Annotated in this window: 52 protein-coding genes and 3 tRNA genes (1 of these 55 only partly in view); 18 read left to right on the top strand and 37 right to left on the bottom strand. The window is 69.9% G+C overall.

The features are described from left to right. Positions 1 to 239: 239 nt before the first annotated feature. Together Q0Q23_RS12085 and Q0Q23_RS12090 are read right to left on the bottom strand one after the other, a co-directional pair. Positions 240 to 911, bottom strand: coding sequence for a cation transporter (locus Q0Q23_RS12085; RefSeq protein WP_295123869.1), 672 nt, complete (start codon positions 909 to 911; stop codon positions 240 to 242). Next, a complete protein-coding gene (locus tag Q0Q23_RS12090; protein ID WP_295123873.1) occupies positions 908 to 1,252 on the bottom strand; it encodes a helix-turn-helix transcriptional regulator in 345 nt (114 codons plus the stop codon). Before Q0Q23_RS12090 ends, Q0Q23_RS12085 begins: the two co-directional genes overlap by 4 nt. Positions 1,253 to 1,680: 428 nt before the next feature. Here Q0Q23_RS12090 and Q0Q23_RS12095 point away from each other — a divergent pair, with 428 nt between their 5' ends. Further along, positions 1,681 to 6,420 carry a hypothetical protein gene (locus Q0Q23_RS12095; RefSeq protein WP_295123876.1) on the top strand — a complete coding sequence of 1,580 codons (4,740 nt, stop codon included), beginning with the start codon at positions 1,681 to 1,683 and terminating at the stop codon, positions 6,418 to 6,420. Between the two features lie 141 nt (positions 6,421 to 6,561). On the opposite strand, the gene Q0Q23_RS12100 is transcribed toward Q0Q23_RS12095, so the two are convergent. The 4 genes from Q0Q23_RS12100 to Q0Q23_RS12115 all read right to left on the bottom strand — a co-directional run bounded on the left by Q0Q23_RS12100 (position 6,562) and on the right by Q0Q23_RS12115 (position 8,953). After that, positions 6,562 to 7,182 (bottom strand): dihydrofolate reductase family protein, encoded by a 621-nt coding sequence (locus tag Q0Q23_RS12100; RefSeq protein ID WP_295123879.1) that lies wholly within the window; start codon positions 7,180 to 7,182, stop codon positions 6,562 to 6,564. After that, a complete protein-coding gene (locus Q0Q23_RS12105) occupies positions 7,179 to 7,688 on the bottom strand; it encodes an SRPBCC family protein (RefSeq protein ID WP_295123882.1) in 510 nt (169 codons plus the stop codon). The genes Q0Q23_RS12100 and Q0Q23_RS12105 overlap by 4 nt, the downstream gene beginning before the upstream one ends. A gap of 3 nt (positions 7,689 to 7,691) precedes the next feature. Beyond that, positions 7,692 to 8,036 carry a helix-turn-helix transcriptional regulator gene (locus tag Q0Q23_RS12110; RefSeq protein ID WP_295123885.1) on the bottom strand — a complete coding sequence of 115 codons (345 nt, stop codon included), beginning with the start codon at positions 8,034 to 8,036 and terminating at the stop codon, positions 7,692 to 7,694. A gap of 74 nt (positions 8,037 to 8,110) precedes the next feature. Beyond that, positions 8,111 to 8,953: a class II glutamine amidotransferase gene (locus Q0Q23_RS12115; RefSeq protein WP_295123888.1), complete on the bottom strand. Its 843-nt coding sequence runs from the start codon at positions 8,951 to 8,953 to the stop codon at positions 8,111 to 8,113. Positions 8,954 to 9,135: 182 nt separating this feature from the next. Between Q0Q23_RS12115 and Q0Q23_RS12120 the strand changes: the two genes are divergently transcribed. Then, positions 9,136 to 9,783, top strand: coding sequence for a M23 family metallopeptidase (locus Q0Q23_RS12120; protein WP_295123891.1), 648 nt, complete (start codon positions 9,136 to 9,138; stop codon positions 9,781 to 9,783). 22 nt (positions 9,784 to 9,805) lie between these two features. Here the strand turns inward: Q0Q23_RS12120 and Q0Q23_RS12125 are convergent, their stop codons facing one another. The 7 genes from Q0Q23_RS12125 to Q0Q23_RS12155 all read right to left on the bottom strand — a co-directional run bounded on the left by Q0Q23_RS12125 (position 9,806) and on the right by Q0Q23_RS12155 (position 14,116). Next, positions 9,806 to 10,357 carry a universal stress protein gene (locus Q0Q23_RS12125; protein WP_295123894.1) on the bottom strand — a complete coding sequence of 184 codons (552 nt, stop codon included), beginning with the start codon at positions 10,355 to 10,357 and terminating at the stop codon, positions 9,806 to 9,808. 31 nt (positions 10,358 to 10,388) lie between these two features. Then, positions 10,389 to 10,811, bottom strand: a complete 423-nt coding sequence (locus Q0Q23_RS12130; protein WP_295123897.1) for a VOC family protein — start codon at positions 10,809 to 10,811, stop codon at positions 10,389 to 10,391. Between the two features lie 79 nt (positions 10,812 to 10,890). Then, positions 10,891 to 11,505, bottom strand: coding sequence for a universal stress protein (locus Q0Q23_RS12135; RefSeq protein WP_295123901.1), 615 nt, complete (start codon positions 11,503 to 11,505; stop codon positions 10,891 to 10,893). A gap of 105 nt (positions 11,506 to 11,610) precedes the next feature. Further along, positions 11,611 to 12,678: a hypothetical protein gene (locus Q0Q23_RS12140; RefSeq protein WP_295123904.1), complete on the bottom strand. Its 1,068-nt coding sequence runs from the start codon at positions 12,676 to 12,678 to the stop codon at positions 11,611 to 11,613. 63 nt (positions 12,679 to 12,741) lie between these two features. Next, positions 12,742 to 13,494, bottom strand: coding sequence for a methyltransferase (locus Q0Q23_RS12145; RefSeq protein ID WP_295123907.1), 753 nt, complete (start codon positions 13,492 to 13,494; stop codon positions 12,742 to 12,744). A 48-nt stretch (positions 13,495 to 13,542) separates the two neighbouring features. Beyond that, positions 13,543 to 13,615, bottom strand: a tRNA-Val gene (locus tag Q0Q23_RS12150). Between the two features lie 30 nt (positions 13,616 to 13,645). Continuing rightward, a complete protein-coding gene (locus Q0Q23_RS12155) occupies positions 13,646 to 14,116 on the bottom strand; it encodes a peroxiredoxin (protein ID WP_295123910.1) in 471 nt (156 codons plus the stop codon). A 223-nt stretch (positions 14,117 to 14,339) separates the two neighbouring features. Between Q0Q23_RS12155 and aceE the strand changes: the two genes are divergently transcribed. The 6 genes from aceE to Q0Q23_RS12185 all read left to right on the top strand — a co-directional run bounded on the left by aceE (position 14,340) and on the right by Q0Q23_RS12185 (position 21,966). Next, positions 14,340 to 17,066, top strand: a complete 2,727-nt coding sequence (aceE, locus tag Q0Q23_RS12160; RefSeq protein ID WP_295123913.1) for a pyruvate dehydrogenase (acetyl-transferring), homodimeric type — start codon at positions 14,340 to 14,342, stop codon at positions 17,064 to 17,066. A gap of 10 nt (positions 17,067 to 17,076) precedes the next feature. Then, positions 17,077 to 18,285, top strand: coding sequence for a CdaR family transcriptional regulator (locus Q0Q23_RS12165; protein ID WP_295123916.1), 1,209 nt, complete (start codon positions 17,077 to 17,079; stop codon positions 18,283 to 18,285). 89 nt (positions 18,286 to 18,374) lie between these two features. Continuing rightward, positions 18,375 to 19,295 carry an ACP S-malonyltransferase gene (locus tag Q0Q23_RS12170; RefSeq protein WP_295123919.1) on the top strand — a complete coding sequence of 307 codons (921 nt, stop codon included), beginning with the start codon at positions 18,375 to 18,377 and terminating at the stop codon, positions 19,293 to 19,295. Between the two features lie 11 nt (positions 19,296 to 19,306). Further along, positions 19,307 to 20,311: a beta-ketoacyl-ACP synthase III gene (locus Q0Q23_RS12175; protein ID WP_295123922.1), complete on the top strand. Its 1,005-nt coding sequence runs from the start codon at positions 19,307 to 19,309 to the stop codon at positions 20,309 to 20,311. A gap of 56 nt (positions 20,312 to 20,367) precedes the next feature. Then, a complete protein-coding gene (locus Q0Q23_RS12180) occupies positions 20,368 to 20,619 on the top strand; it encodes an acyl carrier protein (protein WP_021765217.1) in 252 nt (83 codons plus the stop codon). 111 nt (positions 20,620 to 20,730) lie between these two features. After that, the gene (locus Q0Q23_RS12185) at positions 20,731 to 21,966 is read left to right on the top strand and encodes a beta-ketoacyl synthase (RefSeq protein WP_295123927.1); all 1,236 of its coding nucleotides are present in this window, start codon (positions 20,731 to 20,733) and stop codon (positions 21,964 to 21,966) included. Between the two features lie 108 nt (positions 21,967 to 22,074). On the opposite strand, the gene Q0Q23_RS12190 is transcribed toward Q0Q23_RS12185, so the two are convergent. Further along, positions 22,075 to 22,578 carry a DUF3145 domain-containing protein gene (locus Q0Q23_RS12190; protein ID WP_295123930.1) on the bottom strand — a complete coding sequence of 168 codons (504 nt, stop codon included), beginning with the start codon at positions 22,576 to 22,578 and terminating at the stop codon, positions 22,075 to 22,077. A 167-nt stretch (positions 22,579 to 22,745) separates the two neighbouring features. Here Q0Q23_RS12190 and Q0Q23_RS12195 point away from each other — a divergent pair, with 167 nt between their 5' ends. Further along, positions 22,746 to 23,312 carry a PadR family transcriptional regulator gene (locus Q0Q23_RS12195; RefSeq protein ID WP_295123933.1) on the top strand — a complete coding sequence of 189 codons (567 nt, stop codon included), beginning with the start codon at positions 22,746 to 22,748 and terminating at the stop codon, positions 23,310 to 23,312. 64 nt (positions 23,313 to 23,376) lie between these two features. Here the strand turns inward: Q0Q23_RS12195 and Q0Q23_RS12200 are convergent, their stop codons facing one another. Together Q0Q23_RS12200 and Q0Q23_RS12205 are read right to left on the bottom strand one after the other, a co-directional pair. After that, positions 23,377 to 24,219: a DUF1684 domain-containing protein gene (locus Q0Q23_RS12200; RefSeq protein ID WP_295123938.1), complete on the bottom strand. Its 843-nt coding sequence runs from the start codon at positions 24,217 to 24,219 to the stop codon at positions 23,377 to 23,379. Positions 24,220 to 24,319: 100 nt separating this feature from the next. Beyond that, positions 24,320 to 25,984, bottom strand: a complete 1,665-nt coding sequence (locus Q0Q23_RS12205; RefSeq protein ID WP_295123941.1) for a bifunctional 3'-5' exonuclease/DNA polymerase — start codon at positions 25,982 to 25,984, stop codon at positions 24,320 to 24,322. A 102-nt stretch (positions 25,985 to 26,086) separates the two neighbouring features. Between Q0Q23_RS12205 and Q0Q23_RS12210 the strand changes: the two genes are divergently transcribed. Further along, complete coding sequence (locus tag Q0Q23_RS12210) at positions 26,087 to 26,422, top strand: hypothetical protein (protein ID WP_295123943.1); 336 nt, start codon at positions 26,087 to 26,089, stop codon at positions 26,420 to 26,422. 41 nt (positions 26,423 to 26,463) lie between these two features. On the opposite strand, the gene Q0Q23_RS12215 is transcribed toward Q0Q23_RS12210, so the two are convergent. Then, positions 26,464 to 26,922: an NUDIX domain-containing protein gene (locus Q0Q23_RS12215; protein ID WP_295123946.1), complete on the bottom strand. Its 459-nt coding sequence runs from the start codon at positions 26,920 to 26,922 to the stop codon at positions 26,464 to 26,466. A 61-nt stretch (positions 26,923 to 26,983) separates the two neighbouring features. On the opposite strand from Q0Q23_RS12215, the gene Q0Q23_RS12220 reads away from it, so the two are divergent. The 5 genes from Q0Q23_RS12220 (at position 26,984) to Q0Q23_RS12240 (ending at position 33,985) form a co-directional block, all read left to right on the top strand. Further along, positions 26,984 to 27,694: a potassium channel family protein gene (locus Q0Q23_RS12220; RefSeq protein WP_295123949.1), complete on the top strand. Its 711-nt coding sequence runs from the start codon at positions 26,984 to 26,986 to the stop codon at positions 27,692 to 27,694. Then, a complete protein-coding gene (locus Q0Q23_RS12225) occupies positions 27,694 to 28,170 on the top strand; it encodes an NUDIX domain-containing protein (protein ID WP_295123952.1) in 477 nt (158 codons plus the stop codon). Before Q0Q23_RS12220 ends, Q0Q23_RS12225 begins: the two co-directional genes overlap by 1 nt. A 59-nt stretch (positions 28,171 to 28,229) precedes the next feature. Then, complete coding sequence (locus tag Q0Q23_RS12230) at positions 28,230 to 28,619, top strand: hypothetical protein (protein WP_295123955.1); 390 nt, start codon at positions 28,230 to 28,232, stop codon at positions 28,617 to 28,619. A 63-nt stretch (positions 28,620 to 28,682) separates the two neighbouring features. Beyond that, on the top strand, positions 28,683 to 32,660 hold the full coding sequence (locus Q0Q23_RS12235; protein WP_295123958.1) for a Pls/PosA family non-ribosomal peptide synthetase: 3,978 nt from the start codon (positions 28,683 to 28,685) through the stop codon (positions 32,658 to 32,660). Beyond that, a complete protein-coding gene (locus Q0Q23_RS12240) occupies positions 32,657 to 33,985 on the top strand; it encodes a M1 family metallopeptidase (protein WP_295123961.1) in 1,329 nt (442 codons plus the stop codon). Before Q0Q23_RS12235 ends, Q0Q23_RS12240 begins: the two co-directional genes overlap by 4 nt. Positions 33,986 to 34,026: 41 nt before the next feature. On the opposite strand, the gene Q0Q23_RS12245 is transcribed toward Q0Q23_RS12240, so the two are convergent. The 4 genes from Q0Q23_RS12245 to Q0Q23_RS12260 form a co-directional block, all read right to left on the bottom strand. Then, positions 34,027 to 34,536 carry a hypothetical protein gene (locus Q0Q23_RS12245; protein WP_295123964.1) on the bottom strand — a complete coding sequence of 170 codons (510 nt, stop codon included), beginning with the start codon at positions 34,534 to 34,536 and terminating at the stop codon, positions 34,027 to 34,029. Between the two features lie 85 nt (positions 34,537 to 34,621). Then, a tRNA-Ile gene (locus Q0Q23_RS12250) sits at positions 34,622 to 34,695 on the bottom strand. Between the two features lie 16 nt (positions 34,696 to 34,711). Beyond that, a complete protein-coding gene (locus Q0Q23_RS12255; protein WP_295123967.1) occupies positions 34,712 to 35,965 on the bottom strand; it encodes a glycosyltransferase in 1,254 nt (417 codons plus the stop codon). Positions 35,966 to 36,054: 89 nt separating this feature from the next. Further along, the gene (locus Q0Q23_RS12260) at positions 36,055 to 37,020 is read right to left on the bottom strand and encodes a DMT family transporter (RefSeq protein ID WP_295123971.1); all 966 of its coding nucleotides are present in this window, start codon (positions 37,018 to 37,020) and stop codon (positions 36,055 to 36,057) included. 40 nt (positions 37,021 to 37,060) lie between these two features. Between Q0Q23_RS12260 and def the strand changes: the two genes are divergently transcribed. Beyond that, positions 37,061 to 37,627, top strand: coding sequence for a peptide deformylase (gene def / locus Q0Q23_RS12265; RefSeq protein WP_295123975.1), 567 nt, complete (start codon positions 37,061 to 37,063; stop codon positions 37,625 to 37,627). A gap of 6 nt (positions 37,628 to 37,633) precedes the next feature. On the opposite strand, the gene Q0Q23_RS12270 is transcribed toward def, so the two are convergent. From Q0Q23_RS12270 to dusB, 16 genes are all read right to left on the bottom strand, one after another. Next, positions 37,634 to 38,509: a sensor histidine kinase gene (locus Q0Q23_RS12270; protein ID WP_295123978.1), complete on the bottom strand. Its 876-nt coding sequence runs from the start codon at positions 38,507 to 38,509 to the stop codon at positions 37,634 to 37,636. An 85-nt stretch (positions 38,510 to 38,594) separates the two neighbouring features. Then, complete coding sequence (locus tag Q0Q23_RS12275) at positions 38,595 to 38,906, bottom strand: SHOCT domain-containing protein (RefSeq protein ID WP_295123981.1); 312 nt, start codon at positions 38,904 to 38,906, stop codon at positions 38,595 to 38,597. 122 nt (positions 38,907 to 39,028) lie between these two features. After that, entirely contained in the window at positions 39,029 to 39,691 is a 663-nt protein-coding gene (locus Q0Q23_RS12280; RefSeq protein ID WP_295123984.1) for a response regulator transcription factor, read from the bottom strand. Next, on the bottom strand, positions 39,688 to 40,878 hold the full coding sequence (locus Q0Q23_RS12285; RefSeq protein WP_295123987.1) for a sensor histidine kinase: 1,191 nt from the start codon (positions 40,876 to 40,878) through the stop codon (positions 39,688 to 39,690). Before Q0Q23_RS12285 ends, Q0Q23_RS12280 begins: the two co-directional genes overlap by 4 nt. 149 nt (positions 40,879 to 41,027) lie before the next feature. Then, positions 41,028 to 41,231, bottom strand: coding sequence for a hypothetical protein (locus Q0Q23_RS12290; protein WP_295123992.1), 204 nt, complete (start codon positions 41,229 to 41,231; stop codon positions 41,028 to 41,030). A gap of 104 nt (positions 41,232 to 41,335) precedes the next feature. Then, a tRNA-Asn gene (locus Q0Q23_RS12295) sits at positions 41,336 to 41,411 on the bottom strand. Positions 41,412 to 41,489: 78 nt separating this feature from the next. Next, positions 41,490 to 42,491 (bottom strand): D-isomer specific 2-hydroxyacid dehydrogenase family protein, encoded by a 1,002-nt coding sequence (locus tag Q0Q23_RS12300; RefSeq protein WP_295123995.1) that lies wholly within the window; start codon positions 42,489 to 42,491, stop codon positions 41,490 to 41,492. 55 nt (positions 42,492 to 42,546) lie between these two features. Continuing rightward, entirely contained in the window at positions 42,547 to 43,392 is an 846-nt protein-coding gene (locus Q0Q23_RS12305; protein ID WP_295123999.1) for an ATP-binding cassette domain-containing protein, read from the bottom strand. 9 nt (positions 43,393 to 43,401) lie between these two features. Next, complete coding sequence (locus tag Q0Q23_RS12310; RefSeq protein ID WP_295124002.1) at positions 43,402 to 45,090, bottom strand: ABC transporter ATP-binding protein; 1,689 nt, start codon at positions 45,088 to 45,090, stop codon at positions 43,402 to 43,404. Then, positions 45,087 to 46,160 (bottom strand): ABC transporter permease, encoded by a 1,074-nt coding sequence (locus Q0Q23_RS12315; RefSeq protein ID WP_295124006.1) that lies wholly within the window; start codon positions 46,158 to 46,160, stop codon positions 45,087 to 45,089. Before Q0Q23_RS12315 ends, Q0Q23_RS12310 begins: the two co-directional genes overlap by 4 nt. A 1-nt stretch (position 46,161) precedes the next feature. Beyond that, entirely contained in the window at positions 46,162 to 47,259 is a 1,098-nt protein-coding gene (locus Q0Q23_RS12320) for an ABC transporter permease (RefSeq protein WP_295124009.1), read from the bottom strand. Between the two features lie 78 nt (positions 47,260 to 47,337). Then, positions 47,338 to 48,972: an ABC transporter substrate-binding protein gene (locus Q0Q23_RS12325; RefSeq protein ID WP_295124011.1), complete on the bottom strand. Its 1,635-nt coding sequence runs from the start codon at positions 48,970 to 48,972 to the stop codon at positions 47,338 to 47,340. 244 nt (positions 48,973 to 49,216) lie between these two features. Beyond that, positions 49,217 to 51,127, bottom strand: coding sequence for a DNA primase (gene dnaG / locus Q0Q23_RS12330; RefSeq protein ID WP_295124014.1), 1,911 nt, complete (start codon positions 51,125 to 51,127; stop codon positions 49,217 to 49,219). 29 nt (positions 51,128 to 51,156) lie between these two features. Beyond that, positions 51,157 to 52,302: a DUF4282 domain-containing protein gene (locus tag Q0Q23_RS12335; RefSeq protein ID WP_295124017.1), complete on the bottom strand. Its 1,146-nt coding sequence runs from the start codon at positions 52,300 to 52,302 to the stop codon at positions 51,157 to 51,159. Positions 52,303 to 52,377: 75 nt separating this feature from the next. Then, the gene (locus Q0Q23_RS12340) at positions 52,378 to 53,676 is read right to left on the bottom strand and encodes a deoxyguanosinetriphosphate triphosphohydrolase (protein WP_295124020.1); all 1,299 of its coding nucleotides are present in this window, start codon (positions 53,674 to 53,676) and stop codon (positions 52,378 to 52,380) included. Continuing rightward, on the bottom strand, positions 53,666 to 54,889 hold the full coding sequence (gene dusB, locus Q0Q23_RS12345; RefSeq protein ID WP_295124023.1) for a tRNA dihydrouridine synthase DusB: 1,224 nt from the start codon (positions 54,887 to 54,889) through the stop codon (positions 53,666 to 53,668). The genes Q0Q23_RS12340 and dusB overlap by 11 nt, the downstream gene beginning before the upstream one ends. Positions 54,890 to 54,922: 33 nt before the next feature. Between dusB and Q0Q23_RS12350 the strand changes: the two genes are divergently transcribed. Continuing rightward, complete coding sequence (locus tag Q0Q23_RS12350; RefSeq protein ID WP_295124028.1) at positions 54,923 to 55,420, top strand: aminoacyl-tRNA deacylase; 498 nt, start codon at positions 54,923 to 54,925, stop codon at positions 55,418 to 55,420. 131 nt (positions 55,421 to 55,551) lie between these two features. Further along, positions 55,552 to 56,304: the 5' portion of an endonuclease domain-containing protein gene (locus Q0Q23_RS12355; RefSeq protein ID WP_295124031.1), read on the top strand. It continues 168 nt past the right edge of the window; only the first 753 of its 921 coding nucleotides appear in the window; it begins with the start codon at positions 55,552 to 55,554; its stop codon lies beyond the right edge, outside the window.

The following is a 56,304-nucleotide window of genomic DNA, read 5'->3' on the forward strand; positions in this document are numbered from 1 at the left end:
CCACAGCCTGACTCAGCTCGTATACGCCCAACCTTGATACGCAGGGTTACCAGTAAAGCACGGCCCGGCGTTCCCCTACGTTTCGCTCTGTGCTGCGGCGGCTCCGTTCCGGATGCTTCTGCGAGTCATGCACAGCCAGCTCAGATTGCCGCTCTGTCACGAACTTCGCCCTCTTCAGCACCCTGACAATGTGAGCGACGGCACCGTGCTGTCCCGACTCGTTGAGGTGTTGGAGTCAATCAGTCCTGGTGGCTGTCGCCACCGTGGTCGTCGTCGTCCTCGAGCAGCATGCCGACAGAGGTGGCGCAAGCGTCGCCCTTCCATGCCTCGATACCTTCTCGGATCGCGAAGACGGCGATGACAAGGCCAGCGATTGCGTCCGCCCACCACCAGCCGAAGAGCGTGTTGACCAACAGGCCGACCAGCACGGCGGCCGAGAGGTAGGTGCAGATCAGGGTCTGCTTGGAGTCAGCAACCGCGGACGCGGAACCGAGCTCGCGGCCGGCACGGCGTTCAGCGAGCGAGAGGAACGGCATGACGACGACGCTGAGCGCCGTGAGTGCCATCCCGACCGGAGAGTGATGGACGTCCACGCGGGCCAGCAGTGTTAGTAGGGAGCTGGCGGTGACGTACAGCGCCAGGGCGAAGAAGGCGATCGCGATCACTCGCAGCGTCGGCTTCTCCCAGCGGACGGGATCGCGCCGGGTGAACTGCCAAGCCACCGCACCGGCAGAGAGAACTTCGATTGCGGAATCCAGACCGAAGCCGATGAGGGCGCCGGAGGATGCTGCGCTGCCGGCGCTGATGGCGACGACGGCTTCGATGAGGTTGTAGCCGATGGTCGCGGCGACGATCCACCGGATGCGGCGCTGCAGGATGGTCGTGCGGTCGGCGGTGGAACTGACGCTCATGCGCAGCTGCACTCCTCCCCCTCGCAGCAGCCGGGTTCGACGAACAGTGTCACCCGCAGCAGCTCGTCGAGCGCGGGAGCGATGTGGCCGTCGGCGAGCCGATACCAGGTGCGCCGACCCTCCGGGATTGCTTCCACTAGTCCGCAGCCGCGCAGGCACGCGAGCTGGTTCGACATCACCTGGCGCGAGACCCCCAGGGCGTCAGCCAGGTCGGACGGGAACGCGGGGGCCTCACGAAGCGAGAGGAGGATGCCGACGCGGGTGGGGTCGGACAGTGCGTGGCCGAACCGTGCCAGCGCGGCGGTGTGGGTGACCGTCGCGGCGGGAGCGATGTTCGTCATGTCATCGATAGTACAGCGATCGCTGAATCCTCCGTCCGGCAGAAGCAGCTGGAGTCGCCTGCGCCGCTGTGCACGTGGCCCCTCCTCCGTTACTCGGGTGTCTCCGCTCACGACTGACGAGTCGACCGTTCCGCCGGTGATGGTCGGGCATTCCCGAGGCGGTCTGCCGCTCGACGAAGGTGAAGGCCTGGATGAACCCCAGAGCTGTCATGCGACCGCGGCAAACCGCTTGCCGGCCAAACCGAACCGGAAAATAGCCGTTGACCGGCTATTTCTATCGAATGCTCGCAGTGATGCCGCGGACGCCTTCCGAGGTCCGTCCCGACGTGCCGCTACCGTGCCACCACCACGAAGCGGAGGCGACAGTGCGAACTTTCCCTGGGGCGAAGACGAACACACCTACGGCCGGACACGGACGTCGGCGTTACGTGCCGGAGCGCAGCGCCACGGGGTGGCGGCGAGCGCTCGCAGCCCTCGTGGCCGTGCTCCTGGCGTTGGCCGGACTGGTTGCCACAACCCAGACGGCGAACGCCGCGACGACCCAGTCCTGCGGATACGCGACGGCGGGTACCGCGACGTACGCGCGAACGCTCTGCTGGTTCAACATGGCCGGCTACGATGCGGCCACCGCCAAGGATCCTGCCGGTCAGGACATGATCACGACCATACCGGGCACCGGCGGCTACAAGCTGTATTACACCATTCATCAGAACTCCAACCGACCTCCGGCGGCGACGTCGTTCCCCACGTGGTCGGGCGCGTTCCTCGGGCGCGGCACGAACGGCAACTACACAGGAGTGCCCGGGCTGCCCGCCCTCTACCAGGTTGTCGGCGGCGGTGGCAGCGGCGGTGGCGACACCCTGCTCGAACTGGACAACATCAGAGTCACCGACGGTGCGGGCAACCCGGTGACGGCCTTCTCGATGGTGGGAGCCGACGCCGAGGCCACGGACACCGGGGAGGCGATGCGATTCACCTCGGACAAACCACTGCGACAGATCGGTCCGCTCGGGAACGCCTGTCCTGGTGAGTTCTCCGGTGTGGGAACCACGACGGTCTTCTGCTCGAGCGACGACGCTGTCGGCCGGTCCGGCACAGCCATGCTCGCCGCCGACAACCCGACACGGATCGGGATCGACATGCTCACGAAGCAGCGGCAGGGCGTCGCCTTCGGAATTCTGCTGTCGAAACTCCAGCTCAACAAGACCGTCGCCAGCCGGATGAATCCGTCGGATGCGTTCGGCATCACCGTCGCCCGCGGAGACGGCACCGTGCTCCAGTCGCGCAACACCGGTACGGGCGCGACCGCGACCACCGGCGAGGTGACCACGATCGGGTCGGGGGCGGGCGCTCCCTTCACACTGTCGGAGACCGCGACATCAGGTTCGCTCGGCGATTACAACGAATCGTGGGCCTGTACGCGCAACGGGGCGGCTGATCCGGCGCTCCCGTCCGGCGCGGCCGGGTCTTCGGCTACGGTGACCGTCGCCATCGGCGATTTCGTCGACTGCCGCATCACCAACACGGCACTGCAGGGAAGCCTGAGCCTGCAGAAGATCGCCGGTCCGGTGACCGACGTGAACGGCAATGGTGTGCGCGACGCGGGCGACACCATCTCCTACACCTTCGTCGTCGAGAACACCGGAGCGGTGACGATGAACAACGTCGCGGTCAGCGATCCGCTGATCGGCGCTGTCACGTGCCCGACCACGACCCTGGCTCCCGGGGCCTCCACGACCTGCTCCTCCGTCACCCGCTACACCTTCACGGCGGCGAACGTGGCCGCCGGCCAGTTCACCAACACCGCCACGGCCGCGGGGACTCCCCAGGGCGCCACGTCACCGATCAACTCGAACACCTCCGCCACCACGACCACGCTGGAAGCGCCGAAGGCCTCCTTGTCGCTGACCAAGTCGGTCGCCCCGACGGACGTCGGGGCGCCGGGCGATGCGGTGACCTACACGTATCGGGTGACCAACACGGGCAACGTGGACATCAGCGCGCTGTCGATCGCGGAGACCTCGTTCTCGGGTTCGGGTCCCGCCCCCAGCCCGGTGTGCCGCGTGACATCGCTGGCGCCGGGCACGTCGACCGACTGCACCGCGGCCTACACGGTGACGCAGGCGGATTTCGACGCAGGATCGGTGTCCAACACGGCTCACGCGTCGGGCACCGACCCGTCGAGCGGGACGGTGGACTCCCCCGACTCGACCGCCAAACTCACCGCGACGCCGACGCCTCGACTCTCTCTCGAGAAGTCCGTCGCGCCCGATGACGCCGCATCGTTCGTCGTCGGACAGCAGCTCACGTATTCCTTCGTGCTCACCAACACGGGAAGCGTGACCCTGACGAATCTCGACGTGAGCGAACAGAACTTCACCGGCACGGGAGGCGCCGTGAACCCGGTCTGCCCGGCGAGCGCGCCGGTGCCGCCGCAGGGTCAGGTCGTGTGCACCGCGACGTACACGCTGACCCAGGCTGACATCGATCGGGGCGAGGTGCTCAACTCCGCGACGGCGGTCGGCGCGGCTCCCGGCGGCGCTGCTGTCAACTCACCGCTGTCGTCCGTGAGCGCGCCGGGCAACCCGGCACCTGCTCTCACCGTCGTGAAGACCGCGTCGCCCGGCACGGTGTCCGCTGCGGGAGACACGGTCACCTACGACTTCGCCGTCGAGAACACCGGCAACGTGACGATGAAGAACGTCGTCGTCAACGAGACGGCGTTCTCCGGGAGCGGTCCGGCGCCGGTCGTCACCTGCCCCGCTGCGGCCGCGAGCATGCTCCCGGGCGAACGGGTCGTCTGCACGGCCATCTACACCCTCACGCAGACCGATGCCGATCAGTCGCAGCTGACGAACACGGCCACCGCCACGGGAACGCCCCCCTCGTCGGCGGGTGGCCCTGTGACCAGTCCCCCGTCGACCGCGACCGTCACCGTCGCCGAGAACCCGGCCCTCGAACTTGTCAAGACGGCGAGCCCCTTGCAGACGACGGCTGCCGGCGAGACCATCACCTACTCGTTCGCGGTGAGGAACACCGGCGATGCGACGGTCAGCGGAATCGGCATCGCAGAAGGCGCGTTCTCGGGCACGGGACCGGCACCGGTCGTGACGTGTCCCGCCGGCGCGGCCTCCCTCGCGCCGGGAGCCACGGTGACGTGTACGGGAACGTACACGGTGACGCAGGCCGACGCGGACGCCGGCCGGATCGACAACAGCGCAACCGCCGACGGCAGATCGCCCGCGGGCGCGTCGGTGGTGTCGGACGAGTCCTCGAACACCGTCCCGATCATCGCGTCGCCGGCGGTCACCCTCCAGAAGACCGCCTCCGTGGGGAACGTTACGGCAGCGGGCCAGATCATCACCTACAGCTTCCTGGTGACCAACACCGGCAACGTGACTCTGCACAGTTCCGACATCATCGAGACGCGCTTCACGGGTCGAACCGTGCTGAAGCCCGTCTGCCCTCCCGGTATCAGCTCGCTGGCACCCGGCGAGAATATCGTCTGCACCGCCGACTACACGGTGACGCAAGCGGACATGGACGCCGGCCACATCGTGAACAACGCCGCCGTTTCGGGTGAGACGCCGAGCGGTGTCCCGATCACCACGCCGGAGTCACGAATCGATGTCACAGCGCAGGCCGCTCCGGCGCTGACGGTGGAGAAGTCGGCTTCGCCCACATCGATCACGGCCGCCGGCCAGACGGTGACCTACTCTTACCTGATCACGAACACCGGAAACGTGACCTTGACCGATGTGGACGCAGTTGAAGGCGCGTTCACGGGCACGGGACCGACGCCCGTCGTGACGTGCCCCGCGGGAGCCGCCTCACTCGCTCCCGGTGCCACCGTGACCTGCACCTCGACCTACGTCGCGACCCAGGCCGACGTCGACACCAAGTACGTCACCAACACGGCCACCGCCCACGGCTCACCGCCCGGGGGCGGGTCGCCCGTCGACTCGGAGCCCTCGACCACGACGTTCACCGTCATCGCTTCGCCCGACCTGACCATCGTCAAGTCGGCCGACCCGTCGACGATCACGCGGTCAGGTGAGCTCGTGACGTACAGCTTCCTGGTCAGGAACACCGGGAATCTGACGATGTCGAACATCGAGGTGATCGAAGGAAGCTTCACCGGCACGGGCACCGCGCCCGTGGTCGACTGCCCCGCCGGACCCATCCAGCTGGCGCCGAACGACACGGTCACGTGCACGGCGACGTACACCGCCACGCAAGAGGATGTGGACGCCGGGAGGGTCGACAACACCGCCAGCGTGCAGGGCGCCCCTCTGAGCGCACCGGACACCCCCCTCCAGTTCGGACCGGCCGAGAACTCGGTCGATGCGCCGCCCCAGCCGGCGCTCCGCATCGTCAAGTCGGCCTCTCCGTCCGATCGGGCATCGTACGTCGCAGGCGCTGACATCACCTACACGTTCGTGGTGACCAACACCGGCAACGTGACGATCGACGACGTGCAGGTCGCGGATTCGGGCTTCACCGGCTCCGGCCCGGCGCCGACCGCCGACTGCTCCGGAGGCCCGACCACGCTCGCTCCGGGCGATCAGCTCACGTGCACGGCCGCATACACCGTCACACAGGCCGACGCCGACGCGGGCGGGATCAGCAACACCGCCGCCGCCAGCGGCCTACCGCCGGCGGGAGGCGAACGCATCTCCAGCGAGCCTTCGACAGTGGTGCTCCCCCACGACAGCGCGCCGGCGCTCGAGCTGGTCAAGACCGCGGCCGTCTCCGAATCCTCCATCGCCTACCGGTTCGCGGTGACGAACACCGGCAACGTCACGGTCCGCAACGTGACCATCGCGGAGGGGGCCTTCACCGGCACCGGCGCCTTCCCGGGCATCGACTGCCCGTCGGGAGCGAGCGCACTTGCGCCGGGAGAAGCGATCGTGTGCACGGCGACCTACACCCTGACGGCTGCGGACCGCGGTGCGGGAGAGATCAGCAACACAGCGACAGCGGGAGGCGACAGCATCGGTGGAGCGGTGAACTCGTCACCATCGACGGCGCGAGTGACTCTCGCGGGCCTTCCCGCGCTCGCCCACACGGGTCTCGACATCGGCGACATCCTCTGGCTCGCGACCATCCTGGTCGGCATCGGCGGACTGATCGCGGGCGGCGCCTACCTCCGGCGACGCCGGACCTGAGGCACGCGGTACGGCGGCGGTCGCGACGTGACGTCGCGCCGCCGGCGCTCCGCGCTTCGAGAGCTCTTGGCCGCCGTAGCTGAGGAATGGAGCACTCTCGGCGTCGCCCGGCCCGACCCGGTCAGGCACGCCCAGCCCGTCTCACCGCTGCCGCACCCCGTACGTCACGTGCGTCGCCCGCTTCGTCGGCACGACTGTGCGCTGGTCGAGCGCGATGCGGGATGCGTCGATCCCGCCGAAGAGCTGAACGCCGGTGCCGAACAGCACCGGCGCGAGGGCGATGGTGAACTCGTCGACGAGGCCGGCGTTCAGGTATTGCAGAATCGTCTCGCCTCCGCCGGCGATCCGCACGTCCCGCTCCCCCGCCGCCGCTCGCGCTTGATCGAGGGCGGATCGGATGCCGTCGTTCACGAATCGGAAGACCGTGCCGCCCGGGCGCTCCCAGGGGTCACGCTGCTCGTGGGTCAGGACGTATACGGGTGTGTGGAACGGCGCGTTCTCGGGCCACATCTGCTCCCCGGCGTCGAACATCCGTCTGCCCATGACGCTCGATCCGGTCCGTTCGAAGGTCGCTCGGGCGATGTCGTTGTCGGGACCCTCCTCGCCGCCCGCGCCGAGCCCGAGATTCTCGCGGAAGAAGCGCGTGGGGAACACCCAGTGCTGCAGCTCCATCCACTGCCGCCCCATCAGCTCGTCCGGCGAGTCCGGCGCGATGTACCCGTCGAGGGACATCGACACGCTGAAATAGACGCGACCGCTCATCGCTCCGCTGCTTCCCCGCGGAGGTACTGCGCGACGTAGGCGGCCAGGTGGGCGAGCGTCTGCCCGCCGGCCTCGACCGCGTGATACTTCTCGACCGCCTCGTCGCGCAGCTCGCGCGTGGGGAAGACCGTTCGCATCTCCAGCCGGGTGGCGCCGCCCTCCGGCTCGAAGGTCAGCACGGAGGTGAACGTTTCCGGGTCGTCGCGGTACGCGCCGTGGCGGAGGGCGATCCGCGCGGGCGGGTCGATCTCCGTCCACGAGATCCACTCCGTGTAGTCGGTCCCGTCCGGTCCGTGCATCACGAAGACCCACTCCCCGCTCACACGGAACTCGAACGCCTCCGTCGTCGTCGTGAACCCGTCGGGGCCCCACCAGTGCGAGAGGTGGCGCTCCTCGGTGAACGCCTCGAACACCAGCTCCCTCGGCGCATCGATCCGTCTGCTGATGACGATCTCCCGCTCGGCCGCGGCATGCCGCGCCGTCGAGGACTGATCCGTCGTGCTCATGTCCTACTGCTCTCCCTGTCGTTCCCGCTTCAGTTCCTGTACATAGGCATCGAGCCGCTCGAAACTCTCGTTCCAGAACTGCTCGAACCCGCCGGTCCACTCGTGCACGGCACGCAGGCCGCTTGCGTCGAGACCGTAGACCCGCTGTTTTCCCTCGCGGCGATCGCGCACGAGTCCCACCTCGCGCAGCACCCGCAGATGCTTGGATGCTCCCGGCTGCGGAAGTCCGAGTTCGAGCGCGAGCTGAGCGACCGGCCGCTCCCCCGTTCGAAGCAGCGACAGGATCTCCCGCCGCCGGGGCTCCGCGATCGCGTTGAAGACGTCGGAGGTCGTCGCCGCTCGTGCCATGGTGCGATCATATACCCATATGGGTAGATAACAAGTCGCGTCCACTCTCAGGACGATCCGGGCGCTCCCGGACGTCAGTCGCCGTCGCTCAAGAAGTCCTCGTGGTGATATCCCTCGTCGTTCAGGATGGCGACCGTGGATTCCTCGACTTCGACGAACGCGCCGGGGAGGTCGTTGAGCGGTTCGGAGACCACGACTTTCGCCTTGTCGCCGAACATCTCGAGCCGCGCGGCGTCCGGATACATCTCGCGCAGTTCGGGAATGGCGACCGAGTGGTACAGGCTGCGGCTGCGGTGCGCGGTCGAATAGCGGAACGCCCACAGCGTCTCGCCGTCGGAGAGCGCGAGGGTCCCCTGCATCGGGAACCGGATGCCTTTGGCTCTGCCGACGTCTTCGACGCGGCGCACCGCCTTCGCCATCGCGCCGATCGGGTCGTCCTGCAGTCCGAGGGTCAGTGCGAGATAGAACAGCACCTCGGAGTCGGTGGTGCCGTGGATGAGCGGATACAGCGACTCGTCGACCGAGAACGTCAGGTCGCGCTTCATCTGAACGAATCCGTCGAGGAACCCGTTGTGCATGAACATCCAGTTCTCGTACCGGAACGGGTGGCAGTTCGTCTGCTGGATGGGCGGTCCGCCGGCAGCGCGGACGTGCCCGAAGAACAGCGGGCTGGCGATCGAGTCGGTGAGTTCCCGGAGGTTCTCATCGTTCCACGCCGGCTCGATCGAGTGGAAGAGCGCTGGGACGCTCCCCTTCTTCGAGCCCTCGGGATACCAGCCGAAGCCGAATCCGTCGCCGTTCACCGTCTCCGCCCCCAGCGGCGAGTTGAGCGACTGAGCGACGAGCGAGTGCTGAGCGTCCAGGATCAGGACGGCAGGCTTGAGCGCCTCCCCCGAGTATGCGAGCCATCGACACATGACCTCCACCTCTCCGGATCGAGCGGCTCGATCCGCGAGCACCATAACGCGCCGACCCGATCCACGGGAATGCCCGCTGGGTCTCGTGGGCTCAGGGTTTGCTCAAACTGATATGTCACACTTGTAGTGCGGAATACCCGTCCGCTATAACCCGCTCCCCGAGACCGAGACGAGGCTCACCCGTGCTCCGATTCACGCCGTTCTCCCACAACCTGACCGCCACCGGCCTGATCCTCGGGCTTGTGGCCACCTCGACCCTGACCGTCACGGTGACCCCCGCCGCCGCCTCGAGCTCACGCGCCACGCACGAATCGTCCGCTCCCTCGGCGCAGGGCCTCGTCGTCGGTGCGGAGGGCGACACCTCGGTCTTCGGCATCACACGGGACCAGGCCGGAGTCCGTGTCCCTCCGACACTCGTCCGGCCCGTAGAGGGCGCAGCCGTCTCGGACGGCTTCGGGCACCGCGAGGCCCCGACGGCCGGCGCGTCCGCCGATCACCCGGGCGTCGACTTCGCGGCGCGTGAGGGAACGACAGTGCGCGCCGCTGCGACAGGCGTCGTCAGCGCCGTGGTCGCGGAGGACCACGGCGGCTGCGGCGTGAACATCGCGATCGATCACGTGGTAGGCGGCCGGAGCGTCACCACGGTCTACTGCCACCTCGCCGAGGGCTCCGTGCGCGTTGCGCCCGGCCAGAGCGTTGTCGTCGGCGACCCGATCGCCGGCGTCGGCAACACCGGTATCTCCACTGGAGCGCACCTCCACTTCGAGGTGCGTCCTGGAGGCGGGGCGCCGATCGACCCGCTCGCCTGGTTCGCTGCGTTCGCGGCCTGACGCGGCGGATCCGACCGGCGCCTCACCCCGGGCGCGCGAGCGTGTCGGCCCGCCCATTCTGCGCCGACCCCGGCCGTGTCGGCCCATCATGCGTGGGTACCACGACGACAGGACACGCCTGATCGTGCGCGAGATGGGCGGCGACCGAACCGCCGAGCCACTCCTCGAGCGCCCTCTCGACGCCTCGGCCCCGCGTGCCGACGACCAGGAGCCGAGCGCCGAGCTCGGCGGCGACGCGTCCCAGCGCTTTCGACGGATCACCGGCGAGGATGCGCAGGGTCCAGGGCGGCTCGACCCCGTCGGCGTGGGAGGACGTCAGCGCGGCCCCGATCGCCGCGGCCAGCTCCAGGGCGACGCGCTCGTCCTCCGAAGCGACGTCCGCGGGGTGCAGCGAAGCATCCTCGCGCATGTCGGCGCGATCCCACTCCGTGAGATAGCTGTCCTCGGTGACATAGGCGCACACCAGCGGACGGCCGAGGGCCACGGCGAGCCGCGCGGCCTCCTGCACCACGGCCACGGACTGGTCGGGATGGACGCCGACGACGACCGCCCCGTGCGAATCTTCGACACTCATGGTCGGCGGCCTCCGCCGGGGAGGCGCCGGCTCAGGCCGCTGGCCCGGAGCCGGCGATGTTGACGAGCCATTGCACGCCGAACCGGTCGATCAGCATGCCGAAGCTGTCACCCCACGGCGCCTTGGAGAGCGGCTCGAGTACGGTTCCGCCTTCGGACAGCTTGTCGTAGTAGCCGGAGAGCTGGGCCTCGTCGTCGCCGCTCAACGACACCGAGATCTGTGACCCTTCCTTCAGTTCCATGTGCGCCGGCACGTCGGCGGCCATCAGCGTGAAGCCGGCGTCCGTCGTCAGCTGCGAATGCATGATCAGATCGGCGTCCGACGGGTCCTGGCTCATGCCGTACTCCGCGAAGGTGCTCTGCTGGAGCGATCCTCCGAACACCGATCGGTAGAAGTCCATCGCCTCGCGGGCCTGGGTGCGGAAGTTGAGGTACGGGTTGAGGATCGATGCCATCGTGGGACCTCCTTCGTGCGGCCGCTCGGCGCGCCCGCTCACGCACAGCGTACCCAGCGAGGCGGCGTGAGCGGGAGGGTCAGTCGCGGGCCTGAGGCCGGCCGGCAGGCAGCTCGAGGAGGCCGCAATCGGGTCCGTGATGGTGTCCCGGGTCGGGCACGACCAGCAACGGACGCAGCTGGTCGTGCGCGAGCCGCGATGACACGGAACCGCTCGTGAAGTGATCGAAGACGCGATCGATCCCGCGTCGCCTGCCGCCGACGACGATGAGACGGGCCTCGGTCGCGTCGGCGAGCCCGGCCAGCTCTCCGGCGACATCGCCGGAGAGGACGCGGATCCGCCAGTGCGGGCGCGTCTCGAGAGCATCCAGCGCGGACCGGAGCGCTGAGATCAGGTCCGTCGCGAGGTCGTCCTCCGACGAACCGTCTTCGAAGTCGGCCGAGACCTCGAAATGCTCCGGGCGGTCCCACCCGGTCGAGACCACCTCGGCGGCCACGTACGCGCAGACGAGCTCACGGCCGAGCTCGACGGCGAGCCGGGCGCCGTGCAGGAGGACGTCGATCGGCTGGCCGAGGTGGACGCCGACGATGACCGGACCGCCGTCGGGACGGGGTGGATGAGAGGCGTCGGACGGTGCAACGGATGGTTCGGGTTCGCGGTCGCGTTCCGGCTCGCTCGGGCGGGGATGGGACACGGCGTCCTCCTGCAGTTCGTTCGGGCACCCGTGGCGCCCCGGATCGATGCGGAAACAGTAGACCGTGCCGGGCGTGGGCGGCTCCCTGTGGCGTCTCCGGGACGCTCACCGCCGGTACGCGTCCACGATCAGTTCACCCCGGATCTCCCCCAGGGCGGACAGGATGCGGTCGACGACCGCGTCCGTCACGCCCGAGGCCTCCACATCGAACGGGCCGAGCGCCGAGAGCGGCCGGCAGCGCACGCGCACGACCTCCCACCCCACAGCGCGGAGCAGACGGTCCTTGCGGCGGTCGGATGCCTCACGCGGCCCGACGTGCTCCAGCCCGTGCCGGCCAATCGTGTCGTACTCGACTGCCACCCGCAGCTCGGGGATCACGATGTCGGGCCAGACCTCCAGGTGGTCGTAGAACGGTCGCGCCACCCGAACGGCATTGCATTCGAGGTCCACGGCCAGGCGCTCGGCGACGCGCCGTCGCAGCTCCGGTTCGGCTGCCGACGCCGGGCGCGGCGCCCGGTCGCTTCGGAACGCCTGCCCGACCGGCACTCCCGCGGCACCCCCGCGGGCGTTGCGGCACACCGGGCATCGGCGGCCGCCCAGGATCCGCTCCACAGTGGCCGCATAGGCCGGATGACCTTCCGGACACTGCCACGAGTAGCGGGCCGCGGTTCCGTTCTCACGCGACAGCGCGACGCGCGATGCCGGTGCCGCCAGTGCGACGAGCTCCTCGCGGCTCAGCGCGGTGCGGTCCAGACGCCGACACAGGTAGCAGCGGTCGTCGTCCGGATCGCTCTCGATCCTGCGCGGATCGCGCGCGTGCCCGCAGATATGGACACCGGCGTCGGGATCGGGCCGGCGGACCCGGCCGGGCGCGGCGAGCTCCGCGCACCACGGGCACCAGGCGGATCGCCTGCGCGTGCCTCCCGGGCGGGATCGCTGTTCCTGGGGTGTCGCGATGAATCGATGCCCCGCGTCGCACTCCCATTGCACGTAGACGTCGGCCGCCGGCGGGATCTGGCTGAGGACCACCCCGGCGTTCAGCTCGGGATGGAACTGCCGCACGAGTGCGGGATAGCGCTGCCAGTCGGCGCGGTAGGTGCCCACCGCGTACGGGACGGCGGCTCCTTTGGACCACTGGCGGCGCGCCCACCACTGCGGGACGCTCTCGGTCACGTCACCCCGTTCTTCACACGGATACCGTACGAGCGGCCGCCGACACCCGGCCGGCGCGGCGGTTCAGAGCAGGAACGGGACGATCGCTCGACGATCGGCCGGATAGTCGCGGAAGGTCTCGCGGTACCAGCGGTGATTGGCCATGGCGCGCGGGGCCAGGTTCGCGGTGGTGTACAGCGCGAACGCGAGCCCGGCGAGGGACCAGGTCGCGATCGCCCAGCCGAACCACTCCACGATCTCGCCGAGGTAGTTCGGGCTGGAGACGAACCGGAAGCCGCCTCCGCGCGGGATGCTGTAGCCCGTCGATCCGCGCCGCAGCCGGCGCAGGATCCGATCGGAGCCGAGGTTGAGGGCGTAGCCGGCCGCGAACAGTGCGAGGCCGGTCCAGAAGCGCGGATCGACGAGCCAGCTGGTCGCGTAATCTCCGTACTCGGACACCCAGCGGGCGTTGACCCACGCGTTGAGCAGGTTGAACAGGATGGCGAGCAGCATCACCAGCACCGGCATCCGCGAGCCCGACCGCATCACGAACGGGTAGACGAAGGCGCGCTGGACGTAATGAACCTGCCAGAGCAGCAGGAACAGCAGGGGCACGGTATCGGCGCGGTGGGAACCGAGCAGGTAGAAGCCGAGGAAGGCGAGACTGGCCGGGGCCTCCATGACGACCCAGCCGACCCGCGAAGGAACGGTCGGCCCCCAGCCGGAACGACCGTGCCGGCCTCCGTAGGGCGCCACGATGAACAGCAACGCAACGAAGGTGACCGCGGCCAGAACGAGCTCGGCCCCGACGAACCAGGCGTACGCACCCTCGGGCATGGCGACAGTTTAGAGGCGGAGCACGAGGAGCGTGGGCACTGACAGAGGTGGGCCCTGCCGGGATCGAACCGACGACATCCACGGTGTAAACGTGGCGCTCTACCAGCTGAGCTAAAGGCCCGTGCGACTCAACCCTAGCGGGTGCGCCCGTTCAGACGCGTGCCGGCAACAGGTCGAGCGCGGCGCGGTACGCCTCGATCGAGCGGGCCTCCCCCGGTGCCGTGATGAACGACGCGCGGATGATGCCGGACTCGTCGATGAGGAAGGTCGCGCGGTTCGCGAAGCCCTTCTCCGGCAGGAAGACGCCGTACTCTTTGGCGGTCTCGCCGTGGGGCCAGAAGTCCGCGAGCAGGCTGAAGTCGTAGCCCTCCTGCTCGGCCCACGCACGCAGCGTGTACTTGGAGTCGACCGAGATCGCCAGGAGCTCGACGCGGTGGTCCTGGAACATCGACAGGTTGTCACGCAGGGCGCACAGCTCGCCGGTGCAGGTGCCGGAGAAGGCCAGCGGGAAGAAGACGAGCGCCACAGCCTTCGTGCCGCGGAAATCGCTCAGCCTGACCGATCGGCCGTGCTGGTCGAGCAGTTCGAAGTCGGGTGCCTGGGTGTCGTTCTCCAGAGCCATGAGGCGGTGTCCTTTCAGCGCGACGGGCACGGTACTGCCGCCGGCGCACGAGGACACAGCATAGACCCGGTCGGCGACGGGTCCAACCGTGCCCTCGGCTCCCCGCGGTCACCCGCTGCCTCGACTTGCGGCTAGGCTGAACGATGGTGCCCGCAATACGTCGTGACCCGACCAGCGGATGCGCGCCTTCCACGATCCGTCCGACACAAGAAAGAGGTCGAGGGTGACTGTAAACGACCAGGACCCGTACTCGGTGAATAACATCGATTCGGACCCCGAGGAGACCGCCGAGTGGCGTGAATCCCTCGATGCACTGGTTGCGGCACACGGCCATGAGCGCGCTCGCGAGATCATGCTGAGCCTGCTGAAGCGTTCGAAGGAACTGCACCTCGGCGTGCCGATGGTGCCGACCACCGACTACATCAACACCATCTCCCCCGAGAACGAGCCGGAGTTCCCCGGCGACGAGGAGATCGAGCGCCGTTACCGGGCGTGGATCCGCTGGAACGCAGCCATCCTCGTGCACCGGGCACAGCGTCCCGGCATCGCCGTCGGCGGCCACATCTCGACGTACGCGTCGAGCGCCGCCCTCTACGAGGTCGGCTTCAACCACTTCTTCCGCGGCCAGGACCACCCCGGCGGCGGCGACCAGATCTTCGTGCAGGGGCACGCCTCCCCCGGCACTTACGCCCGCGCCTTCCTCGAGGGCCGGCTCAGCGCCGACCAGCTCGACGGCTTCCGTCAGGAGAAGTCGCACGCCGGCGGCGGCCTCTCGTCGTACCCGCACCCTCGGCTCATGCCCGGATTCTGGCAGTTCCCGACGGTTTCGATGGGCCTCGGTCCGATCAATGCGATCTACCAGGCGCAGCTCAACAAGTACCTCACCAACCGCGGCATCAAGGACGCCTCCGACCAGCACGTCTGGGCGTTCCTCGGCGACGGCGAGATGGACGAGGTCGAGTCGCGCGGTCAGCTGCAGGTCGCGGCGAACGAGAAGCTCGACAACCTGACCTTCGTCATCAACGCCAACCTGCAGCGCCTCGACGGCCCCGTCCGCGGCAACGGCAAGATCATCCAGGAGCTGGAGAGCTACTTCCGCGGCGCCGGCTGGAACGTCATCAAGGTGATCTGGGGCCGTGAGTGGGACGACCTGCTCGCCCGCGACACCGACGGCGCCCTGGTCAACCTGATGAACCAGACGCCCGACGGCGACTACCAGACCTACAAGACCGAGAACGGCGCCTACGTGCGCGAGAACTTCTTCGGCCGCGACCCGCGCACGCTCGAACTGGTCAAGGACTACACCGACGACCAGGTCTGGAACCTGAAGCGCGGCGGCCACGACTACCGCAAGGTCTACGCGGCCTTCAAGGCGGCCGTGGAGCACAAGGGCCAGCCCACCGTCATCATCGCGAAGACCATCAAGGGCTACGGCCTCGGTCCGTCGTTCGAGGGCCGCAACGCGACCCACCAGATGAAGAAGATGACGCTGGACAACCTCAAGACGTTCCGCGACGCGATGCGCATCCCGATCACCGACGCGCAGCTGGAGGAGAACCCGTACCTGCCCCCGTACTACAACCCGGGGCCGCAGGACGAGGCCATCCAGTACCTGCACGAGCGCCGCGCAGCGCTCGGCGGCTACGTGCCGGAGCGTCGTGTGAAGTACACGCAGCTCAACCTCCCGGACGACTCGGCCTACGCCATCGCGAAGAAGGGCTCCGGCACGCAGGAGATCGCCACCACGATGGCGTTCGTCCGCCTGCTGAAGGACCTGCTGCGCGCGAAGGACTTCGGCCACCGCATCGTCCCGATCATCCCGGACGAGGCCCGGACCTTCGGCATGGACGCGTTCTTCCCGAACGCGAAGATCTACAACCCGAATGGCCAGCACTACACCTCGGTCGATCGGGAGCTCCTCCTGGCCTACAAGGAGAGCCCGCAGGGCCAGATCATCCACGTCGGCATCAACGAGGCGGGCGCTCTGGCGGCGTTCACCAACGTGGGTACGTCGTATTCGACGCAGGGCGAGCCGCTCATCCCGGTGTACGTCTTCTACTCGATGTTCGGCTTCCAGCGCACGGGCGATGCCATGTGGGCGGCCGGCGACCAGATGGCCCGCGGTTTCATGATCGGCGCGACGGCCGGGCGCACCACGCTCACGGGCGAGGGCCTCCAGCACGCCGACGGCCACTCCCTCGTGCTCTCGAACACCAACCCGGCCGTCGTCTCGTACGACCCCGCCTACGGCTACGAGATCGGCCACATCGTGCGCTCGGGCCTGGAGCGGATGTACGGCGAGTCGCACCCCGACCCCAACGTCATGTACTACCTCACGGTCTACAACGAGCCGATCGTGCAGCCGGCCGAGCCGGAGAACGTGGATGTGGACGGCATCGTCCGCGGCATCTACAAGCTCCGCGACGGCGCCGGCGAGGGCCCCAAGGCCCAGCTGCTCGCGTCGGGCGTCTCGGTGCCGTGGGCGCTCGAGGCCCAGCACCTGCTCGCGCAGGACTGGGGCGTCTCGGCGGACGTCTGGAGCGTCACGTCGTGGGGCGAGCTGCGCCGCGACGGCCTCAAGGCGGAGGAGCACAACTTCCTCTACCCGCAGCAGGAGAAGCAGGTGCCGTACGTCACCCGCAAGCTGCAGGGCGCCGAGGGTCCGTTCGTCGCCGTGACCGACTACATGCACGCTGTTCCCGACCAGATCCGCCAGTTCGTCCCGGGCGAGTACGCGACGCTCGGCGCCGACGACTTCGGCTTCTCGGACACCCGCGCCGCTGCCCGCCGGTACTTCAAGATCGACGGTCCGTCCATGGTCGTCCGCACCCTGGAGCTGCTCGCGGCTCAGGGCAAGGTGGACCCGAACGCCCCGGCGTGGGCCATCGAGAAGTACCTGCTGCACGACGTGAACGCCGGCACCACCGGTACCGCGGGCGGCGAGTCCTAGACCGCGGACCGTGCCGACGACACCGGAGAGGACGAAGTCCGAGACTCTTGCGTGGCTGCGCAAGATCTCGGGCGAACTCGCCACGACCACGCTGAAGCGGCTGGAGGACACGCTCCCCTGGTATCGGGACATGCCCCCCGGCCGTCGCAGCGCAGTCGGCCTGGTCGCCCAGGCGGGCATCTCCTCGTTCATCTCGTGGTTCGACGATCCGCGGTCGACTCCGTGGATCGCGGCCGACGTCTTCGGGGCGGCTCCACGTGAGCTGCTCCGGAGCGTCAGCCTGCAGCAGACCCTGCAGCTCATCAAGATCACCGTGGAGGTGGTCGAGGAGCGCGTGAAGAGCGGTGGCAACGAGGCGCTCAAGGAGGCCATCCTCCTCTACTCGCGCGAGATCGCGTTCGCCGCCGCCGATGTCTACGCGCGTGCCGCCGAGGCGCGCGGCCTGTGGGACGCCCGACTGGAGGCGCTGGTCGTCGACAGCATCCTCACCGGGGAGTACGACGACGAACTGCCGAGCCGGATCGCCGCGCTCGGCTGGCATGGCCACGGCGAGGTGAGCGTTCTCGTGGGGACGGCCCCCAAGATGCTCGACGTCGACCAGCTGCGCCGCACCGCGCGGCACATGTCGGCCGACGTGCTGATCGGCGTGCAGGGCAGTCGGCTGGTCCTGGTCATCGGCCGCGCCATCCCGAGCGACAGTGCTCCGGAGGACGCCATCGGCACCGCACCGATCATCAGCTTCCTGGAGATCGCGCAGCAGTTGGAGCCGGGTTTCGGCCCGGGGCACCTGGTTCTCGGCCACGAGGTCGCGAGCCTGGTGGACGCCTCCAAGAGCGCCAAGGCGGCTCTGGCCGGCTTCGCAGTGGCGAAGGCCTGGCGCAACTGCCCACGCCCGGTGCACGCCGACGACCTGCTGCCCGAACGGGCGCTGGCCGGCGACGGTCTCGCGCGGGCCACGCTCATCAGCCGGATCTACCGTCCCCTGCAGAGCTACTCCACGGAGCTCCTCACCACGCTGTGGTGCTATCTCGACAACGGGCGGTCGCTGGAAGCGACAGCCCGCGAGCTGTTCGTGCACCCGAACACCGTGCGCTATCGGCTCAAGCGTGTGTCAGAGGTGATCGGCTGGGACGCCACCGGCGCTCGCGAAGCGCTCATCCTGCAGGCCGCGCTCATCGTCGGCTCGATCAACGAGCCCGACGCGCCTCGACGGCACTGAGCACCGCTGTAGACATCCACAAAGCATCTGAGAATAGTTCGTACCCATCCGACACATCCGCTCGGCGGAAGATTGGCAGACTTGAACCCGTGATCGTCATCGTGTGCCCGGGACAGGGCTCCCAGACCCCCGGCTTCCTCGACCCGTGGCTCACCGAGCAGTCGTTCCGGGAGCAGCTCACCCGGATCTCCGACGCCGTCGGCATCGACCTCGTCGCGCACGGAACGGTGAGCGACGCCGACACGATCCGCGACACCGCGGTGGCCCAGCCGCTGATCGTCTCGGCCGGGCTGCTGACGCTCTCGGCCCTCTTCGCCGACGGCCGTCGTGACAGGATCGGCGGCATCGCCGGCCACTCGGTCGGCGAGCTGACGGCGGGAGCGGGCGCCGGTGTGCTGTCCGAGACCGACGCCGTCGCCTTCGTCCGCGAGCGCGGCGCCGCCATGGCCGCCGCCGCAGCGCAGGCTCGTACCGGCATGAGCGCCGTCATCGGCGCCGACGAGACCGAACTGCTCGCGACCCTGGAGTCGCTGGGCCTCTCCCCCGCCAACTACAACGGCGGCGGCCAGATCGTCGTCGCCGGCGATCTCGATGCTCTCGCCGCCCTCGCAGAGGCGCCGCCCGCGCGCGCACGGGTCATCCCGCTCGCGGTCGCCGGCGCCTTCCACACCCGCTACATGGCGCCCGCCGTTCCGGCCCTCGAGGCGTTCGCGGCCACGCTCACCACCAACGACCCCACGCTCCGGCTCTGGACCAACAAGGACGGTTCGGAGGTCGCCGACGGCGCCGAGTTCCTCCGCCTCCTCGTGGGCCAGGTGTCGTCGCCGGTCCGCTGGGACCTCGACATGCAGGCCTTCCAGGACGCCGGCGTCACCGGCATCATCGAGGTCGCTCCCGCCGGCGCGCTGGTCGGCCTCGCCAAGCGAGGACTGAAGGGCGTCCCCGCTGTCGCGGTCAAGACCCCCGACGACCTGCCCGCCGCTTTCGACCTCATCGACCAGGCCGCCTAGGAGAGAACCCGATGACCCACCCCACTCTGCAGCAGGCCCACGGTCCGCAGTACACCCGCATCCTCTCGATCGGCGCCGCTCGGGGCGACCTGGTCGTGCCGAACGACGACCTCGTCGGCCCCATCGACTCGTCTGACGAGTGGATCCGGCAGCGCACCGGCATCATCACCCGCACCCGCGCGAGCCACGACGTCGGTGCCGTCGACCTGGCGACGGAAGCTTCGAAGGAGGCCATCGAGAAGTCGGGCGTCGACCCGAAGCTCATCGACGCGGTCATCGTCGCCACGATCTCCAATCCGCAGCAGACGCCGTCGCTGGCGGCCGTGCTGGCCGACCGGGTCGGCGCGAACCCCGCGGCGGCCTACGACATGAACGCCGCCTGCGCGGGCTACGCTTACGCGGTCGCCCAGGCCGACGCCCTGATCCGAACCGGCCAGGCCCACTATGCGCTGGTGGTCGGAGCCGAGAAGCTGTCCGACGTCGTCGACCCGACCGACCGCACGATCTCGTTCCTGCTGGGCGACGGCGCGGGCGCCGTCGTGATCGGCCCGAGCGAGTTCCCCGGCATCGCGAAGACGGTCTGGGGATCCGACGGTTCGAAGGCCGGTGCCGTCGGCATGGGGAACACGCTCATCGAGTTCCGCGACGGCCAGGCACCCTGGCCGACACTCCGCCAGGACGGCCAGACGGTCTTCCGGTGGGCGGTATGGGAGATGGCCAAGGTCGCCAAGCAGGCGCTCGACGCCGCCGGCGTGACCCCGGACCAGCTCGCGGCCTTCATCCCCCACCAGGCCAACATGCGCATCGTCGACGAGTTCGCGAAGCAGCTGAAGCTTCCCGAGACCGTGGCGATCGCCCGCGACATCGAGACCACCGGCAACACGTCGGCCGCCTCCATCCCGCTGGCGACCCACCGGCTCCTCGAAGAGCACCCCGAACTCTCCGGCGGCCTCGCTCTCCAGATCGGCTTCGGTGCCGGTCTGGTGTTCGGCGCGCAGGTCGTCGTGCTCCCCTAGGGCCTGCCCTAGACTGATCAACGGTCAAAACGACACCCCCTCAAGGAGAAAACACCATGGCATTGTCCACCGAAGAAGTTCTTGCCGGCCTGGCCGAGCTCATCAACGACGAGACCGGCATCGCGACCGACACGGTTGAGCTGGACAAGTCGTTCACCGACGACCTCGACATCGACTCGATCTCGATGATGACCATCGTGGTCAACGCCGAGGACAAGTTCGACGTCAAGATCCCGGACGAAGAGGTCAAGAACCTCAAGACCGTCGGCGACGCCGTCGAGTTCATCGTCAAGGCGCAGGACGCCTAAGCACCGCACGAAGAAACTTCCTACGCGCGGGCGGTTCCCCCGGGTTCCGCCCGCGCGGGCGGCAGCGCCGTGCGTGCTGAGCCGTTGTTCCTACTACCCGGAGTTGCCGTTATGACCAAGAAGATCGTCGTCACCGGCGTGGGCGCGTCCTCCCCGCTCGGTGGCACCGCCCCGGAGAGCTGGGCCGGCCTGCTGGCCGGGAAGTCGGGCGCCCGCAGCCTCACCCATGACTGGGTGGCCGAGCTCGAGCTGCCCGTCACGTTCGCCGCGGAGGCGCTCGTGCGCCCCGACACCGTCCTGGAGCGGCCGGTCGCCAAGCGTCTCGACCCGTCCAGCCAGTTCGCTCTCGTCTCCGCGATGGAGGCCTGGTCCGACGCCGGAGCCCCGGAGGTCGCTCCCGAGCGTCTCGGCGTCGACTACGCGACCGGCATCGGCGGCGTCTGGACGCTGCTGGACGCCTGGGACACGCTGCGCGAGCGCGGCCCGCGTCGCGTCCTGCCCATGACCGTTCCGATGCTGATGCCCAACGCGGCGTCCGCCGCGGTCTCCATGCACTTCGAAGCCCGTGCCTTCGCGCGCACCGTCGCGTCCGCGTGCGCGTCGAGCACCGAGTCGCTCGTGAACGCGTACGAGCACCTCCAGGCCGGTCTCGCCGACGTCGTGATCGCGGGCGGAACCGAGTCGGCGATCCACCCGATCACCATCGCCTCCTTCGCATCGATGCAGGCGCTGTCGCGTCGCAACGACGACCCGGCCACCGCATCGCGCCCGTACAGCGTCGATCGCGACGGCTTCGTGATGGGCGAAGGCGCCGCCAGCCTGGTGCTGGAGACGGAAGAGCACGCCCTCGCCCGCGGCGCCCGCATCTATGCCGAGATCGTCGGCGGCGGCGTCACGGCCGACTCGTACCACATCACCGCCAACGACCCCGAGGGTCGTGGCGCCAGCCGCGCCGTGCGGCTCGCCCTCGAGCAGGCCGGCGCCTCCCCCGACGAGGTGACGCACATCAACGCGCACGCGACGAGCACGCCGGTCGGCGACCCGTCGGAGTACGTGGCCCTTCGCGAGGTCTTCGGTGACCGCGTGCACGACATCCCGGTCTCGGCCACCAAAGCGTCGACGGGCCACCTGCTCGGCGGCACGGGCGCGCTGGAGGCCGTCTTCACGATCTTCGCGCTGCGCGACCGCGTCGCACCCCCGACGATCAACATCAGCGAGATGGACCCGGCCATCCCGCTCAAGGTCTCGGGCGAACCGCAGCCGCTCGGCGACGGTCCGCAGCTCGCGATCAGCAACTCGTTCGGCTTCGGCGGCCACAACGCCGTCGTAGCGATCCGCTCCGTCTGAGCCGCCTCGCCGGCGAGAAGGAGGCCCCGGTCGAACCGACCGGGGCCTCCTTCGTTCACCGCGTGCGGGCGGCTGAGCCGGGCCCGCCGCGGGAGTCGATCGCCTGCGTCAGCCCACTTTGTGCAGCCAGATGACGGACGTGTCGTCGTGCGCGTGCCGGAACGGCTCCAGCTCGTCGTCCCAGGCCTGGCCCAGCGCCAGCCGCAGTTCGCGCTGCAGTTCGAGCGGGTTTGGCCCGGCGACCTCCATCGCGTACCGGATGCGGTCCTCCGGCACGACGGTGTTGCCCGCGGTGTCGGTCTGCACGAAGAAGATCCCGAGGTCAGGGGTGTGCATCCAGCGGCCGCCGTCGGTGCCGAGCCCGGCGTCCTCAGTGACCTCGAAACGCAGATGCTCCCAGCCGCGCAGTGCGGTGGCGAGACGCGCCCCTGTGCCCTGCGGCCCGTCCCAGAAGAACTCGGTGCGCTGCGCACCCTTCAGCACGGGTTGCGTCTCCCACGTGAAGTTGACGGCGCGACCGAGAGCGCGTCCTGCCGCCCACTCGATGTGAGGGCAGAGCGCGCTGGGAGAGGAGTGCACGTAGAGCACTCCTCGGGCTGCGTGACCCGTCATGGTTTCCTCCGTTCATCGGTACGTCTTCCCCTACGACCGCGAACGTGATCCATGACAGCTATGAAGTTGGCTACCGCGATTATGCCGGACAACGCGGCCGAGTTACAAGATTGTGATTCGGCGATTCGTGCGTGCCGCCCGGGGTCGGGCGCAATACCATACCGAGTATGTCGGTTCAGTATGGTTTCCTGGCGGTGCTGACCCAGGGTCCCGCATACGGCTCGCAACTGCAGAACGAGTTCCTGCTTCGGGCAGCGAACCGACGCCAGCTCAACGCCGGGCAGGTGTATTCCACGCTGGACCGGATGAGTGAGCAGGGGCTCATCGAGTCGGCCGGCGAGACCGAGGACGGCCTCCCGCTGTACCGCCTCACCGCGACCGGCTCGCAGGAGGCGACGACGTGGCTGACCGCGGGCCCGGCCGACGCCCGGCCCGACTGGGACGAGATGCAGGATCAGGTGCTGATCGCCGCGTCGATCGACGGGGCCGACGCCCGTGCGGTCGTTGCGGATTACCGCGCCGCGTTCGAGGAGCGGATCCGCGAGCTCACCCATGACGCCGATTCGCGTGCCGTGCTGGCGGCGAACCGTGCGGCCGAGCTGGGCGCCCGCGCTGCGATCGAATGGCTCGACGAGGTGTCGGCGGCGCTCGCGGCGCACCCCGCAGCCCTGGTGCAACCGCGCTGCCCCGAGCGCCCGCGCCGGGGGCGGAAGCCCGCCGCCGCCGTCGACTGAGGCGCCCGAGGGGCGCGTAAAGGCCCCTAAAACGCAGTTTTAGGGGCCTTTGGGTGCCCTTCGGTCAGTGGAGGAGGCTGCCGTCCTTGGCGAGCACGTTCTTCTCCCCCGCCGCGATCGGCACCGCGAAACGGTTCTGTGCAGGCGGCAGCGGGCAGTTGAAGTTGTAGCTGAACGCGCAGGGCGGAAGCACGGCGAGGTTGAAGTCGAGCGTGACGGTGCCGTCGTCGTTGGGGACCACGAAGAGGAAGCGGCCGACCGAGTAGGTGCTCTCGCCGTTCGTGCTGTCTGCGAAGACGAGCTGAAGCGCCCGGCCCGCCTTGAACGCGGCGAGGTTGTAGTCGACGCCGTCCTTGGTGAAGGTGATCTCACCGGGGATCACCATGTCGCGCGTGGCGCCGTCGTCTTTGAGGTGCTCGAAGCCGACTGTCCTGCCCCCTTCGATCGGCGTGAACGTCGCCGTGATGATCCACTCGGGGTTGAACGGGAACGCGTCGATCGAGCCGAAGCGCTGGATGTCGTCGGACTGGGCATCCCACACCCGCAGCGCATAATCCCCCTGTTCGCTCGCGATGACGAATCCCGAGACCGTCTCACTGAAGCGGACCGCGGACGGATTCGGGTCGTCCTTGCCCCGTACGATCGCGGAGCCGTCGACCAGCACGTCGTCGACGAAGATGTTGTCGGTGGCGACGGCGGTGACCTTCAGCCCCGACTCCCCGGCGGGCAACGGAGACCACAGGCCGGGCACACCCCACACGGGTTGCTCCGAAGCCGGGTCGCCCGTGATCCACTGCGTGTTGACCAGCGCGAGGTTGCCCTGCGGCGCGGTGACGGCCTGCTCGCGACGGGCGTGGTAGCGGGCGAGGACCGCGTCGGGATCGGCGGGGGCTGCGGTGTCGGTCATGGTCTCCATCCTCTGTCAGATCGGTAGCCACAACCAAGCGCGACACTCCCCCATTCCCGGCAGTGGTGCGAGCCAGCCGACAGTGTCGCGCGACGATGGTTCACTTCGCATCCCCGTAGCTGTCCACGACCGCGGCCGTCACCGGGAAGTCCACCGGGAAGGCGCCGAAGAGCAGGCGCCCCGCGGCGGCTGCGGAGACCGTGACCGCCTCGGCGACGTCGTCCGCCAGCTCGGCGGGCGTGTGCACGATCACCTCGTCGTGCAAGAAGTAGACGAGGTGCGGCGCTGCCGTGAAGGGTGCGCCGCCCGGACCGAGTCTCGTGAGCCGGTTCCGCAGCTCCGCCATCCAGCACAGCGCCCACTCGGCAGCGCTCGCCTGCACCACGAAGTTGCGCGTGAAGCGACCCCAGTCGCGTGCCCGACTGCGAGCCCGCCGCTCCTCGGCCTGCGTCGAGTCGGATCCTGAGGCGGCCTCCTGGATGCTGCGCCAGCCGGGACCCGGCGGCGGTGAGCTGCGGCCCAGCCGAGAGGTCACGACGCCGCCGCTCTCACCGGTGCGCGCGGCATCCTCCACCAGGCGGACGGCACGCGGGAACGCGCGCGCGAGTCGCGGCATGAGGCGCCCGCTGTCGCCGGTCGTCGCGCCGTACATGGCGCCGAGCATCGCCACTTTGGCTTGAGCGCGCTCCGCAACGGCCCCGGTCGCGACGATGCCCGCGTAGAGATCGGTGCCGCGGCCGGCCGCCGCCATCGCCGTGTCGGCCGAGAGCCCGGTCAGGATGCGCGGCTCCAGTTGCGCGGCATCGGCGACCACCAGTTTCCAGCCCGGGTCGGCGACCACGGCTGCACGCACCTCCTTGGGCAGCTGGAGCGCGCCGCCGCCGCGCGTGGCCCAGCGGCCCGTCACGACCCCACCCGGGATGTAGTCGGGCCGGAACCTGCCGTCGGCCACCCAGGTGTCGAGCCAGGTCCAACCGTTCGCCGAGTGCAGGCGGGAGAGCTTCTTGTACCGCAGGAGCGGTGCGATCGCCGGGTGGTCGAGCTCGCGAAGCTCCCACGACCGGGTCGAGGTCGCCATGAGGCCGGCGCGTTGCAGGGCTTTGAGCACCTCCGGCGGGCTGTCGGGATTCAGGCCGGGCGTCTCCAGCGCCTCCCGCAGCTCCGCCGCCAGTTCCTCCATGACCGCAGGGCGACCGAACCGCGGCCGCGGGCCGAGCAGCGCGGTGAGCAACTGGTCATGCCGTTCGACGCTGTACGGCAAGCCGGCGTGCTGCATCTCGGCGGCGATCAGCGCGCCGGCGGACTCGGCCGCCAGCAGCAGCCGGAGCCGGCCCGGCTCGGCGCTCGCGGCCACCGCCTCCTGCTGTGCAGCGAACTCCGCGGCGGCGGACGGCGGGGCTTCGGGTTCGGGGCCGTCGAGATCGAACAGGGCCGCCGAGCCCTCTTCCGGGAGCGCGTCCGGCTGAGCCGCCCCATCCCACGGTCCCGGAACGGCGGACGCCAGGGCCGAGCCGGCCGTCAGTGTCGACGACCGCAGGATCGCGTGACTGAGCCGGAGGTCGACGCACCTCTCGACGCGTACGCCCGACCGCAGCAGCGGCGGGTACCAGGTGCGGGTGTCGCTCCAGACCCAGCGCGGCCGCCGCTCCGCCTCTGCGGCACGCACGAGGTCCGCGAGCTCGGCGTCGGCCACCTCCGAGCGGTCGTCGTCGCCGCGGATGACGGCGACGCGACCCGGGGCGACGCGCTCGAGGAGGATGTGCACCCGACAATTCTGCCCGCGACCGACGACACACCGTCGCAACCCGATCCGTTATAGTGAGCAACACTCAATTCGTGACGATGCCGACCCGAAAGGCGATTCGCGATGACCGAATACCTGCACGACTCCCAAGGCGTCTGGATCGCCTTCCGGCCCGACCCCCGTGCGCGCTTCCTGTTCAACCCGGAAGGCGACTGGATCGGCTGGTTCCCGTGGGACGACGACGTCGTCGTCACGCCGGGCGGCTCATACCTCGGTACCGTCCACGGCGACCGGCTCTTCACGGACGAGAGCCATCCCTATCGCGGCGAGCCCGGCTATCCCGGTGCGCCGGGCTACCCGGGAAGCGCCCCGTACCCGGGCGCCGGCGCCTACGTCAGCCTGCCCGACGGGTCACAGGACGTCGCGCCGGCACTGCTCTGGCCGCGCATCGCCTCCTGACGGACACGATTCGAACGAGGGCCGTCGGCCCGCGAGCGCCGTCAGCCGGCCAGCGCCGTCAGCCGCGAGCGCAGCTCCGGCCACGCCGCGCCGAATCCCGGATGCAGGGGCAGCTCCGCGACCGCCGGCACCGACACCCAGCGCAGCTCGATGCTCTCGACATCGGCCATGTGCGGCTCGAACGCCCGCACGGCCTGGGCGACGACCGTCGTGTACGACCAGTACCCGAGGTCGAGCACACTCGTGAACAGCACCTCGACAGCGTCCGCCGGCACGGCGGCCTCCTCCGCCGCCTCGCGCAGCGCCCCCTCCACGGCGGTCTCGCCCTCGTGCCGTGCTCCACCCGGCAGTCCCCAGGTCCCCCCGAAGTGACTCCAATCGGCACGGTGCTGCAGCAGCACCCCGCGCCGCAGATCGTGGACGAGCAGTCCGGCGGCGCCGAACCGGCCCCAGAACCGTTCGCCGTTCGGACCTTCCACCCATGCGTCGCCGGAGTTCACGTCTCCACGTTAGCCGTCCGGCGGGGATGCTGCCGCCGCAGAGCAGCCCTAGTGTGTGGGAATGACACTCGAACGATGGCGCCACCTCACCGAGTGGCCGCTCACCGCCGCTGCCACGGTGTTCCTCCTCGCCTATGCCTGGGAGGTGATCGGCGATCTCCACGGGACGCCGCTCGTCGCAGCCGAAACCGTCATCTGGGTGACCTGGTGCGTGTTCCTCCTCGACTACATCGTCTGCCTCGCCCTGGCCCCGCACCGGTGGCGCTGGTTCTACACGCACCTGTTCGACCTGGCGATCGTCGTGCTCCCGATGCTGCGGCCGCTGCGCCTGCTGCGGCTGGTCACCATCCTGGCGATCCTGCAGCGCAGCGCCGGCACCGCGTTCCGTGGCCGCGTGATGGTCTACGTGGCCGGCGCGGGCACACTGCTGGTGTTCACCGCCGCACTGGCGGCACTCGACGCCGAGCGTGGAGCGCCGCACGCGCACATCGAGACCTTCCCGCAGGCGGTGTGGTGGGCGTTCGAGACGATCTCGACCGTCGGTTACGGCGACTACACGCCGGTCACCCAGGTCGGCAGGCTCGTGGCCGTCGGCCTGATGATCGGCGGGATCGCCACCCTCGGCATCGTGACGGCGACGCTCGCCTCCTGGATCGTCGACCGCGTCGCCCAGACCGAGATCGACACCCGGTCGGCGACGCGCGGTCAGATCAAGGAGCTGTCGGCACAGGTCGCCGAGCTCAAGACCCTCCTCGAGAAGAAGTCCGCCTGATGCCGCAGCGCAGCGCCGCCGTCCTCCTGCACCGCGATGTCGGCAACGGGCGGGAGGTGTGGATCGCGCACATGGGCGGGCCGTTCTGGGCGCGCAAGGACGAGGGCGCGTGGACGCTGCCGAAAGGGCTCGTCGAGGTCGGCGACACCGACGAGCTGGCGGCGGCGCGTCGCGAGTTCGCCGAGGAGATGGGAACCCCGCCCCCCGAGGCGGACTACGTCGCCCTGGGCGAGTTCCGCGCGTCGTCGAAGACGTTCGTCGTGTTCACCGCAGAGACCGACTTCGGCCCGATCGAAATCGCCAGCAACGCCTTCGAGCTCGAGTGGCCGCCGCGATCCGGCATCGTGCGCTCGTTCCCCGAAGTCGACGCCGCCGGGTGGTTCCCCGTCGAAGAGGCGCTCACGAAGCTCGCGAAAGGCCAGCGGCCCATTCTGGACGCACTGCTGCGCCGGCTCGATCAGGCCGAAGATCGGTAGCGCGCACAGCACCCCCTCGGACGTATGGTTGGCTGCACGCCGGGACGAAGGAGGAGCAGGTGGCCACCAAGAAAAAGACAGAGAAAGAGGCCGAGAAGGCGTTGATCACCGCGCGGGCCGCTGTCGACGAGGCCCAGCGCCTGGTCAAGAAGCTCGACAAGAAGACCCGCAAGGAGGCCGACGAGCTGGAGGCGGCGCTCGCGCAGGCCGCGAGGGATGCCAAGAAGGCCGCGCAGCGAGCCCGCAAGACCGCCGACCAGGCGGCGAAGGACGCCAAGCAGAAGGCGCAGGCCGCGCGCGAGCACGCGAGCACCGCTGCTGCCGCACCCGCGGCCGGCACCGGGATCCCGACCTTCCGTGACCTGCGCGACCGGGCCAAGGCGCAGGGCATCCAGGGCTATTCGCGGATGAACAAGGCGCAGCTCTTGCACGCCCTCGGCGAGGGGTAGGCCGTGCCGGCAGTCGACCTCCTGTTCACCGGCCGGTAACCGGCCGATTCTACGGTTGCGGCCGTGACAGACACCACCGCCCGGCCGGCGGTCCTCTCCGCTCTGGCTGCGGCCCCGGCGCCGCGGACCCTGATCGACATCCTCCGGGAGCAGGCGGCCCGCAACCCGCAGGCGTCGGCGATCGAGGACGCGGCCGGCGCGCTCAGCTATAGGGAGCTCCTGGCCCGTGTCGTCGCCACCGCAGCCCGACTGCACGAGGCGGGAGTGCGCCGCGGCGACCGGGTCGGCGTGCGGATGACCTCGGGAAGTCGCGAACTCTATCTCGCGATCCTGGGCGTGCTCGCCGCCGGCGCCGCCTACGTTCCCGTCGACGCCGACGATCCGCAGGAGCGCGCCGACCTCGTCTTCGGCGAGGCGGACGTCAGCGGTGTGATCACCGACGATGGATACCTGCCGACCGCGTCCGCCGGTGCGGTGGCCGTCGAGGCCGTGGCGACGGCCGCCCGCGGCGACGCTCCCCACGCCGTGCAGGCCGGCGAGCCCCACCCGAGCACCTCGGGCCTCCCGTTGATCGAACCTCCGTCACCGGAGGACGACGCCTGGATCATCTTCACCTCCGGGTCGACGGGGACCCCCAAGGGCGTCGCCGTACGGCACCGGTCGGCGGCCGCGTTCGTGGATGCCGAAGCCCGGCTGTTCCTGCGCGACGAGCCGATCGGCCCGGGCGACCGTGTCCTGGCCGGGCTCTCCGTCGCATTCGACGCCTCCTGCGAGGAGATGTGGCTGGCGTGGGGTCACGGCGCGTGTCTGGTGCCCGCGCCGCGTTCGCTCGTGCGCACCGGGATGGACCTGGGGCCGTGGCTCGCGGCCCGCCGCATCACCGTGGTGTCGACCGTGCCGACCCTCGCCGCGCTGTGGCCGACGGATGCCCTCGACACGGTCCGGCTGCTGATCTTCGGCGGCGAAGCGTGCCCGCCCGAACTGGTCAACCGGCTCGCCGTCGAAGGCCGGGAGGTCTGGAACACCTATGGGCCAACCGAGGCGACGGTGGTGGCGTGCGCGAGCCTGCTGACGGCCGGCGAGCCGGTGCGCATCGGCCTCCCGCTGGACGGCTGGGATCTCGCCGTCGTCGGGGCCGACGGCGCGCCGGTCGCGGACGGGGAGAGCGGTGAGCTGATCATCGGCGGCGTCGGGCTGGCGCGTTACCTCGACCCGGCCAAGGACGCCGAGAAGTACGCACCGCTGCCCTCGCTCGGCTGGCAGCGCGCCTACCGGAGCGGCGATCTGGTCCGATTCGATCCGGCCGGCCTGTTCTACCTGGGCCGCGCGGACGACCAGGTCAAGGTCGGCGGCCGCCGCATCGAGCTCGGCGAGGTGGAGGCCGCGCTCCAGCAGCTGCCCGGGGTCTCCGGCGCCGCCGCGGCCGTACGGCGCAGCTCCGCGGGCAACGATGTACTCGTGGGCTACCTCGCCGTCCCCGACCGCTCGCTGTTCGACCGGCGGGCCGCCCTGGCCGAGCTTCGCGCGGAACTGCCCGCCGCACTCGTGCCCCTGCTAGCGGTCGTCGACGATCTCCCGGTCCGGACATCCGGCAAGGTCGACCGGGCAGCGCTCCCCTGGCCGCTGGAGGACACGGACGACGAAGACGCACCCGAGCTCGATCCGGTCTCAGAGGCGCTCGCCGCCGACTGGCGAAGCGTTCTCGGGCTGCCCGTCGGCGCCCTCGACGACAACTTCTTCGACCTCGGCGGCGGGTCGCTCGCCGCCGCCCAGCTCGTCTCGCTGCTGCGCAGACGCCATCCGGACATCACGGTCGCCGACGTCTACGCGCATCCCCGGTTCGGATCCCTCGCCGCGGCCCTCGCCGAGAGCTCGCCCTCGGCCTCCGCCGCCTCCACCCACGTCGTCCCACGGACGCCCCGGCGCATGCAGGTGCTGCAGACCATCCTCGGGGTGCCGCTCTTCATCCTCAACGGGATCCGCTGGCTGCTCTACCTGCTGACGGCGTCCGCCGTGCTCCGGCCGTTCGGCGGGTTCGGCTTCCTGCCCGAGGTGAATCCGGTCTGGCTCGTGGTCGGGCTGCTGATCTTCGTCACACCGTGGGGACGCATGGCGATCGCAGTCGTCGCGGCGCGCCTCCTGTTGCTGGGCGTGAAGGCCGGCGACTATCCCCGCGGCGGAGGGGTCCACCTGCGCTTGTGGCTCGCCGAGCAGGTCGCCCACCAGATCGGGGCCGCCAGCCTCGCCGGCGCTCCGTGGATCAGCTATTACGCCCGTCTGCTCGGCGCAACGGTCGACCGCGGTGTCGACTTGCACGCGCTGCCTCCGGTGACCGGCATGCTGAGGATCGGCGCCGGCGCCTCCGTCGAGCCGGAGGTCGACCTGGCCGGGTACTGGATCGACGGCGACCTCGTGCGCATCGGCGAGATCCGGATCGGCGCGGGAAGCTCGGTCGGCGCGCGAAGCTCCCTCATGCCGGGCGCCAAGATCGGTCGGGGCGCCACGGTGGCCCCCGGCTCGGCTGTCTTCGGCCGGGTTCCGGCCGGGCAGAACTGGGCGGGATCCCCCGCCGTCCGCGTCGGGAAGGCCCGGGAATGGTGGCCGGCCGAACGACCGCCGCGGCACACCCGCTGGGTCGCCGCGTACGCGGCGGCCTCCCTGGTCGTGTCCCTGGTCCCGGTCGTCGCGTTCGCGGTCGGCGGTCTCGTCGTCGCCGCTTTCACCCGGGGCGCCACGACGCTGGCCGGCGCTGTTCCCGGCGCGCTCGCTGCCGTGATCCCGGCGACCCTCGCCGCCGGGGTGGTGCTCGCCGGTCTCGTCGTCGTCCTCGTGCGGCTGCTCGGCCTCCGCCTTCGCGAGGGTGTCTACCCGGTGCGCAGCCGGGTCGGCTGGCAGGTGTGGTCGACCGAACGCCTCCTCGACATGGCGCGCACGGTGCTCTTCCCGCTGTACTCGAGCCTGTTCACTCCGCTGTGGCTCCGGATGCTCGGCGCCCGCGTCGGGCACGACGTGGAGGCATCCACCGTCCTCCTGCTCCCCGCGATGACGAGGATCCGCGACGGAGCCTTCCTCGCGGACGACACCCTGGTGGCGTCGTACGAGCTCGGCGGCGGCTATGTGCGCGTGGCGGAGGCGGAGATCGGCGCCCGCGCCTTCCTCGGCAACTCCGGCATGGCCGGCGGGGGCAACCGGGTTCCGCGCGACGGGCTGGTCGCGGTGCTGTCGGTGGCGCCGCGCAAGGCGAAGGCGGGTTCGTCCTGGCTGGGCTCACCCCCCGTGAAGCTCCGCAGGCGTGCACAGGACGCCGACCTGTCGCGCACCTTCGAGCCGCCGGCCGCTCTGCGCGTCGCTCGCACCGCGTGGGAGCTGCTGCGCATCGTCCCGGTCTTCGTGACGTGCTCGATCGGTCTCGCCGTCCTCTGGGCACTGGGGGCGCTGACCCAAAGCCTCGGGGCCGGCTGGGCGATCATCCTCAGCGGCCCCGTGCTCCTGCTCGCCGGCGCGGTCGCCGCTGCGGTGAGCACGGCCGCGAAGTGGGTGCTCCTCGGGAGGCTGAAGCCCGGCGAGCACCCGCTCTGGTCGTCCTTCATCTGGCGCAGCGAGGTGTCGGACACTTTCACCGAGATGGTGGCCGCCCCCTGGTTCGCATGGTCGGCCGCCGGGACCCCCGCACTGGTCTGGTGGCTGCGGAGCCTCGGCGCCCGCATCGGCAGCGGCGTCTGGATCGACAGTTACTGGCTCCCGGAGGCCGATCTGGTCGAACTGGGCGACGCATCCACCGTGAACCGGGGCTGCGTCGTCCAGACGCACCTGTTCCATGATCGAATCATGAGCATGGACGAGGTGATCATCGAGCGCGGCGGAACACTGGGACCGCACAGCGTCATCCTTCCGGCCGCAGCGATCGGCTCCGACGCGACGGTGGGCCCTGCGTCGCTCGTCATGCGCGGTGAGACCGTGCCCGACCGCAGCCGGTGGAGCGGCAATCCGATCGGCCCGTGGCGAGACGTGGTGGTACGCGAGTACCGTGCGGTGCGATGACCTCGGCACCCAGCGGCGCTGACGCCGCGACCGCGGCCCACGCGTACCTCCCGCGCTCGGGCACGGACGACTTCTCCGTGCTGTCGTACGACCTCGACCTCGACTACAGGGTCGCGACCAACCGGCTGGATGCGACGGCCGTGATCCGGGCCCGCGCCAACGTGCCCCTGACGGCTGTCGTGCTCGACCTGGTGCATCTGCGGGCCAAGCGGGTACGGCTGGACAGCGACAAGCGCGCCCGCTTCACGCAGTCGCCCACGCATGTCCGGGTGAAAGCAGCGAAGCCGATACCTGCCGGAACGGAGTTCACGGTCGAGATCGCCTACGACGGCTCCCCCGTGCCGCGTCGCACGCGCTGGGGCGCACTCGGCTGGGAGGAGCTGACCGACGGCGTCATCGTGGCGTCGCAGCCATCCGGCGCGCCGACGTGGTTCCCCTGCAACGACCGGCCGTCCGACAAGGCCGCCTACCGCATGACGGTCACGACCGAGCAGGCGTACACCGTGCTCGCCACCGGCGAACTGGTCGACCACAGCGTGAGCGGGGGTCGCGGCACCTGGACCTTCGAACGCACCGAGCCGACGGCCTCCTATCTCGCTGCCGTGCAGATCGGCCGCTACGTGCTGGAGCCCCGGCGCTCCGACGGGGTGGAGTGGGTGATCGCCTACCCGCCGGCCCTGGCGCGCCGAGTACTCGCCGACTTCGCACCCGTCGGCCGGATGATCGAGTGCTTCCAGGAGCGGTTCGGCCCGTACCCGTTCCCCTCCTACACCGTCGTGGTCACCGAGGACCCGCTCGAGATCCCCCTCGAATCGCAGGGTATGGCGACCTTCGGCTCCTCGCACGTCGACGGACGCGGCGGCTCCGAACGACTGATCGCGCACGAGCTGGCGCATCAGTGGTTCGGGAACAGCGTCGGCGTCGCCTCCTGGAGCGACATCTGGCTCAACGAGGGTTTCGCGTGCTACGCCGAGTGGATCTGGTCGGAGTACGCCGGAGGCCCTTCCGCGAACACGCTCGCACGCACCCATCACGCCGCTCTGCGCCTGAAGCAGAAGGACCTGCAACTCGGCGACCCGGGGGTGGACAGGATCTTCGACGACCGCGTCTACAAACGCGGCGCCTGCTTGCTGCACGCCCTGCGCCGCCGGCTCGGCGACGACGGCTTCTTCGACCTGTTGCGCGGCTGGTCGGCCACGCGGCGCCACGGAACCGCTTCGTCGGAGGACTTCGAGGCGTTCGCGGCGGGCTATTCGGACGAGCCGCTGGACAGCTTCTTCCACGCGTGGCTGCGGGACACGGGACTGCCCCCGTTGAGTGCGTGAGCGGGAGCCCGGATGCCGGGCCCCGCTCACAGCCCCTCCTGTCACGGGGTCGGGCGGTCCTCCGGGCGCCGTTCCTCGCCGGTGATCCCGTCGATGCGGGGCGCCGCGTGCGCGGGACCGCCGGCGTCGGCCGCGGCGCGCGGCGGCGCGGTGTCGGCCGTGCGGGTGTCGTCCACGACCTCCCGGTCGTTCTCGACACGGTTGCCGTGCCGGTCGGTTCGGACGTCGGGGTCCACCTCGTCGGCGCGACTCAGCTTCTGCTGCTGTTCGTCGCGCGCGGCGGCGGCGGCACGGTCTCGTTCCTCGGCCTCGCGGCGAAGTCGCTCGGCCTCCACCTCTGCCTGCTGGGCGTCGGCGGCGGCCCGTGCCGACTTGGCCTCGCGCTCACGCGCGGCGAGATCGGCGCGCGCGGCGTCCTCGCGCAGCTCTGCGGCCCTGCGGCGATCGGCTTCCACCTTGCGGCGCCGGCCGGCGGTCAGGGCGACGATGACGATCGCCACGACGATCACGACGACGACGACGATCAACACGATCCATCCGGTTGCGTTCATGCCGGGCCACGGTACCCCGCTGCGCCCGCGAAACCAGGGCCTTGAACTCGCAAGCGGTCGGTGCAGGGGGGTCGCATCCGAACAGTAGGGCGGACGGGACTTGAACCCGTGACCGGCGGATTATGAGTCCGATGCTCTAACCAGCTGAGCTACCGCCCCGTGCGCTCGCCCCGGGTCACTCCGGGGTGGGCACGCCGGGGGCCGCCGCCGTGACGGGGTCGGCCACCGGCTCTCCACGATACAGGCTCTCGAAGGTGCTGATCGTGGTCTGGATGTCGTGCGTCGCCACGATGCGCAGCGACGCATTCTTGAGGACGTCGAGCTCCTCCTGCGGCAGGGTCAGCACGCTCTCGAGCTTGTCCGCCAGGTCCTTCGCATCTCCGGGGCGGAAGAGGTGGCCGTTCTCGCCGTCGTGCACCAGGTGAGGCAGCGCCATCGCGTCCGCGGCCACCACGGGGAGACCGGAGGCCATCGCCTCCATCGTCGCGATCGACTGCAACTCGGCGATGGACGGCATCGCGAACACGGTCGCCCGCGTGTACGCCTGCCGCAACTCCTCGTCGGTGACGTAGCCGAGGAAGTTCACCCTGTCGGCGATGCCGAGCGTCTCGGCCAGCACCTGCAGGTTCTTGAACTGATCGCCGCCTCCGACGATCTCGAGCTGCGCGTCCAAGGACGCCGGAAGGAGCTTCACGGCGTTCAGCAGCACATCGATCTGCTTCTCGCCGGTGACCCGGCCGACGAAGAGGATGCGGTTGCCCGTGCGCGGCGAGAAGTCCGGCGTGTAGTTGTGCGCCTCGATCCCGCACGAGATGGCGTGCACGCCGCGCAGCCCCGTCGCCTTCTCGAGGAACTCGGCCGCCCTCCGCGTCGGCGTCGTGATGGCCTCCGCCCGGTCGAAGCTCTTGCGGGCATCGCGCCACGCGCTCGTCACGAACGCGTGGTGCAGGAACTTCGGCAGCCGCGTGAACTCGATGATGTTCTCGGGCATCACGTGGTTCGTCGCGATGATCCGGATGCCGCGCTTCTGCGCCTCGTAGGCGAGCCCGCGGCCGATGACGATGTGCGACTGGAAGTGCACCACGTCGGGCTTGACCTCGTCGAGAATGCGTCGCGCGTTCGCCTTGCTCATCCACGGCAACGCGAAACGCAGCCAGTCGTGCGGATACCAGCGCCAGCTGCGCAGGCGGTGGGCCGTCATCTTCTGGCCCTCGTGCTCCTCGATCCAGGTGCCGTGCCGGCGGCTGGCGGCCGGAGCGACGATGTGCATGTCGTGCCCGCGCTCGACGAGGCCCGCAGCGAGGCGCTCCGCGAAACGCGCGGCGCCGTTCACGTCGGGCGGGAAGGTGTCGCAGCCCATGAGGATGGTCATCGGCCTGTGGTCGGCCGGGGCGGGCGGGATGTTGTGCGTTCCGCTCGTATCAGGCACGTGGTGAGTCCCTCACGGTCGTTGGCCGGGTGGTTCGTCCCGGAGACGGTCTGAGTGCACCGGACGGGTCGGACCGGCGAGTCATCGACTCAGTCTAGGCCGGATTCCGGGACGGAGTCGGCAAGCCGCTCCGAGATCGGCGATTCGACGTTCGACTGCGGGTGGTGTTTGGCGAGCTGGAAGACGCCGAGGATCGCCACGGCACCGGTGACGGCGAAGCCCGCCATCGCCCACCACGGCGCACCGGCGGCCTCGTCGAGCACGACGATGCCGATCGTCACCGCCACGAGAGGGTCGATCACCGTCAGGCCGGCGATCACGAGGTCGGGCGGTCCGGACGAGTAGGCGTTCTGCACGAAATAGGCGCCGAGGCCGGCCGCGGCCAGGAGCGCGACGATGCAGAGCACGAGCAGCCAGTCCCACTCCTGGTTGGAGATGCGGTCGATGACGACCTTGGCGAGGGTCGCGACGAACCCGTACAGCACCCCGGCGCCGACGATGTAGATGATCGCCTTGAACCGGTGGCGGAGGAACCAGAACGCCAGCCCGAAGATGATGAGGACCACGGCCAGGATGATCAGGATGACGACCAGCGCGCGCGTCGTCACCGGTTCGTCGCGCGCGAAGATGGCCGCGATCACCACGAACGCACCGACGCCGCCGACGCAGAGGCAGACGGCGATCACCGACTGACGGTTGAGCTTGACGCCGCTCACCCGCGCGTTCAGCACGCTCGTGATCACGAGTCCCACGACGCCCAGCGGCTGCACCAGGATGATCGGCGACAGCTTCAGGCTCACGAGCTGGAAGACGATGGCGAGGCCGAGCAGCAGCGTGCCGATGACCCAGGAGGGCCGCGCGAGCAGCAGTCCGAGCTGGCGGGGGTTCAGTCCGCCCTTCGCGTCCTGCGTCTGGGCCTCGACTTTGGCGACCCCGTGGTGCTGCAGTTGGGCGCCGATCGACAGGAACACGGCGCCGACGAGTGCGACCGGGATGCCCAGGAGCTGACTGGGCTGATAAGCCAGGTCGAGCGCATCCATCAGTTCCGTACCCACGCCACGACCCTACCGAACATGATCCCGATAGTCTTGCCGAATGGCCGTCCTCCCGATCCGGATCACCGGAGACCCCGTCCTCCACACGCGCGCCGCGGAGGTGACGGAGTTCGACGACGACCTCCGCACGCTGGTGGCCGACATGTTCGAGACGATGGACGAAGCGCCGGGCGTGGGCCTCGCCGGCCCGCAGGTCGGCGTGCCGCTGCGCCTGTTCGTGTACGGCTGGACGGACGACGACGATGTCGAGCACCGCGGCGTGGCGATCAACCCCGTGCTCTGGCTCAGCCCGTTGGAGGTCGGCGACCCCGACGAGGATTCCGAGTCGGAGGGCTGCCTGTCGTTCCCGGGTGAGCGCTTCCCGCTCCGGCGCGCCGCCCGGGTGATCCTCGAGGCGGTCGACCTCGAGGGCACGCCGTTCACCGTGCGCGCCGACGGCTGGCTCGCCCGCATCTTCCAGCACGAGTACGACCACCTCGACGGCGTCCTCTACGTCGACAGGCTTGTCCACCCGTACGGCAAGCAGGCGCAGAAGGCGCAGCGCAAGAACTCCTGGGGCGTTCCGGGGCTCAGCTGGCTTCCCGGCCGCGACCACCTCGAGGATTAGCCGCGTCTAACGCAGCGGCACCCCGTGCACGCCGTTGTGATGACGGAGGGCGGGGAACACCACCGAGAGCGAGAAGCCGACGCCGGGTACGCTCCGGGCGTCGAGCACGCCGCCGTACAATGCGACGCGGTCGCGCAAGGCGTTCAGATCGGGACCCTCGACGAACTCGGTGACGGCGCGCAGATCGTCCTCCGCACTGTATACCGTCGCCTTGTCCACGCCCTCGCGGTCGAGCCCGGCCCGGCGGGCGGCGGCGCGGATCCCGTCGTCTTCGACGGTGACGTGGAGGCCGTCGGCGGTCCACGCGAAAGCAACGGACGCCCGCGTGCCCCGGCCACCGTGATCGAGGGCGTTGCCGAGACTGGTCTGCAGAATACGGAAGACCGCCAGCTCGGCGCCCTGGCGCAGCTCGTACCGCTCCCCGGTCTCGGTGAACGTCACCTCCAGGCCCGCCTCCCGCATCACCCGGAACAGGTCGCCGGCCGAGTGGAGACTGGGCACGGGTGCAGCGTCTCGCACGCCCTCCGCCGCCGCATTCTGCAGTCGGCGCAGATCGGCCAGCGCATCGCGTGCCGTCGTCTCGAGCGCAGCGGCGGACCGCGTCGCGGCCTCCGGGTCGCTGCCGGCCGCGTACCGCATGCCCTCGGCCTGCGACACCACGCGCGCGACCGATGCGACGGCGACATCGCCCAGCTCCCCGATGATCCGGAACCGACCGGCCTGCTCGGCGACCTCGAGCTCGCGATCGATCCGGTCCCACTCCCGTTCCTCGCGCGCCTCCTGCGCACGGCGGCGGCGGGAGCGCTCGACGAGCCAGAGCACGGCGAACACGGCGGCCGCCGCCAGGAGCACGGCGGCGAGGGCGGTCGTGACGGGGGTCATGCGGGTCCTTCCGTGGCCACGGGCGCGGCCCGGACGATCATATCCGGGCCGCGCTGAACCGTGCCGCGCGCCGGCGCTCGGGCGATCAGGCCCGGTCGCCGCGGTTGGCGCGCAGCACCTCCAGCCGTGCGCGGTACTCCTTCTCGTCGATGTCGCCGTTGGCGTAGCGCTCGGCGAGCGTCTGCTCGGCGGCTCGACTGCCGGAGTGCGGCGCCCAGCCGTAGCCTTCGCGGGCGGCGGCGGCGCGGCGCCAGCGGCGTCCGGCGAGGCCGAAGATCAGGAAGAAGACCCCGATCCAGAACAGCGGGATCAGGAACCACCACCAGCCGAACCAGGGGCCGCCTCCCCAGGCGGCGACGACGCAGGGTGCCGCAGCAGCGGCGAGCGAACTGAACATGGTGCATCCAATCGGTGAGCTGTCCGCGGCGTTCGCGGAACCACTCTCAGCCTCGCCGGACGTCCCGTGCGGCGAATCCCCCGGCGGGAGGCAACTGCGCTACTCCCCCGGGAGCACCCCGATCACTGCCGGCCGGGCTGCACCAGCCCGGTCTCGTAGGCCACCACGACGAGGTGCACGCGGTCGCGGGCGCCGAGCTTGGTCATGATCCGCGAGACATGCGTCTTGGCGGTGAGCGGGCTGAGGTACAACCGCTCCCCGATCTCGGTGTTCGTCAGGCCGTGCCCGACGAGTGCGAGCACCTCGCGCTCCCGCTCGGTGAGCTCGCGGAGGGCTTCCTGATCCGGTGCAGGACGCAGGCCGCTCGCGACCCGCTCGATGAGCCGGCGCGTGGCGCCGGGCGACAGCAGCGCGTCACCGGCCGCGACGACGCGCACGGCGCGCAGCAGTTCGACCGGCTCGGTGTCTTTGACCAGGAAGCCGCTCGCACCCGAGACGATGGCCTGCGCCACGTACTCGTCGAGTTCGAACGTGGTCACCATCACGATGCGTGTTCCGGTCAGCTCCGGGTCGGAGGCGAGCTCGCCGGTGGCCCAGAGGCCGTCGCCGTCGGGCATCCGGATGTCCATCAGCACCACATCGGGACGGCTGCGCCGGGCGAGCTCGACTGCTTCCCGGCCGGTGGCGGCCTCACCCACGACCTCGAGGTCGTCCTCGGCCTCCAGCAGCGCCCGAAAGCCCGCGCGCACCAGATGCTGGTCGTCCGCGAGCAGCACGCGGATCATGCGGCGTCCGTCTTCTGGCGTGGAATGCGGGCCTCCACCGTCAGGCCGCCACCGGCGGTCTCGTGGGTGGAGAACGCTCCACCGAGCAGCTCGGCGCGCTCGCGCATCCCGATCATCCCCTTGCCTCCGTCGACGGGCGTGCCCGCGCTGTCGGCGCCCGGTATGCCGCGGCCGTCGTCGGCGACCGTGAGCACATACTCCTCACCGGTCTCGCGCAGCGCGATGGACACCGTGGCGGCCTGCGCATGGCGGCCGATGTTGGTGAGGGACTCCTGCACGATGCGGTAGAGCGCGAGCTGCGTCGCGGCGGGCGGCACCGACGTCATGCCGTCGTCGTAGCGCACGTCGAGCCCCGCGCGGCGGTACGTGTCGACGAGCACCGGGATGCGGGCCAGGTCGGGCTCGGGGGCGCGCGCCGCCGGGTAGCCCTCCGTGCGCAGGAAGCCGAGAACGCCACGCACCTCCTCGAGCGCCTGGCTGCTCACCGCTCTGATCGCCTCCAGGCTCTCCCGCGCCTTCTCCGGGCGGCTGTCGAACAGGTGGAGACCGACGCCGGCCTGCACGCTGATCTGCGAGAGCGAGTGGGCGAGCACGTCGTGCAGCTCGCGTGCGATACGGAGGCGCTCGGCCTCTGCGGCGGCCTCGCGTCGAGCCGCGATCTGGCGTGAGATGTCGCGGTAGCGTTCTCGGCGGCCGCGGATGGCCTCGCCGACGCCGACGAGCAGCGTGAGTACGAGCGCGATGATGAGGGGCCGGATGACCGCCTCCGGTCGGCCGACCAGGAGCAGCGCGCTCACCGGTCCGACGACTGCGATTCCGGCGACGGTCCACCACGCCCAGACGCGCGCCGATCGCACGACCGCTCCGACGACGGCGAAGGCGAGTGGAATCGCAGCGAGGGGCGGCCCCGTCGTCAGCGCGATCGCCGGGACGCACAGCGCCGCGACGGCCACGACGACGACGCCAGGATGAGCCCGTCCGGCCAGCAGCAGGAACGAGGACGCCACCGCGACCAGGACGGCGGTCAGCGTCCACGGGTCCTCCGCGGCGGAATGCGCGGCGATGAGCACGCCGGGCAGCTGCACCAGCACCGACAGCACCACGGGAAACCAGATGGCCCCGGCCGGCCGACGACGGCCGCCCTCCGGCCCGTGCGTGCGGGCGTCGGACGGTGCGGACCAGGGCATTCCCTCATGCTAATCAGGGCACCGCCCCTCCGCCGTGCCTCCGCGGGAGTCTGTCGGCTACTCCCCCGGGAGTACCCAGTCGGCGCGGCCTCGGCCGCCGGTTCGCACAGGTCCGCCACCGGGCGAGCGCCCACGCGGGCAGCCGGAGGTCACGGATTGTGCTGCGCGTCGAAGATCTCGCCGTCGTCGCCGTCGGGACGAGCGAACAGCGATCCGAACGCCGGGCCGCCGAAACTCGTCAGCCCCGCCTCCCGCTCCAGCGACGCACGCCGTTCGTCGTCGTTGTTCTCGTACTCCTCGACCGGCTCGTCGGGCTCCTCGGGCTCGTGGCGGTCCCGCTCGCTGTGGCTCATGGCCGAATGATACTCAGTTCCCGATCAATGGGGGTGTATTCCCCGAGCTGCATATGCGAGGGAGGATGCGAAGAGGCCCGGACGCTTGCACGTCCGGGCCTTCGTGGCTCCCCGACTTGGACTCGAACCAAGAACCTGCCGGTTAACAGCCGGCTGCTCTGCCAATTGAGCTATCGAGGAATGCTTGATCAGCGAAGCTACTGTAGCAAGACTTCGACCATCGAGTGAAATCGACCCGGCATCCCGCGCGCGTCGCCGTCAGTAGCCCGCTTCGGGGTCGACCCGGCCGACGAAGTCGCCCGTTCCGAGGAAAGCGCGCACGTTCGCGCCGATGCGCTCGGCGAGAAGCGGGGCGACCATCGCCGAGGTGTCGGCCTGGTGCGGGGTGATCAGGCACGCCTCCTCCGTCCAGAGCGGATGCCCGTCGGGAAGCGGCTCCGGGTCCGTGACATCGAGGCCGGCGCCGGCGATGGCGCCGGTGCGCAGCGCGCGCAACAGGGCGTCGGTGTCGACCAGACCTCCGCGGGCGATGTTCACCAGATAGGCCGTCGACTTCATCGCCGCGAACTCGGCGTCGGAGAAGAGGCGGCGCGTGCCTCCGGTGAGCGCCGCCGCGATCACCACGACGTCGGCGCCCGGGAGCACATCGAGAAGCCGTTCGGTCGTCACCGTGCGATGCGCCCCCTCGACCGGGTCGGACGACCGGCGGACGATCGTCACCCGCACGCCGAACGGAGCCAGCAGCGCCATCAGTTCGAGCGCGATCCCGCCGGCTCCGACGATGACGACCTCCCGGCCGTAGAGCGAACGACCCTCCTCGACCGTCGACCACGACCTCGCGCGCACGCGCTTCGGGATCACCCGCATCAGGGCGAGCGTCAACACGAGCGCGTGCTCGGCGACCGGTTGAGCGTAGGCTCCCTTGGCGCTCGTCCACACCAGCCCCGGGCGCGCCTCGGACGCGATGATGCCGGAGAAGGCGTCCACCCCGGCGAACGGCAACTGCACCCAGCCGATGCCGGGATGCGCCTCCAGGATCGGCGGAAACGACGCGGCGTCCTTGTTCGAGAGCCACACCACGCCCCTGGTCCGGTCGGAGAGCGGCTCGACTGTGCCGCCCGCGGCCTCCACTGCGGCGACGAACGACGGCTCGGCGGTCGGGAGCACGGCGATCGGACCGGGCTCCGGCCGGTCCTCCGGTGCGAGGGGTGCGCCGCCCGGAGTGAGTACGGCGCGGTGCTGCGGTGCGGGTTCGGCCATGACGGTCCTCCTGGGTGTGCTCGGTATGCCTTCGGTCGTCGGTGCGCGTCGGCGATCAGCCCGCACGCTGCGGACGGCGCTCGGTACGGCGCTGCGGCGGTTTCAACGCGTCCGCCAGTCCGCGCACGAACGGATGCGCGGGATCGGCCAGCACGTCCTCGATCGGGCCGTAGCCGACGGGACGGCCGCCCTGGAGCACGAGCGAGACATCGGTGGCGCGGCGCAGCACCGCGAGATCGTGGCTCACGATGACCGCCGAGAAGCCCTCATGACCGCGCAGCTGTGCCAGCAGATCGATGACGGCGTCGCGCACCGTCGCGTCGATCCCGGCCGTCGGCTCGTCGACGACGAGGATCTGCGGACCGAGAACCAGCGCCTTCGCGAGCGCGACGCGCTGGCGCTGGCCGGCGCTCAGCTCGTAGGGGTACTTGGCGAGCACGCTGAGCGGCAGGTGCACGGTATCGAGCATCAGCGCGGCGCGCTCCCCCGCAGCCCGACGGCTGTAGTGGTGGTCGCGCTCCACGATCGGCAGCGAGATGTTGTCCTGCACCGAGAGCGTGGGCTCCAGTGTGGCGGCGGCCTCCTGAGGCAGGTAGCCGACATGGAAGGTGACCTCCGCCAGGTCGCGCTTGCGCGCGTGACGCAGCGAATGCCCGAGAACGGTCGCCTCGCCCCCGCTGATCCGCGGGCCGGGCTCGCCGGAACGGAGGGGGATCCCGCGTCCGGCGAGCACCGACGCCAGCGTGCTCTTGCCCGACCCCGTCTCGCCCAGCACCCCGATCGACCGACCGGCCTCCAGGCGGAAGCTCACCCCGCGGAGAGCGACGCACGACGGGCTCGCCCCCCGCGCGGGATATTCGACGGACAGGTCGCTGACGACGATCGCGGGGTCGGAAATCACATGTCGACCCTAAGCGCTCTCGGCCTGGAGCGCCCGCAGCGCCTCCCGCCGGTCGGCCTGTTCGACCGGATCCGGAACGGGCAGGGACGCCAGGAGCCGTTGCGTGTAGGCCTCCTTCGGGCTGCCGAGGACCTCGGCCCCCGTGCCCTCCTCGACCAGCCGGCCGCGGTGCAGCACCGCGATGCGATCGGCGAGGAGGTCGACGACGGCGAGGTCGTGGCTGATGAACAGCGCGGCGAAGCCGAATTCCCTCTGCAGGTCGGCGAACAGCTCCAGCACCCGGGCCTGCACCGACACGTCGAGCGCGGACGTCGGCTCGTCGGCGATGAGCAGCGTCGGCTCCAGGGCGAGGGCGCGCGCGAGACTGGCCCGCTGGCGCTGGCCGCCCGAGAGCTCGTGCGGGAATCGGTCGCCGTAGCTGCGCGGCAGCTGCACGGCCTCCAGCAGCTCGTCCACCCGCGAGCGGGCCGCCGCGGGCGAAGACGCCTTGCCGTGCACCACGAGCGGTTCGGCGACGCAGTCGGCGATGGTCAGCAGCGGATTGAAGCTCGACGCCGGATCCTGGAACACGAAGCCGATGTCGCTGCGCACCTTGCGGAACTGCCGCTCCCGTACGCCGTTCATCTCGATCCCGAGCACCTTCAGCGAACCGTCGGTGACCTTGCCGAGACCGGCGATGGCGCGACCGATCGTCGTCTTGCCCGAGCCGGATTCGCCCACCAGACCGAGGACCTCGCCCGGGCGGATGTCGAAGCTCACGCCGTCCACGGCGACGAAGCCGGGACGGCCGAGGCGGCCAGGGTACTGGATCCGCAGGTCGCGTGCGGCGACCACCGGGGCCTCCTCCGGGCGCTCGGCCCGCGCGATCGCGCGGTCCTGCGTCGCCACCGCTCCCTGACCGATCCGCGGCACGGATGCCAGCAGCGAGCGCGTGTACTCGGCCTTCGGAGCGGAGAACAGCGTGCGCGCGTCGGCCTCCTCGACCACCTTGCCCTGGTACATGACAGCGACACGATCGGCGAGGTCGGCGACGACGCCCATGTTGTGGGTGATCAGCACGATGGCCGCCCCGAACTCGTCGCGGCACCGGCGCAGCAGGTCGAGGATCTCGGCCTGCACCGTCACATCCAGCGCGGTCGTCGGCTCGTCGGCGACGATCAGTCCCGGGTTGAGCACCAGTGCCATCGCGATCACGATGCGCTGCTTCTGACCGCCCGAGAACTGGTGCGGGTAGTACTTGACCCGCTTCTCGGGCTCCGGGATGCCGACGCGGCGGAGGATGTCCACCGCCTTCTCCTGCGCCTGCTTCTTCGACAGCTTCTCGTGGGCGCGGAGTCCCTCTGCGATCTGCCAGCCGACCTGGTAGACCGGGTTGAGGGCGGTGGACGGCTCCTGGAAGACCATCGCCACGTCGGTGCCGCGGACCTCCCGCAGCTCGCGCTTGGTCAGCGACACCACATCGGACTCGGTGCTGCCGTCCTTGCTGCGCAAGATGACGGCTCCGGAGGCGGTGGCGGTCTCGGGCAGCAGACCGAGGATGGTCTTGGCGGTGACCGTCTTGCCGGATCCGGACTCTCCGACGATCGCGAGGACCTCGCCCGGCGCGACCCGGAGACTGACATCGTCGACCGCCTTCACGGCCCCGGCGTCGGTGGCGAACGTCACAGACAGATTGTCGATGGTGACGACGTCGCTCATGGCTTGACCTCGATTCCGTGTTCGTCGAACGACTCTCCGCCCTCCAGGCCGTCGATGCCTCCCGGGCCCGCCTCGAGCGGGCCGCCCGGCACGACCGAGGTCTCCGCGACCTCGCCGGACGCCTCCGCTGCGCGCCGTCGACCGCGCAGGCGCGGGTCCGCGAGGTCGTTCAGGCTCTCGCCGACCAGTGTGATGCCGAGCACCACCAGGACGATCGCGAGACCCGGATAGATCGCCGTCCACCAGATGCCGCTCGTGACGTCGGAAAGCGCCTTGTTGAGGTCGTAGCCCCACTCGGCGGCTGCAGTGGGCTCGATGCCGAAGCCGAGGAAGCCCAGCGCGGCGAGGGTGAGGATCGCCTCCGACGAGTTGAGCGTGAAGATGAGCGGCAGGGTGCGGGTGGAGTTCCGCAGCACGTGACGGAACATGATCCGGCTGTTGCTCGCACCGACGACCTTCGCCGACTCGACGTAGGCCTCCGACTTGATCCGCACGACCTCCGACCGGATCACCCGGAAGTACTGCGGGATGTACACGACGGTGATGGAGATCGCGGCCGCCAGGATGCCGCCCCAGAGGCTCGACTGGCCTCCCGAGATGACGATCGCCATGACGATCGCCAGCAGCAGCGACGGGAACGCGTAGATCGCATCCGCGATCACGACGAGGACACGGTCGACCCAGCCGCCGAAGTAGCCGGAGATGAGGCCGAGCACCACGCCCGCGAAGATCGACAGGATGACCGCCACCACGATGACCAGGATCGCGGTCTGCGCACCCCAGATCACCCGGGAGAAGACGTCGTACCCACCGACGGTCGTGCCCCAGATGTGCGCGGGGCTCGGCGGCTGCTGCGAGCCGAACTGGCCGTGGGCGTCCTTGAGCTGGGCGAAACCGTAGGGCGCGATGAGCGGGGCGAAGATCGCCGTCAGGATGAAGATGCCCGTGAGCACGAGCCCGACGACGAGCATCCCGCGCTGCAGTCCGACGGACTGCCGCAGCTGATGCACGACCGGGAGCCTGCTCCAGATGGACCGCTTGGGGGCGGTGCTGTTCTTCTGCGAGGCCATGTCAGTACCTCACTCTCGGGTCGATGAGCGCCGCGATGATGTCGACGATGAAGTTCGTGACCGCGACGATGACGGCGAGCAGGACCACCATGCCCTGCACCGCGATGAAGTCGCGCGACTGCAGGTAGTGCGACAGCTGGAAACCGAGGCCCTTCCATTCGAAGGTCGTCTCGGTGAGGATGGCCCCGCCGAGCAGCAGCGCGATCTGCAGGCCGATGACCGTGATGATCGGGATGAGCGCCGGCCGGTAGGCGTGCTTTCGCACCAGCCGGCTCTCGCTGACACCGCGGGAACGGGCGGCGTCCACATAGTCGGTGGAGAGCGTGCCGATGACGTTGGTGCGCACCAGGCGCAGGAAGATCCCGGCGGTCAGCAGGCCGAGCGTGACGGCCGGCAGCACAGCGTGCAGCAGCACGTCTCCGACGACGGCCGGATCACCGGTCTGGAACGCGTCGATGAGGTAGATGCCGGTCCTGTTCGGCAGCGTCTGCATCTCGATCTCCGAGCTGGTGGAGGCGCGGCCCGCGACCGGGAGCACGTTCAGCCAGATCGAGAAGACGAGCTTGAGGACCATGCCGACGAAGAACACCGGGGTGGCGTAGCAGAGGATGGCGAAGATGCGCAGCGTCGCATCACCCCAGCGGTCGCGGAAGTACGCCGCCAGCAGGCCGAGCGGGATGCCGACGATGAACGCGACGATGAGGGCGTAGAACGCCAGCTCGAGCGTGGCGGCGCCGTAGGTGAGCAGCACCTGCGTCACCGGCTGGTGATCGGTGAAGGTGGTGCCGAAGTCGCCGCGGAGGATCTGTCCGAGGTACTCGAAGTACTGCACCAGCAGGGGCCGGTCGTAACCGGCCTCGTGGATGCGCTGCTGGAGCTGCGCGGGAGGCAGCTTGCCGCCGAGCGCCGCCGTGATCGGGTCGCCCGTCGACCGCATCAGGAAGAAGACGACTGTGACGAGGATGAAGATCGTCGGGATGATGAGAAGGGCGCGGATGAGGATGTAGCGGCCCAGGCCGCCTCCCGATCGTCGACGCGCCGTGGTTCGTTCGGGGCCGGACGCCGTGGGCGCCGCCTGGCCGCTGACCGTCGCTGTCATGGAAGCCAATCGTGGGTGGTTCGTGGGAGGGGGCGGCCCGCAGATGCGAGCCGCCCCCGTTCGGCCGTGGAGTGCGGCCTAGCTCTTCGAGAGAGCCGCGTAGCGGAACTTGAACGACGGGTCGAGCGTCTTGTCCGTGCCCGAGACGTTCTTGCCCACGACGGCGACCTGGGAGCCCTGCAGCAGCGGCAGGGTGGACAGGTCCGCACCCACCTTCGCCTGGATCTCCTCGATGAGCTTGGTGCGCTCGGCCTTGTCGGTGGTGCCGAGCTGCTGGGTGATCAGCTGCTGCACCTCCGGGTTGTCGTAGTGGTTCGCGAGGAAGTTGTCCTTGCTGAAGAACGGCGACAGGTAGTTGTCCGCGTCGGAGTAGTCCGGGAACCAGCCCAGCTGGTACGCCGGGTAGAGGTCCTTGACGCGGTCCTTGGAGTACTGCACCCACTCGGTCGACTGCAGGTTCACCTTGAACAGGCCGCCGTTCTCGAGCTGCTCCTTGACGAGGGCGTACTCGTCACCGGAGGACGGGCCGTAGTGGTCCGGGTTGTACTGCAGGTTGAGCGCGATCGGCGTGGTCACACCGGCCGCCTGGAGGACAGCCTTCGCCTTGTCGAGGCTCGGGCCTCCGTTCCCGTCGCCGTAGAGGTCCTTGAGCACCGTGGTGGCGCCGGTGAGGCCCTGCGGCACGTACGAGTACGCCGGGGTGTAGGTGTCCTTGTAGACCTGCTTCGCGATGGTCGCGCGGTCGACGAGGTCGGCAGCGGCCTGACGCACCGCGAGGGCCTTCTTGGCGTCCGCCTCCGGGGTCGTCGCGCCGTACGGCTGGGTGTTGAAGTTCCACACGATGTAGCGCAGCTCACCACCCGGTCCCTTGACGACCTTGACGTTCTTGTCGGTGCCGAGGCTCTGGATGTCCGTCGCCGACAGGCTGCGGAACGCCACGTCGATGGCGCCCTTCTGGATGTCGAGCTTCAGGTTCGACGACTCGGCGTAGTACTTGACGTTCACCTTGTCGGTGGCCGGCTTGCCCAGCAGGCCCTCGTAGTTCGGGTTGGCCTTGTACGCGATGAGGTTGTTGAAGTCGTAGCTCGTGATGTCGTACTGACCGGCGAACGGGTGTCCCTTGACGATCGTGTTGTCGGGGGTGACCTTGTCGGCCGAGAAGACCTGGTGGTCCACGATCGGCCCGGCCGGGCTCGAGAGCACCTGCGGGAAGGTCTGGTCGTTCGGCACCTTGAGCTTGAACACCGCGGTGGTCTTGTCGGGGGTGCTCACGCTGTCGAGGTTGCCCAGGAGCGACGCGGGACCGTTCGGGTCGTTGATCTTCAGCTGACGGTCGAAGGTGAACTTGACATCCTCCGAGGTCAGCGCGTGACCGTTCGCGAACTTCAGGTTCGGCTTCAGCTTCACGGTGTACTCGGTCGGCGACGTGAACGCGGCGCTGGCCGCGATGTCCGGCTTGACATCCGGGCTGCCGTAGGGCGAGTTCAGCAGGAACGGGTAGACCTGGTTCATCACGGCGAACGAGCCGTTGTCGTACGACCCGGCCGGGTCGATCGACGTGATCTTGTCCGTCGTGCCGATGGTCAGCGTGCCGCCGCTGGAGCCGCCGGAGCCGTTGTTGCTCCCGGAGCAGCCCGCGAGCACCAGCGCCGCGGCCGCGAAGGCCGCTGAGACGGCGAGCAGGCGCCGTCCGCCGATGTGAACGGATCTCATATCCGATTACCTCTTCCTTGGTGGGGTCACTGAGACGGCCGAGCGCACGCGAGCGCTTCGTCGCCGAATCGCGTAGCCACAGTCCTAGCACGAATGCCGCGTGGAGCGCGCATCCTGCCGCGGATCGCGGCGTAATCTTTACAACGACGCAACAATATCGCGCGCATTTGCGCAAGCTGACACGGATTCCGTCGTCGCAGCGCTCGGATACCTTATCCTGCGCGACGGCGTTCCGCGGGCCGGCTCACTCGTCGCGCAGGCGCATCCGCTCCTGGTCGATCGACGTCAGCGCCACCTGCAGGGAGCGACGCAGCTCGGCGTTCTGCGGGTCGGTCCGTGCCAGCCGGGAGGTGAGCTCGGCCTTCTCGCGCAGCAGATCGCGATCGATCAGCCCGTCCAGGATCGAGCGGGCGTACCGGCCGACGTCGGTGCCGGCCTGCGGCAGAGCCGCCACCGCGAGCGCATTGACCGTCGGCTCGTACGCTGTGGGAACCTCCGCCAGGATGCGGTCGACCCACCCCGGATCGGCGATCGACGGCAGCTGACTCGCGATCGCGTCGCGCACCACCGCGTGCGTCGGATTGACGAAAGGCACCTGAACGGCGCGCGCAGCGCGATCGGCTCCGACCTCGGTGGGAAGCTGCAACAGCACCATCAGGCTCTCGCGCTCGGTGCGCTGCGTCGGGTCGGTGGGATCGGGCTCCCGGATCGGCGCGGGCACGGGCGCATCGGTGGCCTGACCGGAGTGGGGGCCGGAGGCCGGCGGTCGGCTCGCGTTCGCACGGTAGCCGTCGCCGTCGCCGCGGGCATCCCTCCTGGGCTCTCCGCGGGTGCTCCGCTGCGCCGACCGCACGGCGCGCAACGCGTCGTCCAGGTCGGCACCGGAGAGGCGCGCGAGCTCGCGCGTGTAGCCGTTCTGCGACGCGGGGTCGCGAATGGAGGCCACGATGGGCGCTCCGGCGCGCAGGGCGGACGACCGCCCCTCGACCGAGTCCAGGTCGAACCGTTCGACGACCTGCCGGATCATGAACTCGAACATCGGCTTGCGGTTGTCGATCATCCGTCGGACGGCGTCGTCGCCTCCGGCCAGTCGCAGGTCGCAGGGGTCGAGGCCGTCGGGGCCGACGGCGACGTACGTCTGCGCCGCAAAGCGCTGCTCCTCTCCGAACGCCCGCGCTGCGGCCTTCTGGCCGGCCGAGTCCGGGTCGAACGTGAAGATCACGGAGCCGGTGCTGCTGTCGTCGCCCATCACCCGCCGGATCACCTTGATGTGGTCGACGCCGAACGCGGTTCCGCAGGTCGCCACCGCGGTCGTGATGCCCGCGAGGTGGCAGGCCATCACGTCGGTGTAGCCCTCGACCACGACCACCTCGTCGCGCCGTGAGATGTCGCGCTTGGCCAGATCGAGGCCGTACAGCACCTGGGTCTTCTTGTAGACCGCCGTCTCGGGCGTGTTGAGGTACTTGGGGCCATTGTCGTCGTCGAGCAGGCGGCGGGCTCCGAAACCGATGGTCTGGCCCGTCACATCGCGGATCGGCCAGACCAGCCGCCCGCGGAAGCGGTCGTAGACGCCGCGATCGCGCTGCGAGACGAGCCCGGCAGCCAGCAACTCGTCGGGCGTGAACCCCTTGGTGCGGAGGTGCTTGGTCAACTCGTCCCAGCTCTTCGGCGCGTATCCGACTCCGAAGTGCGCGGCGGCGGCCGCGTCGAAGCCGCGCTCACCGAGGAAGCGCCGGCCGGGATCGGCGTCGGGCGCCGCGAGCCGCTCGCGGAAGAACTCCTCCGCGGCGTTGTTGGCCGCGAGGATGCGGGCGCGATTGCCGCTGGACTCGCTCGGCCCTCCCCCGCCCTCCTCGTAGTGCAGCTGGTAGCCGATGCGCCCGGCGAGGCGCTCGACGGCCTCGGTGAACGACACGTGGTCGAGCTTGACCAGGAACGCGTACACGTCGCCGCCCTCGCCGCAGCCGAAGCAGTGGTACCGGCCCACGCCCGGGCGCACGTTGAAACTCGGGCTCTTCTCGTCGTGGAACGGGCACAGCCCTTTGAGAGAGCCGACGCCGCCCGGCTTCAAGCTGACGTAGTCGCCGATGATGTCGGCGATGTTGGTGCGGGCCTTGACCTCGTCGATGTCGCTCTGTCGTATCCGGCCGGCCATGTTCCGATTCTAGAGTGCAGCCCCCGACGCTAGTCCCGGGGCGGCCGTCTGCGCCGCGTGTTCTGGGCGATCTCGATGATCGCGCAGAAGACCTCGATGGTGACCCGCAACAGCAGGACGGACAGGATCGCGGCCACGAGCGTCACCAGGACGCCGAGCAGGAAGACGAACGCGCCTCCCGGTGAGTTGGCGGCGATCGCGATGCCGAGACTGTTGGCGAAGCCCACGACGATCCCGAGCCCGATGAGCACCAGGCCGACCACGTACACGGGGCCGGCGAGCTTGCGGGTCACGTAGCTCGTGAAGGTGAAGTCGAACAGGGACGAGAAGAAGCGGGAGTCGTCGAGACGGTCGGCCAGCTCGTTGACGCTGCGCGCGGGTCGGGTCCCGTCGGCGCGCTCCGCTCCCGCCGCGTCCGGCGCGGGAGCCGTTCCCTCCGCCGGCGCGGTCGGGCCGTCGGGCCCGGGAGGGGTCGCATCGGTGGCCGGGGTCTCCCCGACCACCGGAGGCGTCGCGGTGTCGGACGACATCCCGTCCGCAGCGGGCGCCAGCACCTCGGTCTCGATCGTGGGCTCGCGATAGAAGTCGGCTGCCGAGGGCAGCGCCGCTGTCGCGGTCTCGGGCGGCTCCGGCGCGCCTGCCTGCGCGGTGCTCTCCGAGGGAACGGCTCGCCCGGGCTCGGCCGAGCCGGGCACGTCGTCGACGGCTTCGGATGCGACGGCTGCGGGCGCGACGGGCTCCGGCGCGACGGGCTCCGGCGCGACGGGCTCGGGCGCGACCGGCTCGGGCGCGACCGGCTCGGCCGGAGACGCCGACGTGTCGGCCGCCGGCGCGGGTGCCGACTTGCCGAGCATGGCGTCGAGGATCTCGGGAGCCTCGCCATTCGGCGAGATCGAGGTGGCGGTCGAGCGCTTCCGCGTCGACGGCGTGCGCTTGACCGGCGCTTCGAAGTCGCCCTGCTTGCGCGCAGCAGGGGTGCGGCGAGCGGTGGTCCGCTTCGGTGTCGTACGGGGCGCGCTCGGCGCCGCGGCATCGGGAGCAGCGGACTCGGAAGCAGCGCCCTCGGGAGCATCGCCCTCAGGAGTTGTGGCCTCGGTTCCGGCCGCCTCCGGGGGAGCGGCCTCCTGGCCCGCTGCGGGCCCGTCGCCGTCCGACGGTGGCTGTGCGCTGGTCATTCGTTTCCCTCCGATGCCGTTCCTCAAGCATTCTGCACACAGGCCGCCGTTTCAAGCCCGCACGCGGCGCGCCGGTCAGTGCTGCACGAGACGTTCGTACCAGCTCAGCGCGGACTGGTCGGTCAGGCTCGCGACCTGGTCGACGACCACCCGCTTGCGCTCACGATCGTTCGCGGCCTGGCGCCAATCCTCCTGGAATCCCGGGTCGAGCTCCTGCGGACCGCGCGCCAGGAGGATATCGGCCAGCGTGGAGAGGATCTGCCGCTGCTGGGCGTAGATGGGCTGGCGCGTGTTACGGGACATCACGAACGTGGCGACGATGCCTTTCAGCACGGCGATCTCGGCGCGGATCGAGTCGGGCACGACGACGTCGGCACCGAACCGGGGCAACTCCACGCCGCCGGCCGTCAGCTTCGTCTCGTGGACAGCAGCATGCGCGAACCGGCCGATCAGCTGGCTTGTGAGGTTCTTCAAGTGCGCCTGCGCCCGCCGACTGCCGTTCCAGCCCTCGAGCCAGATGTCGAGGCTGTCGAGCCGGTCGAACGCCGCGATGAGTTCGTCGTGGCTGAACTCGCCGCCCACCCACTCGTACATCGAGCGCACGAGGTCGTCGTGGTCGACGCGGCTGCTCAGCGCCGCCACGTCGATGTAGCCGTTGACGACGGCGTCCTCGAAGTCGTGCACCGAGTATGCGATGTCGTCGGAGAGGTCCATCACCTGGGCCTCGATGCAGCGGGTGCGCTCCGGAGCGCCGTCGCGCATCCACTCGAAGACGGCGTGGTCGTCGGCGTAGAAGCCGAACTTGGCACGGCCGCTCGGGTCGGCGACGGAGTGCGACTCCGGCCACGGGTACTTGCAGCTGGCGTCGAGGCTGGCGCGCGTCAGGTTGAGGCCGTAGGCCCGCCCGTCGCGGCCGAAGACCTTCGGTTCGAGGCGCGTCAACAGGCGCAGCGTCTGTGCGTTGCCCTCGAAGCCGCCGATGTCCTCCGCCCACGCGTTCAGGGCGCGCTCGCCGTTGTGGCCGAACGGCGGGTGACCGATGTCGTGCGCGAGGCATGCGGTGTCGACGATGTCCGGGTCGAGGCCGAGACTGGTCGCGAGTTCGCGGCCGACCTGGGCGACCTCCAGCGAGTGCGTGAGGCGGTTGCGGGCGAAGTCGAGGCCCGCCGTCGGGCTGAGCACCTGCGTCTTCGCGGCGAGCCGGCGCAGGGCGCTCGAGTGCAGCAGCCGCGCGCGGTCGCGCGCGAAGTCGCTGCGTCGGCTGGAGTGGTGCTCGGGCAGCCAGCGCTCGCGGTCCCGTTCGCTGTAGCCCGCGGCGGGAGTCGCGCCCGCACCGGTCTGAGCCGAGGTCGACCGCGTCGCGCTATCCGCCACTGTTGTGCACCTCCGCCTCGGCGATCTCGGCCCGGGCGCTCCCGGCGAGCTCCCGGCTGTCCAGCCAGCCCTCGGGGAGGGCGGGGCGCTTGGGCGAACCGGCGCGCCCGCGCTGGCCCTCCGCCGCCTCGCCCGGATACTCCTGGCTCCAGTCGAGCGTGGCGAGCAGGTCGTCCAGGTGCGCCAGCGTGTCGACGGTCGCCAGGCTCGCGCGCAGGTCGCCGCCGACCGGGTAGCCCTTGAAGTACCAGGCGACATGCTTGCGGATGTCGCGGCAGCCGCGCTCTTCGCTCTCGAAGAACTCCACGAGGAGCTCCGCGTGACGGCGGAACGTCGCGGCCACCTGCCCGAGGGTGGGATGTGCCTGCGCCCGTGCGGCTTCCTCGGCCGTCAGCTCTCCGGCCCTGGCGCGGAACGCCGCGGCGAGATCGCCGAACAGCCAGGGGCGACCGAGGCATCCTCGCCCCACCACCACACCGTCGCAACCGGTCTCCTCGACCATGCGGATCGCATCGGCGGCCGACCAGATGTCGCCGTTGCCGAGCACGGGCGTTGCGGTGATCGTCTCTTTGAGCTTCGCGATCGCGGCCCAGTCGGCGTGGCCCGAGTAGAACTCGGCAGCCGTGCGGGCGTGCAGCGCGATCGACGCCACACCGGCGCCCTCGGCCGCCTTGCCCGCCTCGAGATAGGTGAGGTGGTCGCCGTCGATACCCGTGCGCATCTTGACCGTCAGCGGGATGTCGCCCGCCGCCGCGACGGCGCCTTCCACGATCTCTCGGAAGTGGTTCAGCTTCCAGGGGAGGGCGGCTCCGCCGCCCTTGCGCGTGACCTTGGGCACGGGGCAGCCGAAGTTGAGGTCGATGTGGTCGGCGCGATCCTCAGCCACGAGCATCGTGACGGCCTCGCGGACGGTCTTGGGGTCGACGCCGTAGAGCTGGATGCTGCGTGGCGTCTCCGACTCGTGGTGGGTGATCAGGCGCAGGGACTCCGGCGTGCGCTCGACGAGCGCGCGAGAGGTGATCATCTCGCTCACGTACAGACCCGCCCCGAACTCGCGGCAGAGCCGACGGAAGGCGGTGTTCGTGATCCCCGCCATGGGCGCGAGCACGACCGGCACGTCGAGCGTCAGTGGGCCGATGGTCAGGCGAGAACCCGGATCGGCAGGGCGGGAGCTCGGATCCGTGCGGGAGGCTAGGGTTGCGGTAGTAGACATCTGCATCGATTCTCCCAGAAAGCGCGCTGACACATGGCCGAGAGCCCGGAAGTTGTGGAACCTCGCGCCGGACGTCGGCGTGTGGAGGACGATGCCGCCGCCCGCGGCATCCCGATTCGCATCGTCGAGCGGCCCGCCGCCCGCAGCCTGGAGGAGGCGGCCGAACTGCTCGGCATCCAACCTGGCGACATCGTGAAGACCCTCGTGGTGAAGCGCAGCGACGACACCTTCGTGTTCGCGCTGGTCCCGGGCGGCCGCAAGATCTCCTGGCCCAAGCTGCGGGCGGTACTGCACGTCAACAAGCTGCAGCTGCCGGACGCATCGGTCGCGCTCGCGGCGACCGGCTACGAGCGCGGCACGATCACGCCGTTCGGCAGCACGACCGCGTGGCCCGTGATCGCCGACGAGACCGTCGCAGGCCGCACCGTCTCGATGGGCGCCGGCGAGCACGGCTACTCGCTCTTCGTCGATGCCGACGTCCTCCTCGCCGGCTTCTCCGCCACCGTCGCAGACATCACCGATCCCGAGTAGCCGCGACTCCGGGCAAGCGGGGACTCGACACGCCGCTATCGCGGCGCCTCGGCGGCATGTCGTGACCCCTCTTCGAATCTCAGCCTGTGGACAACGTCGATCGACGTGCGTCGGGTCGGCAGGCTGAGGGTATGCGCTCCCTTGAACCGCTTCCGCCCATCCATCGCTCGCCGGCGTTCTCCGTCTCGGCGGCTGCGGCGGCAGGCGTGTCGAGTTCTCGACTCCGCAGATCCGACCTCGTGGCGCCGTTCCACGGTTCGCGAATCCCGGCCGCGAGCTTCGACGGCGGCTTCCGCTCACGCTGCGTCGCGTACCGCGCGGTCATGCATCCGGAACACTGCTTCAGCCACGCCACCGCTGCGATCATCTACGGGCTCTCCGTGCCGCGGCGGATGCAGGAGGAGGCCGAGCTTCACGTCTGTGCGCTGAACAGCGGCCGGGCGCCGCGAAGCACGGGCGTTATCGGGCACAAGTCGAAGCTCATCGCTGACGACGTGCGAGTCCACGCGGGGCTGCGCGTCCCGGGAGTCGAACATGTGCTCTGCCAGCTCGCCGCATCACTGACCGTGGAAGAGCTGGTCATCGCGGGCGATTCGTGCGTCCGGCGCACGAATCCCCTCTCGTCCCCGTCTCGTCTCCGCGCCACCGCCGAATCCGCACGCAATCGACCGGGTGCGGGCGCTCTTCGCTCTGCGCTGGAGCGCGTGCGCATCGACACGGATTCCGCGATGGAGACCGTCCTCCGACTGGCTCTGGTAGACGGGGGGCTTCCGGAACCTGTCGTGAATCGTCCCATCCAGGTGGGTTCCGGGGTCGAACTGCACGGCGACCTCGTCTACGTCGAGAAGCGTGTCGTCGTCGAGTATGACGGTGACCACCATCGC

The organism is uncultured Leifsonia sp. (assembly GCF_945957465.1).
GTDB lineage: Bacteria > Actinomycetota > Actinomycetes > Actinomycetales > Microbacteriaceae > Leifsonia.

What these genes read in the sequence shown, in the direction of transcription:
- Q0Q23_RS12310 (WP_295124002.1), bottom strand. Translation starts at nt 45,090, where the DNA reads ATGAGCGACGTCGTCACCATCGACAATCTGTCTGTGACGTTCGCCACC.
- Q0Q23_RS12275 (WP_295123981.1), bottom strand. Translation starts at nt 38,906, where the DNA reads ATGTTCAGTTCGCTCGCCGCTGCTGCGGCACCCTGCGTCGTCGCCGCC.
- Q0Q23_RS12245 (WP_295123964.1), bottom strand. Translation starts at nt 34,536, where the DNA reads ATGAACGCAACCGGATGGATCGTGTTGATCGTCGTCGTCGTCGTGATC.
- Q0Q23_RS12210 (WP_295123943.1), top strand. Translation starts at nt 26,087, where the DNA reads ATGACCGAATACCTGCACGACTCCCAAGGCGTCTGGATCGCCTTCCGG.
- def (WP_295123975.1), top strand. Translation starts at nt 37,061, where the DNA reads ATGGCCGTCCTCCCGATCCGGATCACCGGAGACCCCGTCCTCCACACG.
- Q0Q23_RS12180 (WP_021765217.1), top strand. Translation starts at nt 20,368, where the DNA reads ATGGCATTGTCCACCGAAGAAGTTCTTGCCGGCCTGGCCGAGCTCATC.
- Q0Q23_RS12105 (WP_295123882.1), bottom strand. Translation starts at nt 7,688, where the DNA reads ATGAGCACGACGGATCAGTCCTCGACGGCGCGGCATGCCGCGGCCGAG.
- Q0Q23_RS12115 (WP_295123888.1), bottom strand. Translation starts at nt 8,953, where the DNA reads ATGTGTCGATGGCTCGCATACTCGGGGGAGGCGCTCAAGCCTGCCGTC.
- Q0Q23_RS12280 (WP_295123984.1), bottom strand. Translation starts at nt 39,691, where the DNA reads ATGATCCGCGTGCTGCTCGCGGACGACCAGCATCTGGTGCGCGCGGGC.
- Q0Q23_RS12125 (WP_295123894.1), bottom strand. Translation starts at nt 10,357, where the DNA reads ATGAGTGTCGAAGATTCGCACGGGGCGGTCGTCGTCGGCGTCCATCCC.
- Q0Q23_RS12225 (WP_295123952.1), top strand. Translation starts at nt 27,694, where the DNA reads ATGCCGCAGCGCAGCGCCGCCGTCCTCCTGCACCGCGATGTCGGCAAC.
- Q0Q23_RS12130 (WP_295123897.1), bottom strand. Translation starts at nt 10,811, where the DNA reads ATGGCATCGATCCTCAACCCGTACCTCAACTTCCGCACCCAGGCCCGC.
- Q0Q23_RS12285 (WP_295123987.1), bottom strand. Translation starts at nt 40,878, where the DNA reads ATGCCCTGGTCCGCACCGTCCGACGCCCGCACGCACGGGCCGGAGGGC.
- Q0Q23_RS12085 (WP_295123869.1), bottom strand. Translation starts at nt 911, where the DNA reads ATGAGCGTCAGTTCCACCGCCGACCGCACGACCATCCTGCAGCGCCGC.
- Q0Q23_RS12335 (WP_295124017.1), bottom strand. Translation starts at nt 52,302, where the DNA reads ATGACCAGCGCACAGCCACCGTCGGACGGCGACGGGCCCGCAGCGGGC.
- Q0Q23_RS12325 (WP_295124011.1), bottom strand. Translation starts at nt 48,972, where the DNA reads ATGAGATCCGTTCACATCGGCGGACGGCGCCTGCTCGCCGTCTCAGCG.
- Q0Q23_RS12350 (WP_295124028.1), top strand. Translation starts at nt 54,923, where the DNA reads ATGGCCGAGAGCCCGGAAGTTGTGGAACCTCGCGCCGGACGTCGGCGT.
- dusB (WP_295124023.1), bottom strand. Translation starts at nt 54,889, where the DNA reads ATGTCTACTACCGCAACCCTAGCCTCCCGCACGGATCCGAGCTCCCGC.
- Q0Q23_RS12290 (WP_295123992.1), bottom strand. Translation starts at nt 41,231, where the DNA reads ATGAGCCACAGCGAGCGGGACCGCCACGAGCCCGAGGAGCCCGACGAG.
- Q0Q23_RS12185 (WP_295123927.1), top strand. Translation starts at nt 20,731, where the DNA reads ATGACCAAGAAGATCGTCGTCACCGGCGTGGGCGCGTCCTCCCCGCTC.
- Q0Q23_RS12315 (WP_295124006.1), bottom strand. Translation starts at nt 46,160, where the DNA reads ATGGCCTCGCAGAAGAACAGCACCGCCCCCAAGCGGTCCATCTGGAGC.
- Q0Q23_RS12195 (WP_295123933.1), top strand. Translation starts at nt 22,746, where the DNA reads ATGTCGGTTCAGTATGGTTTCCTGGCGGTGCTGACCCAGGGTCCCGCA.
- Q0Q23_RS12220 (WP_295123949.1), top strand. Translation starts at nt 26,984, where the DNA reads ATGACACTCGAACGATGGCGCCACCTCACCGAGTGGCCGCTCACCGCC.
- Q0Q23_RS12100 (WP_295123879.1), bottom strand. Translation starts at nt 7,182, where the DNA reads ATGAGCGGTCGCGTCTATTTCAGCGTGTCGATGTCCCTCGACGGGTAC.
- Q0Q23_RS12090 (WP_295123873.1), bottom strand. Translation starts at nt 1,252, where the DNA reads ATGACGAACATCGCTCCCGCCGCGACGGTCACCCACACCGCCGCGCTG.
- Q0Q23_RS12200 (WP_295123938.1), bottom strand. Translation starts at nt 24,219, where the DNA reads ATGACCGACACCGCAGCCCCCGCCGATCCCGACGCGGTCCTCGCCCGC.
- Q0Q23_RS12320 (WP_295124009.1), bottom strand. Translation starts at nt 47,259, where the DNA reads ATGACAGCGACGGTCAGCGGCCAGGCGGCGCCCACGGCGTCCGGCCCC.
- Q0Q23_RS12110 (WP_295123885.1), bottom strand. Translation starts at nt 8,036, where the DNA reads ATGGCACGAGCGGCGACGACCTCCGACGTCTTCAACGCGATCGCGGAG.
- Q0Q23_RS12190 (WP_295123930.1), bottom strand. Translation starts at nt 22,578, where the DNA reads ATGACGGGTCACGCAGCCCGAGGAGTGCTCTACGTGCACTCCTCTCCC.
- Q0Q23_RS12155 (WP_295123910.1), bottom strand. Translation starts at nt 14,116, where the DNA reads ATGGCTCTGGAGAACGACACCCAGGCACCCGACTTCGAACTGCTCGAC.
- Q0Q23_RS12240 (WP_295123961.1), top strand. Translation starts at nt 32,657, where the DNA reads ATGACCTCGGCACCCAGCGGCGCTGACGCCGCGACCGCGGCCCACGCG.
- Q0Q23_RS12300 (WP_295123995.1), bottom strand. Translation starts at nt 42,491, where the DNA reads ATGGCCGAACCCGCACCGCAGCACCGCGCCGTACTCACTCCGGGCGGC.
- Q0Q23_RS12175 (WP_295123922.1), top strand. Translation starts at nt 19,307, where the DNA reads ATGACCCACCCCACTCTGCAGCAGGCCCACGGTCCGCAGTACACCCGC.
- Q0Q23_RS12145 (WP_295123907.1), bottom strand. Translation starts at nt 13,494, where the DNA reads ATGCCCGAGGGTGCGTACGCCTGGTTCGTCGGGGCCGAGCTCGTTCTG.
- dnaG (WP_295124014.1), bottom strand. Translation starts at nt 51,127, where the DNA reads ATGGCCGGCCGGATACGACAGAGCGACATCGACGAGGTCAAGGCCCGC.
- Q0Q23_RS12270 (WP_295123978.1), bottom strand. Translation starts at nt 38,509, where the DNA reads ATGACCCCCGTCACGACCGCCCTCGCCGCCGTGCTCCTGGCGGCGGCC.